Origin of the sequence: Arcicella gelida (genome assembly GCF_034931025.1) — a bacterium.
GTDB lineage: Bacteria > Bacteroidota > Bacteroidia > Cytophagales > Spirosomataceae > Arcicella > Arcicella gelida.
Map to the genome: position 1 here is coordinate 1 of NZ_JAYGIL010000004.1, position 57,671 is coordinate 57,671.

The following is a 57,671-nucleotide window of genomic DNA, read 5'->3' on the forward strand; positions in this document are numbered from 1 at the left end:
TTTTTAGCAGAAACAAAATACAGAAAAACCCCGAAAATTGCCAGTATTGACACTTTCCCGGGGTTATTTTATTGGTAATATATTGATTATTAAATATTTACAAGATTAAAGGGAAGCCAGAATAGACTGGTTATTGTCCATAGAATCATCCATTTTTAGGTATAAACCTCATAAATAAAAACGACTTGCCAAATATTCTTCGGCAAGTCGTTTTTTATTTTATGAGAAGAGTATTGGGTTCTGAGTAATTATAAACTCCAAACTCAGCACTCCTAATTCAGCACTCTTAGTAAGCTCTCATTTCAACACCTTTCATAAAGTTTACAAAAGCAGTGTTTACTACTTTGTTACCTCCTGGTGTTGGATAATTTCCTGTGAAATACCAGTCGCCTGTATCGTTCGGACAAGCTTTATTTAAACTATCAACTGTTTGATAAACAATTGCTAATTCAGCCTTCAAGTCTTTAGGTTTTACTAATTCAGCGATTTTATCAGAAATCTCTTCGGTAGTAAATGGCTCATAGATAGCTTTTACAAAGTTCTCTTTATGAGCAGTTCCTAATTCTATCGCAGCCAAACAACGTCCTAAAGTTTCTTCTAACACATCATCCATATTTCTTTCAATCAGTAATTGATAAGCCGCACGGAAAGCTACAAATTCTTTCATACGAGACATATCTATACCATAACAATCAGGATAACGAATTTGCGGAGCAGACGAAACGATAACGATTTTCTTTGGTCCTAATTTATCTAATAACCTCACGATAGAACGTTCTAAAGTAGTTCCACGCACAATTGAGTCATCAATCAAAACTACATTATCAACTCCTTTTTTGATTACTTCAAAAGTAGTATCATAAACATGAGCCACCATATCGTTACGGTCGGCATCGTTGGTGATAAATGTTCTTAATTTAACATCTTTAGAAATCAATTTCTCAACTCTTGGACGGAAAGTAAGCAAATCTTCAAGGTCTTTTTCAAATAAAACACCTTCCATAATTGCCTTCTTACGTTCTTTGGCAAGATAATCTTCCAAGCCTTCTATCATACCCAAAAAGGCAGTTTCAGCAGTGTTCGGAATGTAAGAAAATACCGTATTTTTAAGGTCGAAACTAACTTCTTGAAGTACTTGCGGAATCACTAAACGACCTAATTGCTTGCGTTCAGCATAAATATCTGGATCAGAAGCTCTTGAGAAATAGATACGTTCGAAACTACAAGATTTTCTTTCGATGGGTTCAATGAATTGCTTTTCAGAGTAATCTCCATTTTTATTGATAATTAAAGCGTGTCCTGGTTGCACTTCTTTAATATCATCATAATTACAATTGAAGCTTGTTTTGATAGCTTGTTTTTCTGAAGCTACAACTACTACTTCATCATCTGCATAATAAAATGCTGGTCTGATTCCTGCGGGGTCACGAGCTACAAAAGCTGCACCATATCCAGTCATTCCACACATGGCGTATCCACCATCAAAATCACGGCAAGAACGTTGTAGAACTCTTTGTAAATCAATATTTTCTTGAATAATATCCGATAATTCTGGATTATGATATTCGCTTTTGAAGTACTCGAATTGGCGTTGGTTTTCTTCGTCTAAAAAATGACCGATTTTCTCCATTACCGTTACAGTATCCACTTTTTCTTTAGGATGCTGACCAAGCGAAACAAGTTTGTCGAATAACTCTTCAACATTTGTCATGTTGAAATTTCCAGCCATTACTAAGTTTCTACTTCTCCAGTTACTTTGTCTGAGCATTGGATGACAGTTCTCAATTTCATTCTGTCCGTGTGTTCCGTAGCGAAGGTGTCCTAAAAATACCTCGCCAGAAAAAGCCACATTTTCTTGAATCCAATGAGCATCTTTAGCTTTGTCTTTGTTGTCCTTGAGAGCTTTTCGGAATTTCTTGTAAATCTTTCCAAAAATATCAGGTACAGCATTTTGTTCAACAGAACGATAGCGACTGATATAACGATGACCTGGAGGAACATCAATTTTGATGTTGGCTACTCCTGCACCGTCTTGTCCTCGGTTTACCTGTTTTTCCATCATCAAATACAATTTGTTCAAACCGTACAATGGCGTGTTGTATTTGTTGATATAATACTGATAGTCTTTCCGAAGACGGATTAGCGCTATCCCGCACTCGTGTTTAATTGCGTCAGACATGACTTTAATTATATTTTTTTTTGAATTATTAGAACCTATTTTTTGGAAAATAAAGTTCCCTAAACCAATGTATTAAATGTCAAATGGTTTTGGTAAGAATTCGCAATAAATCTCAGATTAAAAAAAAATTAAAGATGGGTTATTTTTCTGTAAGCAAAATTACAGATATAACTTTGAAAAAAGCAAATTTTAGAGATTCATTAACAGTATTTTTTCTCACATTTTCTCTGCTTGTAATTATTTTTAGATTAAGTTGAAGTATTAGTATTTAATACTTAATTTTCAAGACTTGGTGAATTAGGATTTGAAGATTACCAAAGATGTCAGAGTATTAGATTTTTGTAAAAAATAAGATTACTGTTTAAAATAAAAATCCGTCTCGGTCATGACCGAGACGGATTGATTACTTACTTATTTTATTTCTTTTGATATTCTTTATCTAAAAATAAGTAACGATTATCATTCGGAGTTTTAATTGCTTTTGATTGTACTTTAATAATCATCACATCTGGATTGGCTTCGTCTTTCGCTACTGGCCAATTTTCTAAACCTGCTCCATTTGGATTACCTGTTTTGATAAAGTTCGCAAAATAATTTTGCATCGTTTGCGATACTTTATAATCGTCTTCATTCCAATCATAAATTGTATTGCCCGCTAAATTTCCCATGGCATATTCAATTTCAGCCGAATGAACTGCACCTTTAGGTTTTTGCGGTTTTGGAGCATTTTTGTCTCTTTTTACAACACCACCCGCCAATGCTGCTTCAACATCTTGGGCTTTCATATCGGGTCTTTGATGTGCATAAAAGTAACGATAAACTGGTTGATTGCTATTTTTACGATGTGCATCAAACCATTTCCAAGTTGAATAAGCGATAAAACGATCGCCAGCCAAAGCAGTTGCCGATTGTTCTGTTTCTTCGCCTGTTCCTACTGGATATAATTTTAATACTTCCTCTGCTTTTTCACCATAAAGTTCTTTTACAGTATTTGTATAAACTTCTGGAGTAGCTTCTTTGCCTTTTGTCAAAGCTTTGTAATTCATTTCTTCCGAATTCCAACCTACTAATAATGGAACATTGGCATGTTCTTTACTTGCATAAACTTCAGGAAGCGTTTTTGGTAAAAAGTAACCATCAAGTGTTGATTTGAAATTCCAAACGCCAAATTCCATCATTTTCTGATAAATTTCATAAGTACTCATCGCACGTAATTCTTTCAAAGAATTTACACCCGCTTTTTGTGCAAATGAAGTTCCTGTTTTTTCACCTTCTTGCAATGAAACCGCTGCCAATGTTGGGAAAACCAATCCACCACTTTCGCCAATCGCACCAGCAATTAAATTTCTTGATAATGGCGAAACCATTTGTGCACTTACAGAAACAGAACCTGCTGATTCACCTGCAATCGTGATTTTGTTTGGGTCTCCACCAAAGTTTGCAATATTTGCTTTTACCCATCTCAAAGCAGCGCTTTGGTCTAAATAACCATAATTTCCTGAAGCTTTGTTCGGAGATTCTTTCGTTAATTCTGGATGCGAGAAAAAGCTAAATATGCCCAATCTATAATTTAAAGTAACTGTTACAATTCCTTTTTTCGACATACTTTCGCCGTCATAACGTGGTTCAGAACCATCGCCTGCGATAAAACCACCGCCATAAAAATAGACCAATACTGGCATTTTTTCCTGCGTTTTTACTTTTGGCGTCCAAACATTCAAATACAAACAGTCTTCGCTCATCCCATTACTTCTAAAACCCATATCGCCAAAAATTGCTGGTTGAACGGCTTTCGGTCCAAATTGCTTAGTTTCTAAAACCCCAGTCCAGTTTTTTACGGGTTGTGGTTCTTTCCATCTCAAATCACCAACGGGTGGTTGTGCATAAGGAATACCTTTGAAAGTATGGATATTTGAACGCACATCAAATTCTCCTTCAACAATTCCATTGACGGTTTTGACTTGAATGGGCAATACATAACCATTTTTTTGTGCTTGTGCGGTAATATTGAGCGTCGTCAATGCACAGAGTAAGATGAGTAATCTGATGTTAAATTTCATTTTATTTGTTAGTTTTACGAAAGATTGAATCTATTGTCTCAATTTGTGACAATATTAAAGTGAATTACAGAAAAATACAATTAAATCTTATTATTTTTTAAAATGTCAGAAAATCCAATTCCTTCAAAGTATGCAAAAACAGCTAAAGAATCTGGCTTTTTAGCTCATATCGCCTATGATTCAGTCATTTTTGGCTTTGATGGCACAACTTTAAAAATTTTAATTTCTGGCTATAGTAATACCAAATTATTTGCTTTACCGGGTGGATTTGTGAAGGAAAATGAAAGTCTTGACGATGCCGTAAGAAGGGGTTTATTCGATAGAACTGGTTTAGAAAACATCTATTTAGAGCAATTTCACACTTTCGGGTCTTTGGAAAGATACATTCCTGCAACGATTGAAAAAATTATGTTGAGTAATGGGCATTTGAAAGCTGGAGAAAACCACTGGCTTTTGGAGCGTTTTATTTCGGTAGGATATTATGCTTTAATCAATTTTAATGAAGTAAAACCTAAGCCCGACGAATTATCTGATAGTTGTGAATGGTATCCAATCAATGAATTACCGCCGTTGATGCTCGACCATCACGAAATGGTGCAGAAAGCTTTGGAAACACTTCGTGGAAATATCAATAAAAAATTGGTTGGAGCGAATTTATTACCTGAAAAATTCACGATGAAACAATACCAACAAGTATATGAAGCGATTTTAGGAGAAAATATCCGTAGAACTACGTTTCAAAGACAAATACTTGGTTTGGAAATTTTGAAACGGCACGAAAAACAGTTTTTGGGCAAATCGCACAAAGCACCATTTTTGTATAGTTTTATTAAATAGGACGTTATTCTACTAATAAACGGAAACTATTTGTAGCGGTAACCCTTGCGGTTACCGTTCGCTGTATAATTATATTGTAAAACGAACGGCAACCGCAAGGGATTGCCGCTACAAGTTTTATACTAAAACCAACTACTCCATTCCAAGTATTAGTATTTTCTAATTATTCTTTCTATCCTTCTTTCACATAAGTATCCAGCCAAGTATCCATCTCCCAAAGCATGTGCAAAATAGATTCTTTGGCTTGATATCCGTGGCTTTCGTAAGGTAATTGTACATAACGTACTGTTGCACCCAAACCTTTTAAAGCATTATAATATCGCTCTGACTGAATAGGAAAAGTACCCGTATTATTATCAGCTTCGCCATGAATTAACAATAAAGGCGTTTTCATTTTATCAGCATAATTGAAGGGCGACATTTTATGATATGTTTCGGGCGTTTGCCAAAAAGTACGTTCTTCGCCTTGAAAACCAAAAGGTGTTAAAGTTCGATTATAAGCCCCACTTCTAGCAATTCCAGCTTTAAACAAATTAGAATGCGACAATAAATTTGCCACCATAAATCCACCATAAGAATGCCCCATGACCCCTACTCTATTCGGGTCAACTACTCCTAATTTCGCACCTTCGTCGATAGCAGCTTTTGCACCAGCTACCAATTGTTCTAGGTAAGTATCATTGGGTTCGGTAGTTCCTTCACCAACTATTGGAATAGACGTTCCTTCTAAAATCGCAAAACCTTGCGTCACCCAAAATATTGGTGAACCCCAATAAATAGAAGTAAATTCATAAGGCGAGCCTGAAATTTGTCCTGCATTACTTTTGTCCTTAAATTCTAAAGGGTAAGCTTCTAACAAACATGGCAAAGCACCTTGCTCTTTTTGATAATCAGCGGGTAAATAAAGATTCGCTGTTAACTCCACTCCATCGTGACGTTTGTATTTTAATACTTGTTTTTCAACACCTTTTAAAGCTGGATATGGATGTGGAAAAAAAGTAATTTGTGTACTATTCTGTTGCTTTAAATCTCGAATAAAGTAATTTGGGTTCTCTTGTTTAGATTCTCTGATAGTCAGAATAATGTGTTTTTCATTATCAAGAATAGCAATCGGTCGTTCATAAAATGGTGCTTCCGAACGCCAAAGTCGATTTGTCTCCTTAGTCGCAAGGTTCAGAATATCTACAAAAGGTCTATCGCCTTCAGCCGATGCCCCATCGCCCGTCATAAATACGGAATTATCTTTTTGCAAATCCATGACCAATCGTCCATACTGATTTTTTTTCGTTGATGGACTTCCCGGTTCATTGTATTTGTCTTCAGAAGAACGGTCGAATAAAACAACCGCTTCTTTCTCTCCACTTGGGTCAATAATTTTGGTAATTACTCTTCTGGTTTTATGCCAATATTCATCGATTAAAGCCAAATTTTCGTTTGCCCAAATAATTCCTGCATAGCGAGACCCAGTTTCAGCAATGGTTTTGATTTCTCCTGTAAAAGGCGAACTCAAACTTATTACTTTATCTCGAACTGCTACTTCATTTCTAGGGTCGCCTTCGTCTTGTGCTTCTACCCAATAAACAGTAGCAGGAGTATCATGTCGCCAATTAAAGCCACGTGGTTCTTTTTGAACAGCATCAAACGAAATCGGAATATTTTCAATCAAAGGATTATCCGCCAACGTTCTGATAAATGTTCCATTAATGTTTAGCACATCTATTTTTAGTGGAAAACGGCTGTAAGGAACAAGGTATGAAAACGGTCTTTGGATAGTTTTTACCAAAAGGTACTGCCCATCGGGCGAACTACTCGCCGATTGAATAATACTTGCTTCAACAATTTTTTTCACTGTTCCTTCCAAACTGATTATTACCAGTTCAGCGGTGGCGTAAAATTCGAAAAGCCTTTCGTCACTTTCATTCTTTAGTAAATCTTGGTAGGTTCTACTAGGATTTGTTTTTCCTAAATTTTCAAGAATTGTTGGACCTGTCGGTACTGCATTTTTCTGCGGTGGATTTCCTCGGTTTGGAACAAGTATTTTCGCCAATAAAGATTTTCCATCCGAAAGCCAAGAGTATGGATGCCCAAAAACAGCATTCATTGCTAAATCAGAAACTTTTTTAGCCGTTGCTGTTTCAATATCAAGCACCCAAAGTTCTATTTTTTCAGGACTTGAATGACAAAATGCAATTTTAGATTCATCTGGCGACCAACTTGCATAGTTCAATAAAGGTTTTTCGGGCAAACCTTTGATAGATATTTCTTCTTTCCCTACTACTTTTCTTAATCGAATCCCTACAAAATAAGTCGTTCGGCTTGGACCATTATTAGCAGGATTAATTCTCAAACCAGCCAATCGAAGTTCAGGTTCTGCTAATTGTGCAATAGAAGGCTGTGCTGCACGCTGAAGCAAAACCATCCATTCTCCTTTTGAATCCACACTTACACTTGGTGTTGGGCTTGCCGTAACTAAATCGGCAATTACTTTAGGCGGTGTTTGGTAACCGTCATTTTCACAAATATCCATATCGTCACGAAGTGTTGAAAGTGTAAAGTTTATTACAAAATACTTATGCTTATCTATTCAAATAAACCAACAATAGTATATTAAGCTGAAAATTGTTTCTCGATTAAAATCCCTTCAGATAGATAATATCCGTAAAATTTCAAGAAATCCATACACAATTATGTGTTTTAAATTTTATCTGCGTATGCTCAGGTTCGTAACAAAGAAGAATGTATCATATTTAAGCCATATAGTAATGGATAATTTAAAAAAAGTTATTCTGTAATTTTACCATGCGTTAAAACAAGCTCAATCTTTAGTAATGACCAAATATGTCCTATTTTCATAAACTTCTTTGGTGTATCAATTAAAAATTGTTTATTTTGCAAGTGTTACTCTTTTTCAAAATCATTACCAAAAGACAACAAATAATAATTTTAATAACTATAAATCAACCACTTAAATAAATAATTACATCTTAATATTGATATTATCAGTCTCTACTAAAGTAGTAAAAACATTGTACAAGTACCATCGCTTATAATAATCGCTAAATATCTTTTGATGTTTACTGGCTTTTTTAACTTCTTTATTTACAAAACTATTTTTAATCTCTCATTATCATTTTTATGAGTAATGTTTTTAACCTAAATTATCGCCATTTTAAAAATCATGAAAAAAAGTATCATCCCCGCCTCTGTAGTATTAATTTCTCTTATCTTAACTCAATCTTCTTGCGTGACAAGTAAAAAGTACAATGAGCTCGACAGTTCGAAAAGTCGGCTCAATGAAAACTTCAAACGTTCACAAGTTGAAGTACGAGATTTAAGAGCCAAAACATTAACACTCTCAGAAGAATTACTTGCCCAAGAAAACAAATATCGTTCTTATTTTGTAGAAATTGGCAACATCAGAAACAACTACAAAAAAGATTCTTTGAAAGTTTTAAGCCTTTTCAAAGATGTAGATTTGAAAGTTGAAGAATTCAAAGCGTTTAAAGTTGAAACGCAGAAAAAAATTGAAGGATATGAAACTCAAGTGAGTTCACTTAATACTCATATCAAAAAACAAGAAAAAACGATTAAGGTTTTAACTAACAGAATTGTAAAAGAACGCAGGATTTATGCCAACCAGAAGCGTGAAATTATCAATCGTTATGAAAGAAAAATTAAAACCTTGAATGCCGCCTCAGTTAGATCTTCTTCTAATGGTATTTAATTTTCAAAACCTTTGATTTCCAATTGCGAAATCAAAGGTTTTTTCTTTTTAACCACCACTTACTGGCGGAATCAATGCAATCTCATCTCTGAAATGTAAAATCAAATCTTTCTCAGCATATTCGCTGTTCACTGCAAGCAATAACGATTTAATCGTTTTCAGTTTCGGATAATCATTCTTTAGCCTTTCCAGCAATTGCCCCGCATTTGCCTCTTTCTCCATGTCTATTTCAATATAAGTATTTCCAATTATTTCCTTGGTAATACCAAAAAGATTGATGCCGTACTTCATATTACTTTCTAAATATTAATTTTAAGCCACAACAATTGAATGTTTTTGCATTCACTACAGTTATTTACTTAAATTTGTTCAACAAAGAAACGAATTTAGACGTGATAACTCAAAACAAAAAACAGAACACTCAAAACTTGATTTACGATAATCATGGTCGGCCAATTACGTATTTACGTTTGGCAGTGACTGACCGTTGTAATTTGCGTTGCTTCTATTGTATGCCAGAAGCGGGTGTGAAGTATTTACATAAATCAAAATTGATGACTTATGAAGAAATGCTTCGAACAGTTTCGGTTTTGTCTGAATTAGGCATTTCTAAAGTTCGGATTACTGGCGGAGAACCTTTTGTTCGACATAACATGATTGATTTCATGTATCAGCTTTCTGAAATTGAAGGCATTACTGAACTCAATATTACCACAAACGGTATTCTGACGGGACAGTACATTCGCCAAATGAAAGAAATGGGCGTGCGTTCTGTTAATCTAAGTTTGGATACTTTAGATAAAAAACGCTTTTTTGAAATCGCTAGAAGAGACGAATTCGACAAAGTTTATCAAACACTTTTTCAGTTATTAGACGCAGGTTTTGAAGTAAAAGTAAATGCTGTGGTAATGGACGGACAAAATACCCAAGACATAATTCCATTAACAGAACTTACAAAAGATAATAAAGTTTCGATTCGTTTTATTGAAGAAATGCCCTTCAACGGCGAAGGTTCGCATTATCCAAAACTGAACTGGAACGCTCCTCGTATTTTAGCAGAGATTAGAAGTAAATATCCTGATTTACAAAAATTGGTTGATGCTCCGAATTCTACTTCTTATAATTATCAAATTCCAAATTATCAAGGCAATATCGGTGTAATTGCTGCTTTTTCACGTACTTTCTGTGGCACTTGTAATCGTATTCGTCTGACTGCAACAGGCGATTTAAAAACGTGTCTTTACGACGACGGCGTACTGAATATCAGAGATTTATTGAGAAATGGTATTTCTGATGAAGAATTGAAAAATACATTTATCAACGTTTTCAAACAACGCCCAAAAGACGGTTTTGAAGCCGAACGCAATCGCAAAAGTATTATTACAGAATCTATGACTACGATTGGGGGATAAGTAAGAGTTTTGAATCAGTAGTATTTCGGATTTGTGATTTCTGATTTCGGAAATTTTAGCAAATACTTTGTAAAGTACTCTTTATGAGTTTTAAATAATCTCGTCTATTTCATTCAAGTAACTTCCTTGAAAGGAGGTTTTTAGACTAATACTTCTAAAAATGCGTTAATTTTGTTTTGTGAAACAGATGTTAGCCCATTTTTGAATCTATCTTTTTATGACAATTTCTGAAATCTTCAATCAATTTAATCAGCTTAAAGTTCTTATCGTTGGCGACGTAATGCTCGACTCTTATACTTGGGGAAAAGTAGAACGTATTTCGCCAGAAGCTCCTGTTCCGGTGGTCAATGTACTCAAGCGTGAAGTACGTTTGGGCGGTGCGGGAAATGTGGTAATGAATGTACAAAGTTTGGGAGCAGAAGCCATCATTTGCTCGGTGGTCGGGAACGACACTTATGGAAATGATTTAATCAAACTTTTGCAAGAACGAGGTCTATCTACCGAAGGCATCATTCAGTCTGAAACCAGAATTACGACTGTGAAAGAGCGAATCATTGCTGGTTCTCAGCAAATTGTACGCATTGACACCGAAACCGACGCTTTGATTAACGAATCTGAAAATCAGCTATTGAGTCAAAAAATAAAGGAACTTGCAAAAGAAGCGAATGTCATTATTTTTGAAGATTACGACAAAGGCGTTCTTTCAAAACCGCTCATTGCCGACATCATTGATTTTGCCAATACGCACAATATTCCAACCGTAGTTGACCCTAAAAAACGAAACTTTTTGCATTATCAACAAGCTACGCTTTTCAAACCCAATTTGAAAGAATTACGTGAAGGCTTGGACATCAGTTTTGATGTAAAGAAAAGCGAAGAATTAGAAAATGCAGTGAGTCAGTTGAAAAATGCACTTCAATTAAAAGGTGCTTTTATTACGCTTTCCGAGCGTGGTGTTTACATTGATTTCAACAACGAAAAAAAACATTTCCCTGCCCATGTTCGTAAAATTGCGGACGTTTCTGGAGCGGGAGATACTGTGATTTCGATTGCCGCTTGTTGTGTAGCATTGGGTTTATCGCCAGAATTAGTAGCGGGTTTGTCCAATTTGGGCGGTGGTTTGGTTTGTGAATCTTTGGGCGTTGTGCCAATTAATAAAGCTTTATTAGAAAAAGAAGCAATTTTACATTTAGAAAAATAAGCCTAAAATCTTCCTATAATGTTTGAAGTACAAAAAGGTGATTTTTTGATTTCGACGGATAAATCAAAATTACAAATTGACGTGATTCATGATTACCTTGCTAATCGCTCTTATTGGGCGAAAGATATTCCTGTGGAAATCGTTCAGCGTTCTATTGCTCATTCGATTGCTTTTGGTGTTTATCATCAACAAGAAAATACATTAACGCAAATTGGTTTTTGTAGAGTCACCAGCGATTTGGCTACTTTTGCTTACTTGTCAGACGTTTTTGTGTTGGAAGAATACCGAGGAAATGGACTTTCTAAATTTTTGGTTGAAAGCGTGCTGCAACATCCCGATTTACAAAATTTACGCAGATGGGTACTCGCCACTTGGGATGCCCACGGTTTGTACGCTCAATTCGGCTTTGAACCATTAGATAAACCCGAACATTTTATGCAGATAAAAGCGGTGAATCCCTATGGGAAATTATGAGTTTTGAATTATGAAATAGTACTTCAAACTTTCTTTCAAATTTCATTTTCACATAAAAATGCTAAAAGCTGGTTTAATTAAAATCTTTCGACAAATAACATCTCATAATTCAAAACTCACAATTAAGAAGGTTTTTCTTCAATCCCAAGCATCGTCAAAGACGGATTAATGGTTCTGGGGGTGATGACAATTTTGAAAATTTTATTACTCGCAATTCTAAATTCGGCTACGTACTTTCCTTTCTCTTTCAAACTTCTATACACTGCCGTATAATTAATTTTACTTTCCCAACCATTGATTACCAAAGACGCAATTACTTGGTCTAAACATTTACTGAGGTTAGAAAAATAGCTTAAAACCGTTTCTTTTTCACGAATTGTATTCAGCGAACCAATCGGAATTACGGCTACTTCATAAATAGTTTGTTGTTTCATAAATATTAATGAAAAATAATTCAACTATTTTTCAAACGTAAAACTTTTTATAAACGTTCAACGTTTTCATATCATACGCTTCCAAAAAGCAAAAAGCCCCAATTTTCATTGAGGCTTTTTTTATGTCTTCATTTCAAAGAAAATTACTGAGCAATCGCTGTAAATTCAATTTCTACTAAGTAATCTGGAGAAACCAATTTACTGATTTCGTAAATTCCTGTAGTTGGCTTAATTGCTCCAAAAAATGCTCCGTGAGCTTTCGCAATATTATCAAACTGTGTAATATCTGTCGTAAAAATTCTTGTTCTTACTACATCGTTCAAGCTTGAACCAGCTTCTTCTAATACTTTCGCAATTCTTTCAATGATGTTATTGGTTTGTGCAAAAGCGTCGTCGGCCTTTACATTTTCACCATCAACAATGGCAACTGTTCCTGATACTTCAATAATATTTCCGATTCTTACGGCACGGCAATAGCCCATTTTGTCTTCCCACGGTGACCCTGTAAGGATATTTTGTCTTGACATTTTGTGATTATTTTTTGGTTAAGGCACAAAGATAATTTTAGCAAATTGAAATACTAAAGGTTTTGTATTCAATTTTGAGAATGCCAAAGAGTATTTATCTAAAATTTGTCGTGGAGATTGCTCAGTATCAAGTATTTTAAAGATAACTTGCCAAAGAAATCTCCAAATCATCACGCTTTGAAAACCTTTATTATCTATTTCATTACTGCGTCCATTAGTTACATTGCTACCATTCCGCCCGGACCGCTGAGTGTTTATGTCGTACATAGTACGCTACAAAAAAACATTAAAATTGCCCTTTGGGTAGCTTTCGGAGGAGTACTTTGCGAAAGTACCTACGCATATTTAGCCATCGAAGGTTTAATGATTTTTGATCAATATCCTAAAGTTGAATTTTGGATGCAAAGAGTAATTATCGGCTTACTTTTCGGAGTAGGCATTTTTACTTTTTTCCAAAAACAAGCCAATATTGAATACGAAAAAGTATCGCTAAACAATCCATTTTTTTCTTTTGTCAAAGGCATTTCTTTATCGCTCTTCAATCCTGCTCTTTTGCCATTTTGGGTGGTAGTTTTACTTTCTTATGACAAATACGATTGGTTAAAAATTACTTCTTCCATTGAAAAAATCAGCTTTGTATTAGGTGCTGGCACAGGTACATTTTTGTTGGTTTATACTTATGCTTTTCTGGCGAATTGGAAACGAAATCTTATTTTTAAATACCTCAACGACGAAAGGCTCAATAAACTCATCGCTTGTATTTTTATTGGATTGGCTTTATTACAATTGGTAAATTTATTAATGAACTGAGGGGGGTGATAAAAAATCTTATTTTGAAAGTGTAGTGGCAACTCTTGCAGTTGCCATACTTGAAACGGCAACTGCAAGAGTTGCCAACATTATTTGAGGAATTATTGAATTTTAAATGAATACTTTTAAAATACTGGTAATCAAACCCTAATCACCATTTACTAATCCCTAAGTAAAACTTCAAGCTAATTGATGTACATCTTTCACGATAATTTCGCTACGAGTATAATCTATCAAGCCTGCATTTTTGAGTTCATTAAACAGTAAAGTAACGGTTTGGCGGGTACTGCAAATCAATCCTGCGATGTCGTTATGGGTAAGATAATTTTTCACCACAATATTTTTTGTTTGTCCGTTTCCTTCTTTCATTGCCCAATCTTTCAAGAACAAAGCAAACCTTGTTCTTACATCTTTGAACATCAGATTGGTATAATTATTAGAAATTCGCTTGAGTTTAAAACCCACCAATTTGGTATAACGAATGGCTAATTGAGGATTTCTTTTTACGATATTTTCAAAATCATTTTGCTTGAAACTACAAATCACTACTTTGTCGGAAACGGCAACGGCGTACTCGTCTTCGTTTTCATTCATTTCATCAAAAGTGTATTGTCCGAACAAATCCCCCGAACGCAAAATCTCTTTTACTGTTTCATTACCTTCTGCATCCACCGAAATAATTTTTAGCGTTCCGCTTTTGATAGTATAAAGTCTTTGCTCGTCATCATGCGAAAAGTAAAGAATTTCATTTTTTTTAACCGTCTTAAAATTCGGAATCAAACACAAAGCACGGTTTTCTTCACGGCTTAAAACCGAGAACAATTGGTGGTCGTGTAAGTACCAATATTTTGCTTCTTCTTGCATTGCAATCTTAGGTTAAAGTATAAAAAAAGGCAAAAATATCTCCTTTGCGAATGTATGCCACTACCGAACAGCAAAAGAAAGTAACCAATGCTAAGATAAACAAATATCCTCCATCTCCGTCGCTCTCAATTCCCAAAACTGTGAGATGTGCCAAAATAGCACCCAACATCACTCCCATTCCTAAAAATGCTCCTACCCAAGCTTTGCGTGGCGTTAGTAACAGTATCACTACTAAAAGTTCGGTTACGCCTGCCCCATAGCGACCGAATGGCTCAACGCCCAATTTACTAAACAAGGCTACGCTTTCGGCTGCACCCGAAAATTTGAAGAAAAGTGTTTGGGCTAAAATCACCGCTGCGATGATTTGGGCTGTCCAAGTAATATAGATTTTTTGACTGGTCATGGCTTTATTTTTTGATTATTTTTTCCCAATTAATATCTGCTTTAGCTTTTAGATTGGCTTCGTCTTTGTTCCAATCGTTAAGCGTATTGCTAAAAAAAGTATGATAAAACAAGTATAATTTCCCGTTGACGATTTTAAAGGTTTCGGGGTCAACTTCTATTTTTTCGCCTTTACTTCCCATCGCATAAGCACACCAACCGCCGTACTGAGCTTCGTATTTTGAAGGATTTTTTTTGAAGATTTCAAGATTGCTAGCTGATGCAAATTGATAAGTAATACCCTCTTGTGTGTAAGTGTACTCTTTTTTGCCTTTTTGTGGTTTTCCTTGAAAATAAGCTACGGCATCGTAGCTACTTAGTGCTACTCCTTTTTCTATTAAGAAGTGTTTTTTTCTCGTGTTTATGTCTTGTGAAAAAACATTTAAACTAATGATACTGAATAAAATAATGAGAATTTTCATTTGTGTTAGGGTTTGATTACAATACAAATTTTGACATTTCTCAGTCCACAAATTGTCATCCAAATTACCATTTCATAACTTTTATATTTTACACAAAATAATTCAACAAAATATTGACAATATTATATTTTTGTCATAAATTCAATAAACTAAACAATTATCAAAATGACTACTATTGAAAGCATAGAAAATTGGGGTGATAGACATCATCCAGCGTGGCTTGACATTGTTCGGATTGGCTTGGGGTTGTTGCTATTTTTCAAGGGAATGAGCTTTATCGGCGATACTTCCTATCTCTCGACGCTCGTAGAAGGACTGCATTTTAATGCTTGGACTTTCGTGGCGGTGCATTATGTAGCCTTTGCCCATTTGGTCGGAGGATTGTTGATTACTTTGGGTTGCCTTACCCGACTGGCGGCGGCTTTCCAAGTACCGATTTTGTTTGTAGCAGTATTTTTTGCTAACATCAGAAATGGTTTTACTTTCGTCAATTCTGAGCTTTGGTTGTCGATTGTAGTGTTGGTTTTACTCTGTGTATTTTGGCTGATTGGCTCTGGCAAATTTTCCTTTGATGAGTACGTAAAAAATCATCCAGCTTATAAAATGAAGTGATTTTTGGGATTTGAAAACACGTATTAATCATTCATGTTTTGGTAAAATATTGTAAAAAGCTACTTGAATGATTAACAATATTCTGTAAATCGGTATTGAAACGAATCAATACCGATTTTGTTTTTTACAGGGATTAACCTAATTCTATTCCTTTCGCTGTACCTCATAAATACCTCTAATATTCGTAATTTTAATAAACATCATATTACCTCACATTACTTAGGTTACAAGTATTCATCTATCTTTCTATTTCCAATTTGTTATTGGAATTCGATTATATTTGTAAAAGATGAATTTATATTACATGGAAAAATTACGAACACATATTCAACATATTGCTCCTATTAATGATGAGGAGTTTGAAGAAATCAAAACGCACTTTACAGTCAAAAGAGTTAGAAAAGGACAGTACCTTCTCAGCGAAGGTGACGAGGTAAAACACGAATTCTTTGTGCTATCGGGGATTTATAAAGTCTTTTATATTGACGGACAAGAGAAAGAGTATATTTTACAATTTGCTCAAGAAAATTGGTGGATGTCTGATTACCCTTCTTTCTTCAAACAGAAAGATGCAACTATGTACATAGAATGTTTGGTAGAAGGAGAAGTGTTATGTCTAACTCTACAAAATAGAGAAAAGCTTTCAGCAACTTTTCATAAAATGGAGCATTTTTTCAGGGTTAAACTAACCAATGGCTATGTGGCACTACAATTAAGAATCAAGCTTTTATTGTCGGGAACGCCGCAACAGCGTTATGAAGAATTTGCAAGACTTTACCCCAACCTCATGCAACAAATACCTAAAAAATTAATCGCAGAGTTTTTGGGCGTGAGCCGAGAAACCCTCAGCCGTTTGTATCAATAATAAAATCTAACTTCTGTCTCCCTTTTAAATGTAATACTTGTAGTCCATAGTTTTCAAACTGCAATTTCATCCGTCACAAAATGCCCTGCGGTACTGTCAAAAATATGACTGTCCGCAGGGCATTTTGTGTGATTTAAATCACACAAACAAAGTGATTTACTTCCTTCTATTCGGAGGCATACACCTTGTAATTTTACATCAGAAATCAGAACAAAATCAATACCGAGCGCTCAAGATGAAGTTCTTTTAAAAATCAAGATGTAACAATTAAACTATTTAAAGTCATGGAAACTAAAGTATTAATCATCGCTTCAAATGCCAATGCAATCGGCCCCAACAATAGAAGAACAGGAACATTTTTACCTGAAATAGCTCATCCTTATGCCGAATTTAAGAGAGCTGGCTACCAAATTGATTTTGCCACATTAACAGGCGACACGCCATATTTAGATGCTTTGTCCCTGGCTGACGACCCTGACAATTTGGCTTTCCTAGTAGGTGATGGTTGGGCTAAAATGCAAAAAGCCGCAAAATTATCAGACGTTGATGTAAGCCAATATGAGGCAATTTTCGTTCCTGGAGGTTTAGCACCAATGGTAGATATGGTTGAAGAACCTTTATTGAAAAAAGTAATTGCTGATACTTATGAACGTGGTGCAGTAGTAGGTGCTGTGTGTCACGGTCCAGTTTCTTTACTAAATGTAAAATTGAGTGACGGAAGCTATTTGGTAAACGGTAAAAATATTGCTTCGTTTACCACAGCAGAAGAAGATAATTATGCTCGCCCAGATGTGCCATTCGACCTTCAAACAGCACTAACTGAGCAAGGGGCTATCTTCCATGCTGCCGAACCTTGGTCAGCCAATAGTATCGCCGACGGCCACATTGTAACTGGTCAAAATCCAGCTTCCGCCAAAGGTGTTGCCGAAAAAATGATTGCTATTTTGGCTGCCTAAGTTAATGTCCTTGCTCTTATTATTCAAACCAGAGCAAGGACTATTTTCCATATCATATTTCCAAAGAACTTAAAATTGTAAAGACATGAACTCAACTATAATTTTTGTATTCGCTAAATGGCAGGTTTCAGAAAACCAATTGCCAAACGTATTAGAACTTTTAAATGAAGTTGCCGAAAAAAGTAGATTAGAGTCTGGCAATCTGTTTTATAATGTTCATCAAAGCCAAACAGAGCCAAACATCTTACTATTATCAGAAGCGTATAAAGATGAGAGTGCATTGAACGAACATAGAAATTCAGAGCATTTCCAAAGTATTGTTGTCAGCAAAATTGTACCGCTTTTGGCAAACAGAGAGGTTTATTTGACCCATCAAATCTTGTAAAATATTACATCATCATTGTATAAAATTTATTGAAACAATGAAAACGACACACAATATATCCAGCCAAGTGAAAACTCTTGTGTTGATAGCTTGTACTTTTTTGACTTTCGGTCAAACTGTTTTTGGACAAAAATCAAATCAAAAAAGTGAAGAAATAGCTAAAATAACTCGCTTTCAAGTGAAGCAAGAATATGTTGAGCAGTTAAAAAAACTGATTAGTGATTATGTCAAATTATCCCTTTCAACGGATGCTAACATTATGGCAGAGGGATATTTTGAAGAAAATGTGCCAAGTACCTTGTGGTTATTTGAAAGATGGAACACAAAAGAGGCTTTCACAAAAGCTAATATCAGTACGAAAGCCATAAAGGAACTATCAAAAACTGCTTTAGTTGAGCCTGAAAAAGAGATTTATGTAAAAGACATAGAACCAATTTCAAAAAATCAATGGCGAAAGACCAGTAGTTTAGGCGATAATCAATTGACTATTATGCTCTTTGTTGATGCGAAAAAGGGGACAGAATCCAAATTCAAAAAGGTTTACCATCAGGCGATGCCACAATTTCGAAGCGAACTTGGCGTAGTAACCTACCAATTATCGCAATTAGAGAACGATAAATCTCAATTTGTAACGTTTGAAAAATTTAGAAGCAAGGAGGCATTTCAGTATCATCTTAATTTTCCTCCTATTCAACCTGTAATTGATTTCCTAGATACAAGTATCAAAAAACAACCATTTCAGGAGGGACTTCATACGCTTATTGAATTTACTCCATTAACTCGTCAATAATTCAAGAAAATCATCATTTACTTTTAATTTTTAAAACAATGAAAACAACATATCAACTCATCGTTGCAAGTATATTCACTTTACTTGCCGTATCAAATACTATTGCTCAAACTAAACAAAACGCTAAAACAATGAACACAAATCAATCAAATGAGTTAGCGATAATTAATAAATTATCCACTCAGTCTGCTGTTGTAAATATGCCTGTTAGTCAATTATTGAATGCACCTGGCAATGAAGGTTTACGAGAATTCTTTTTCACACCTGTAAAAAATAAGACTGCGTTGAAAGGAAAAAAAATTGCCGTACTCGTAGCCGACGGATTTGAAGAAATAGAATTAACAGGTCCCGTATGGTATTTTAAAGAACTTGGTGCAGAGGTAGAAATTGTTGCTCCAAAATATAATCCAGCACCAGAAAGATTCGGTCTTTCTTATCCTGAAATGTCAAAAACACATGTGATGGCTATTCAATATATTCAACCCGTAGGCTGGATAAAATTTGACAAAACAGCGGACCAAATCAAAGTAAATGATTATGATGCCGTATTCATTCCGGGAGGTGCATGGAATCCAGATAATTTACGTAATGACAAAGACGTAATTAAATTTATTCAAGATTTCAACAAATCAGGAAAACTCATCGCCGCTATCTGTCATGCTCCTGTTGTACTGGCTTCGGCAGATATTTTGAAAGGGAAAAAACTAACGGGTTATTGGAATATTCAAGTTGATTTAAAAAATGCTGGCGGAAATGTAATCGAAGCTCCTGTTGTAACAGACGGAAACCTAATTACCAGCAGACACCCTATTGATGTAGCTGATTTTTCGAGAGCCGTTGAAAGTTGGTTGATTAAAAAGTAAGGTGGATAGTCGTTTGACAAAGATTTTCTTCTGGAAACTCAACGAGTCTCCAGAAGAAAAAACAAAACTCAATTATAAAAAATAAAGTCATGAAAATAGATATTTTTAAACCAGCACAAATTGGTTCTTTGCAACTCAAAAATCGTCTTTCAATGGCTCCAATGACACGAGCAAGAAATGTAGATGGTATCCCAAACGAAAATAATGCCTTGTATTATGCACAACGTGCAAGTGCTGGTCTAATCATTACTGAAGGAACTGCTATTTCAGATACGGCAAAAGGTGTTTTGTACATTCCTGGTTTATATACTCCTGAACAAGTAGAAGGTTGGAAAAAAGTAACTAAAGCAGTGCATAAAAAAGGCAGTACAATCTTCACGCAACTATGGCATGTGGGAAGAGTCTCTCATACTTCTAATCAGCCCAATGGCATCGCACCAGTTGGTCCATCTGACATTCAGGCAAAAAATACTTTTGCTTGGGGATATGATGAAAATGGCGTAGAAGGTTTTGTTCCTGCCTCAAAACCAAAAGCACTCTTAGGCACAGAAGTAAAACAAATTGTGAACGATTTTGTAAAAGCAGCCCAAAATGCTATAGAGGCAGGTTTCGACGGCATTGAAATACACGGTGCAAACGGCTACTTGATTGAGCAATTTTTAAACCCTTTTGTTAACAATCGCTCCGATGAATATGGGGGTAGCATTGAAAATCGTTCCCGTTTTTTACTTGAAATTGTTGATGCAACGATTGATGCCATCGGCAAGCATAAAGTTGGTGTAAGATTAACCCCTTATGGTGGACTCGGTGATTTACCACATTATGAGGAAATTGAAGCAACGTACCAATATCTCGCAAGCGAATTAGCAAAAAGAGAAGTAGTGTATATTCACTTGATGGACCAACAATCAAAAGGTAGCCATGCCTTGCCAGAAGGATTTTTGGAACGCTTTCGCTCATGGTATAAAGGTACAATCATATTGGCAGGAAGTATGACCAGAGAGAAATCTGAGCAACTCATCAATGCGGGGACAATTGATATTGCAGGATTTGGAGAACTATTTATTTCAAATCCTGATTTGGTAGAACGCTTAGAAAACAATTGGCCTTTAACGCCTCCAAATCGAGATTTGTATTATGGACTAGGTACTCATGGTTATACAGATTGGGAAACCTATCAAGAACCAGCATTTGTTTAAATCATCATTAAAATACAGTTAAAACATTCATATTTTAAGGTCATGGAATTTAGAAAATTAGGAAAAACAGACTTGAATTTATCTGCCATTACTTATGGAAGCTTTGCGATTGGAGGTACAATGTGGGCAGGTTCAGTCAAAAAAGATGCACAGGAAGCCATCCTTGCTTCTATTGATAATGGTATTACTACATTAGATACCGCTCCGTTTTATGGATTTGGCTTTAGTGAAGAATTAATCGGCGAAACAATCAAAGATTTAGACCGCTCAAAAATTCAACTGCTTACTAAATTCGGAATGGTTTGGGATGGCAGCAACAAAGAAAAAGGAGACTTTATGTGGAATCAGGAACATGAAGGAAAAACCTATCCTATTTACAAGTATGCCTCCAAAGCCAATGTGATTAAAGAGGTTGAAGAAAGCCTTCAGCGATTAAAAACCGATTATATCGACTTGTTACAATTACACTGGCCAGACTCTACCACGCCTATCGAAGAAACAATGGAGGCATTACAACGGTTGATAGAACAAGGTAAAATTTTAGCTGCTGGCGTAAGTAACTATACAGCACAACAGATGCTTGAAGCACAAAAAAGTATCTCTTTAGCATCAAATCAAGTGCCTTACAGTATGTTAAAAAGAGGAATTGAGTCGAAAGTAATTCCTACTGCTATCGAAAATGAAATTGGAATTATCGCTTATAGTCCGCTGGAACGAGGACTTTTGTCTGGAAAGTTCTTTAATGGAGAATCTTTAAAGTCGGAAGACCACAGAAATGGATATTTTGGACAGTTTAATCTCGAAAAAGTAAAATCTTTTCTGGAAAGTATTGAACCGATTGCAAAAGACAAACAAGTCTCTTTATCCCAATTAGTATTGCGATGGACAACGCTTCAATTTGGTATCTCAATTGTATTAGCAGGAGCAAGAAATAAGGAACAAGCAGTAAGTAATGCGAAAGCTATTGAAGTTATTATCAGTTCAGATGAAATGCAGTTTATCAATACTGAATTGGCTAAACTTAGTCTAAATCAATAATGTCCTGAATAGTTTTATTCAAATAAATTCATCTTAGAAAATATCAAGAATATCACATTCCCGAAGTTATTTAAAACGATAAGTTAGAAAAATAAAACGCTTTGGATAAAAGAAGAAACAATACTCTGCACAAAATCATCATTTTCTTCAATGTATCATCATAAAACTCTCCTTATCTATTGGGTTTAGTTACCATATACCATAAATAAGGAGAGTTTTATTGTAAAATCTAAACTTAAAATTTCCAACAGCAAGTTTATACTTGATAAAGCCATCTAATTCAAGATAAACCTTAGGAGTTAAATTACATGACTAATAATTCCTCTCCTAAACACTCTCAGCCAATTCTTTGATTTTTACTTCTACGCCATTCCAAAGTTGGTTTCGTAATGCTAATGAACGAAGTGAATAGGCTTCTGCTTCTGCCCATTTTTCGGCATCGTCGCCACACAATTCTTCTACCATTTGTAAGGCTAAATGACTGTGGTGGTCGCCATCTACTTCGATGTGTCTTTCTAAATAATAATTGAAAATAGAAATGCTTTCTGGCATACTTTGGTTCAAATCTTTCACCATCGAAAGGAACATTGAAGGAATTAAATCTTCACGACCGAAAGTAAAGACTGCCGCCATGATGTGCGGTTTTTGTGTGTTGATTACTTCAAAAGTAAAATCTACAAACTGACGAACACTTTCTGAAACGCCAACTTTTGCCAAAGCTTCCTGAACACTTACTTTTTGAGAAAGTAAGGTAATGAAATTTTCAATTTGCTCGGTAGCCGCACCAGATTGTTGCATGGCTTTCAAGTATAATTCAAAATGGCTCATCACGTTTCCTTCTTCGTCTTTATCGCTTTCTTCACCAATCACAATTTCGTTGATTAAAAAACGAGTGGTAGCATTCCCCACTGGAATCCACGGAATATCCACACAAGTAAGATTTCGCTGCAATCCTTTCAGCAAAGACATAAAATCCCAAACGGCAAAAACGTGGTCTTGCATGAAAAGTTGTAAATCTTCTAATTCGTGGATGTACTTATAAACCGAGTGTGAAGTAATTTGTTGACGAGTTGGCTCAATTGTCGATTGAATTTTTAAAATATTAGGATTCATTATTATTATTTTATGAGTTTAAATACGTACGATTTTAGGAGTTATACCGATTTATTCTAACTCGTTTTTATTCAAAAAGTTGTGTTAGCATCGCAGTTTATCTTAGAAGTAAGCTCACTTCTGATAAGCTATACAATATCAAAATTACAAAACTTAATATTCATAACTTTCATTTAACATTAAGCTAATCATGAAGTAATATGTAAATCTGATTTTTGTGTAGAGACAAAACAATTTCTTTATGAAAAAAATCTATTGTATTTTTTATTGCTTATGTTACTTAGAAAGCAAAGCTCAAGACGGCGTCTATCCAAACAGCCAAGCCTTTGAAAAAGAACAACTTATTGCGACTAATGCTGTTGTTTTTAAAGAAAGATACAGCAGTGTAAAAGTTAAAAATGGCTCTACAAAAATCTATAATTTTAAAAATGCTTTTGGCTATCGTAAAGGCGAAAAAGACTGGCGATTTGTGGGTAATAAATCTTATGAAATTTTAAATAAAAAGGGCATTTACGTTTATCGTTTAGATATCAGTAATGAAATGTCCAATCAACTTTATTATTTCAGCAAAGAAGCTGATAGCGAATTGATTTCTTTATCAAAAAGAAATTTAAGAAAAGCCTATTCAGATAATCAAGATTTCGTTGAATTACTCAATAGCATCCATTGGCAAACAAGGTTGGAAGAAGTAATTCCACCTTTCAATACTCTCAGAATTGCTGAATTATACAATTATACTTTAGCTAAAAAATAGAAAAGCCGAAGCGATACGCTTCGGCTTTTGCATAATTACACCAATATGAAAATCCATTTCGGACTTTCTCCCCGCCGAAGCGAGGAGAAAACCTTAATAAGGCTTGACTGTTACCCACTCATGGGTAGCTTTGTTGTATTGTAGGTGGTCGTCAGGCCACTCAATATATTGTTTCATGGAAAGGTATTCATCTACATTTCCCTTTTTAATCAATTCCTTAAATAAAAAACCTCCTCGCTCTACTACAATCTCTTCTCTTAAATGAGGCGTGTTAATGACTTCTTCGAAAAATTCTGGTTTTAACGAACCTTCTTTTAGCTTAAACTTTGCCAATACTCCTCTTCTGAAAATTGGACTTGATGAAACTGGACGAATAATGAAAACATAGTTCCAGCCGTTTTCTGCTTGATAATATTCTTGGATTTTAAAAAATGGTAAGGCTTTTTGGTAGAAACTTCTATACTTTGTTTCAAATTTGGTACTGTTATTAGCCCCCGGTGCAGGCGAATAGATATAAGTAATGATGTTGGTTAGGAGTGTGTCTTGTTCTTGAGTAGAAAAATAATTACTGGCTTGATTTTTCTTTGAATTACATGATGCCAGTAATACAAAAACAGAAAGAATGATTAAGATATTTTTCATATTGGTAATTGTAATCTTAAAGAACTTCAGTCTGATATTGTATAATATGCAGACTGAAGTTTTATTTGTACTAAAAAAATTATTTCACGTAAGAAACACCTTGTGGGTTAAACTCTGACCAACCTGCTGTCCAATCTACATCGTTGAATGCACCAACATAAGTAGTTCTTGTAAAGAATGTAGGTAAAGTAGTTGGTAAATTAACACCTACTAAGCTTGAACCAGCACCTAAAGTAAATGTAGGGCGACCTGTTGACCACAAAGAAGCACTTAAACCAATTGTTGAAGAATTTGCTAAGATTTTGTTACCTGTTTGAGCAGCAAACCAAGCAGAAGGCTTTTGAGTACCAATTAAAATTGGTGTAGCAGCAGGAATCTGTTCATTATCAGAAACAGCACTTGTTCCAAAACCAGTACTTCCCCATCCGTCAACACCTGCTAACACGATGTTATTAAGGATTAATTCTCCATTCAAAGCATTTACTTCTGCGTCTCCTCTTTGACTGTCGATGTAAACTCCGTAAGGATAACCTGTAACAACTGCATTATAAATTTTTAATTTGTTGTTACGACGTAACTGCATACCATTTTGGAACAATGAACTAATCGTTGTTGCCGAGCTTCCTTTTGGCCCGATGATAGACATATTAGCAAATATACCAGAAGTAAATGGAGTGTTGTTAGAACCAGGCGAGTCGTTATCTACTTCAAAACCATTTGAACCAGAAACATCTGCTTGTGTAGCACCACGGATACCAATACCAAATTGAACATTTCCTGAGAAACCATTATCAACATCGAAATCATCATCTAAACCTTTGTAAGCAATTAAATATTTAGCGTTTACGTTTCCACCAAACCACTCAAATGAATCATCTAATCCAAAAGAAGCTTGTAAATATTCTAAAGTTGTACCAGCACCTACTGAACCAAAAGTGAACGAGTTAACCTCTGCATTAGGTTGTACTGGAATACCTGCATATTCAACACGCACATATTTTAAACTTCCTGAGTTATCAGCATTATCAGCTCCACCGTGGAACCCACCATATTCACCTTCTAATAATCCGCTTCCTTTTGGTAGTCCAGCTGCTGCATTTGCAGCTAGGTTGTTTACAGCACGTCCACAGATTACTAATCCACCCCAGTCACCTGGTTCACGTTCACCCACTGCACGCTCAGATGTCATGATGATAGGCTTAGATACAGTACCTTCAGCAATGATTTTACTACCTCTTTGAATAACCAAAGTTCCTTTAGAAGCACGGTCACCAATGATGATAGTACCCGGTTGGATTGTTAAAGTACCAGTTTTGGTGATTGTACCAGCAACTGCTTCTTCACCTACACGTACAAAACCAACTAATTTGTAGATTTTATCAGCCGTCCAAGTGATATTTCCTTCAAGATTTCCTTGAACTGTTACTACTGTTGGTGCAGCAACTGCTGTTACTGTAACTGGAATAGTCGTTAAAGCAGAAACTTGGTTTGATTGATCTGTTACTTGAACTGTAAAGTTTACAACAGAACCAGCCGCTACGTTTTCAATTACATAGTCTTTAGTATAATCTAATGTTTTTTCACCTGTTCCTGTTTTTGTATCAAAAGCAGCACCATTTTTCAAAACAACAACTGATTTTACACCACCTGGGGCATTAATAGACGCTTTTAATTGAACTGTTGCTCCTGGAAGACCAGACAAAGTTCCTGACACTGAAATTGTTGGTAAAGGAACCACTTCTGCTGTGTCGTCCTTACAAGCTTGAAATACCGTTGCCATCGAGAGCAACAAAGCAATAATTCGAGTAGCTTTCATGTTTAAAAGTCTCATTGATTTAATTGTTAGATTAAGAAATAACGCTTTAAAAATTCTTCTATTGAATATGTATTAATAAATGATGATTACTTTTTTCTTAATGTGTAAACAAGACCTAAAGAGTAGGTTCTTCCTGGAGAGTATGACTGAATGATTTGGTCATTACTAGTATCGAAATTACCATCCTTGTTTCCATCTTGAATGATGAAATTTCTTTGGTTTAAGATGTCTGTAATACCACCTTTCACAATAAGGTTTCTAGCAATTTCTTTAGAGAAAGTAAGGTCAATTACATTACGTGGCATCTCGTACCAGTCTGGATAACCTGCTGCTAATGAATTACCTACTGCAAAAATACGCTTGCCGATTACGTTGAATAATAAACTGATTTGCGTGTTCTTTTTGGAGTCATTGTAATTAATACCAGCATTTACAATGTAAGGAGACTGACCTTGTAATGGACGGTTATCTGATTGGTTTTGAGCGGCTTCACCAAGTTTCACACGGCTATAAATAAATGCTCCGTTGAATACCAAATTGATTTTACTTAACAAAGCTGATGCTGTTAACTTATCTAAAGATTTTTTTACTTCTACTTCAAAACCTGCACTATAAGCACTTTCTGCATTACCGAAATTTAAGTTGGCATTGGTAGCTCCATCAAAAAGTACTTCGATTGGGTTTTTGAAGTTTTTGTAAAAAGCAGCTACCGAAATTACCTCTGCTGGTGTTGGGTAGAATTCATAACGGAAATCGTAATTATCAATTTCTGCATTATTTAAACTTGGATTACCCGAGATAACACGGTTGTTCACAAAGTCATAGAAAGTAAATGGAGCAACTTCACGGAATTCTGGACGGTTAACGGTTTTACCATACGCAAGGCGTAAAAGTGACTTTTCAGAGAAGTTATATGTTAAATTCGCCGATGGTAAAATATTCGTTACATCACGGTTATAATTTACTGGTACTCCTCTACTTACATCAAAACTATTTAATTTCTGAACGTTCTTTTCTACACGAACACCAGCAATCAAGTTTAATTTCTTAGTGAAAGAGTAATTTCCTGAAACATAACCTGCTATTTGATTATTGCTTGCAGTGTATGAATCGGAGGCATTGGTTTGCTCATCAATTTTTACACCGTTTGTAGAATTGATATTTTGTAGAGCAAAAATCTCATCAATTGGTAAATTCCCAATATCAAACAATGAACTATTTGCACGCACGTACCCAAGGTTACGAGCGGTGAAAGTACGTTCTTTGTTTTCGTAGAAAGCACCTGCTTTTAATTCAATTTCTTTACTTTCTTCTGCAGTCTTACCTTTTTTAATGCTTAATTTTTGTACTAAATTAATACCTCCTAAAATCGCATCTTCGTCCAATAAAATGTTTGTTCTACCTAAGTTGATGGTTTGAGCAGCTCCGAAAGGCACTAACAATGTAGGAACTGCACCTTCAGTAGAATATCTATATCTCTTATAATCAGGACGATCACTATTTGATTTGTTGTAACCAACTACCCAGTCTAATTTTGTTTTGTTATCGTTAAAAGCATGACGACCCAATACTTGACCTGTGTAAATTCCACGATATACTTGGTCTAATGAACGAATATCCCAAGTTCCACCATTTTCTAAGCCTTTTCTGTCCACATACTGAGCGTTGCTCATTTGGTTATAAAGGTTTTTGAATTCAAACGTATGGTTTTCGTTCAATCTCAAGGCCCAGTTATGAAGAATACCTGTACGAACTGAGTTGGTATATTGTAAATCTCTAAATTTCTTATCTTCGTTAATACTTTCTACATTGTTTTGATCAATTGAATAACCAAAATCACTTCTTGCCATTTCAAAAGTTGTACGAGTATTACTATAATTTACAGCAGTAATATTGGCTAACTTCAAATTCTCTCTATCAATAAACTTATAAGCTCCTGTGATTGAAAAACGTAAATCAGGACTAGCAGTGGAAGCCTCTGGCGTCCAAGTATTTCTCAACATTTGTCCAGCTTGTGTCAAAGCAGCTTGATTAGAAACCGCAATTTGTTTCAACTCGCTTGTTGTTGGGAAATATTTAGGAAGGTCTGAAAAACCATTGTTAAAACCTGTATAAGAGTATTTTCCAGTTTTTGGACGGAAAAATTCGTTTCCTGTAGTTCCATCACGGTAAGCTCCGCTTACATCAACTGTCAAATAATTTTCGTCTGGAATACTTTTCGTGAAGATTTTTACTACACCACCCGCAAATTCACCTGGTAATTCTGCTGCAGGTGATTTATATACTAAAATACGATCGATTTGTCCTGAAGGAATAACATCGAACGAAAATGAACGAACATCAGATTCCATACTTGGTGTAAATACGTTATTTAACATTACTGTGTTATAACGTTCATTCAAACCACGAATATTGATAAAACGGTCTCCGAAAATTGTTACACCTGGCACACGTTTTACAACCTCAGCAGCGGTACGGTCTAAAGTCTTACCAATTTGTGCGGCAGAAATACCACTTACAATTTGTTGAGCTGCTTTGATTTCAGAAATTACAGAAACTTCTGTGTTTGTTAATTTTTTCGCTACAACTTTTACTTCATTTAAAGTAGTAGCTTGGTCTTCTTCGATAAAAGTGTTGATTTCTGTAACCGAACCTTCAACAACTTTTACATTTTCAATGAATTTTACTTTATATCCAACAAATGATATTTTCAATTTATAATTACCAACTGGAATTTTATTGAATGAAAAGAAACCGTTGATGTCAGCGGCTGCTCCTTTGTTGATTCCTTCAATAAAAACGGTTGCTCCAACTAAGTCTTCTTTACTTACTGCATCTTTAATTGTACCACGTATAGTTCCTTCTTGAGCGAAGGTGAATGAAAGAGAAGAAAATAAAATAATTAATGTGTAAAGTAATTTGTGCTTCATCATACTGGTTTGTTTTTTGATGGCACAAAATTAGGTCGGCTATATAACCGCAGTATTACGCTTGTGTTATGCTTAGTTTATGTTTATGTTATCCCAATGTTATGTGATTTAAGTTTTGGGGCTATTTACTCCCAAAAACTAGGATTAAATCACTCCATTTTACTTTTTCTGATAATCTTGCCGAATGTTAAACATGACAACAATCAGTAAGCTTTCCTGATTTATCTTCTTGTGCATCTAAATGTTTTTGACTAATTTTCTTTTATAAAAATTTCCTCAACAATTTTCTGCATTAAATTTGCCCTTTGGGCTATTTTTTTAAATCCCAACCAAAAATCAGCATTTATAAAAAGCTTTCAGCAGGTTTTGCATTCAAAAAACATTCATAAACTAGGTTAAATAAGCTAATTATTACTTGCTTTAAACATTAAGTAAATCCCCCGCCAACATTAATGAGTAATCCTAAAGAAGAGTTATATAGCCTTATCAAGAGCGATTTCTCGATATTTGATTTTATCCAAGAATCAGCATTAGATGGTTTTGGGTATCTTGATTTCGAAAATCCTCTGAACGATTGGATGAATCCTAAATTTTGGAATACATTAGGTTATAGAGAAAATGAAATTATTGACAATCACGCTACTTGGAGAACCTTGATTCACGCTGAAGATGCTGAAAATTTCTTTGAACAATATAAAAATTCTCATAAACCTTACAATGAAATCCTTCGATACAAGCATAAAAATGGTTCAACTATTTGGTTTCGTTGCCGTACAATGGCAATAAGAAATAGCGAAGGTGAAGTAATTAATGCTATCATTTCGTTTTCCGACGTAACGGAATTAATGAGAAAAGACGAGTTCTTGGAACGATGTAATGCCGCTGCAATGGTAGGATATTGGGAAATCGACATGGAAAGCAAATTGCCCTACTGGAGTAAAATCACTAAACTAATTCATGAAGTTCCTGACGACTATCAGCCTAATTTATCAACCGCCATTGATTTTTTTGAAGAAGGTGAAAGCAGAGAGCAAATTACAAAAGCTGTAGAATTAGCCATTGCTACAGGTAAGCACTATGATGTAGATTTAAAAATTGTAACTGCTAAAGGAAATATCAAATGGGTTAGGGCAATCGGACAAGCTGAATTTCATGAAGAAAAATGTATTAGAATTTATGGTACTTTTCAGGATATTCATGTGCAGAAACTAGCACAAGAAGAACTCATTAAAGAAAAACAAAAGCTTCAAAGCGTTATAAAAGGAACAAATGCTGGTACTTGGGAATGGAATGTACAAACAGGCGAAACCTTTTTTAATGAGCGTTGGGCAGAAATTGTAGGTTATACTTTAGATGAATTATCGCCAATCAGCATAGATACTTGGTTGAAATTGGTACATCCAGATGATTTAAAAATATCTAATCAAAAAATTCAAAGTTGTTTTGAAAGGAAAACCGAATATTACCAATGCGAATGCCGAATGAAACACAAAGCTGGGCATTGGGTATGGGTGATGGATAGAGGAAAAGTGGTAAGCTGGACTAACGAAGGCAAACCTTTGATGATGTATGGAACGCATTCTGACATTAGTGACCAGAAGAAAAAAGTAGAACGTAATACCGTATTTATAGAACATACACCAACTGCCATCGCAATGTTTGATAATGACCTAAAGTATCTGGCAGTATCAGAAAAATGGAGAACGGATTATCATTTAGAAGGGATTGATTTAATTGGAAAATCACATTACGAGATTTTCCCTGAAATAGGCGAAGATTGGAAAAATATACATCGTGAATGTTTACAGGGAAAGTCAACCAAGCGAGACGAAGATAAATTTGTCAGGAAAGATGGTTCTGTTCAATGGCTAAAATGGGAAGTGAAACCTTGGTACACTGAAGATAATAACAAAATTGGTGGCATTATTATGTACACCGACGACATTACAGAACGTAAAAAAATTGAACAAAACCTTCTGGAAAACCATACTTTATTAGAAACCATCCTTGAAAGTATTGATATTGGCATTGTAGCTTGCGATCAGCACGGTAGCCTTACTTTGTTTAACAATACTACAAAAAGATGGCATGGCTTACCCATCAACAATATTCCTCCATCAGAATATTCCAATTATTACGGTCTTTATCATTTAGATGGTACCACGAAACTTGCTACCGAAGAAATACCGCTGATTCGAACTTTACATTCTGGCAATATTCATAATGTGGAAATGATTATTGCTCCTAATAACGGACCAAGCCATATTGTATCTACTTCTGGTTCTCAACTAAAAGGTCCTAATGGTGAATTGTTCGGAGCTGTTGTAGCCATGCACGATATAACTGAAAGAAAAAAATATCTAGAAAAACTACAAATTAGCGAAGAGGCTTTTAGAGGTAATTTCGAAAATGCGGCAATTGGTATGGCTTTGCTTGATATTGACGGAAAATGGCTAAAAATTAATCAAACGCTTTGTCATATTATCGGATACTCTGAAGAAGAACTCTATCAGCTTACTTTCCAAGAAGTTACTCATCCAGATGATTTAAAAGCCGACCTTGATTTAGTACAAGAATTGATTGATGGAAAAAGGTCGCATTATCAAATGGAAAAACGATATATTCATAAAAAAGGACATAACGTTTATATCATTTTAGCGGCATCTTTAGTAAGAAATCAGTCTAACCAGCCTTTATATTTTATCTCACAAATTATTGATATTACTCAGCAAAAAAATGCAGAACAAGAGATAAAAGCACTTTTAGATGTTACAAAAGACCAAAACGAAAGACTAAAAAACTTTGCTCATATTGTATCACATAATTTAAGGTCTCATTCTGGCAATATCTCAATGATGATGGATATACTTCTTGAGGAAAATCCTGAATTATCAGCCAATGAGTACTTAGTTCTATTGAAATCTGCTTCCCAAAACCTTGGCGAAACCATTGCCCATTTGAATGAAGTAGTGTTGATGAATACAGCCGTTATTGATAATTTAAAAGGAGTAAGTTTGCATCACGCAATCAGAAATGCCATTCAAAATGTATCGGCACTTGCACGAGAATCAAAAGTAACGATTGAAAACAATATCAATACAGATGAAAAAGTACTAGCTATTCCTGCCTATTTAGATAGTATTATGCTTAACTTTCTGACGAATGCCATCAAATATAGCTCAGACGAAAGAGATAGCTTTGTGAAGCTATCAACAGTTATTGAAAATGATTATCTTATTCTGAAAATAGAAGATAATGGTTTGGGCATTGATTTGAAACGACATGGTGCCAAACTTTTTGGTTTGTACAAAACATTTCATTACCATAAAGATGCCAGAGGTGTTGGTTTATTCATTACCAAAAATCAAATTGAGGCAATGGGTGGAAAAGTAGAAGTAAGCAGTGAAGTAGATAAAGGAACAACATTTAGCATATATCTTAAATATGAAAAAAATTGACATTGCTTGCATCATTGATGACGACCCAATCTTTGTTTTTGGCACTAAAAGATTAATGCAAATCGCTAATTTTTGTAACGGTTTTCTGGTGTTTAAAAACGGAAAAGAAGCTTATGATAGCCTCAAAACAATTATCACGACAGGTGAAAAACTTCCAGATTTAATTTTCCTCGACCTAAACATGCCTATCTGGGACGGTTGGCAATTTTTAGATGAGTTTATTCAAATTCCGATTGAAAATGCTGTGACGATTTTTATCGTTACGAGCTCTATCGACCCAGAGGATATTAAAAGAGCGAAATCTTATGAAATTGTAAGTAATTATTTGGTTAAGCCAATTAAAATGGATGATCTTAAAAAATTAATGACAGAATAAATATTGCTAATTACTTGATTTGTAGTATCATAATCATAACAAGAAATCCTATAAATCAAGCTTTTAAAATTCTTTCTTCAAAATAAAATAAAATTTCTGCTACCTTTGCATCAGTTTATGGTGCATTAGGCTTGTGTCAATACAAGTTTAAAGCTTAATAGGGAATCAGGTTGAATGCCTGTACTGTCCCCGCAACTGTAAGTTTCAATAACATCATTACCATTCTTCAATAACCACTGAAAGTCTGTGAACCGTTATTGGTTAATAGTTATCTGTAAATCGTTTAAAGGTATTTTACTTTAAACTTAAAGCAATCTGATAACAATTAACAATTAACGGATAACTAAAATCGGGAAGGTTTGGGTACATGAGAAACAAGTCAGGAGACCTGCCATTAAATCATTCTTGATTGCTTGCTTACGGAGGATGAGCATCATTGAGCGTTCGATTATTTTTTCTTTTATCTAACTCAATTGTACGTTAATTCCTACGAATTTCATTTTCGTTGACACTTTTTGTCCTTTCAATAAATGAAAGCATTGGGTAATTTTTACGCTCTTGGGGTACCAATCAAAATGTTTAAAACATTACAAAAATCTATTATTGCTGTGGGGATTTGCCTTGTCCAAAATTCATTAGCACAAAAAAGCAACGTGACTGTTGACAATAAAAACCTTGATGAGGTAATTGTTACAGCAAATAAAACTGACCAGAAACAATCACAAACTGGTAAAGTAGTAACCATTTTATCAGATTCTATTTTGCAAAAATATCAATCGCAAACCTTAGGCGAATTACTAACTCGCCAAGCGGGTTTTATGGTAGTGGGTTCTCAAAATACCTATGGTACTAACCAAGACGTATATCTTAGAGGTGCAAGTACAGGGAATACACTAATTCTAATTGACGGAATGCCTGTTTATGATCCATCGGGAATTTCTTCAAACTTTGATTTGAACATGATTACAGTAGCAGAATGTGACCGTATTGAGATTTTAAAGGGGGCTCAATCTACTATTTATGGTTCAGATGCAGTAGCAGGCGTTATTAATATATTTACTAAGAAAGGTAAAACAGATAAGAGTATTGGTGGAAATGCTTCAGTAAATACAGGAACTTATAATACCTTACGAGCTACTTTGGGTCTTAATGGTGCTTTTGAAAAAGGGTATTATAATGTACAATATACTCGTTTATCTTCAAGTGGTTTTTCAGCCGCTAATGACCAATTAGGAAATCAAAATTTTGATAACGATGGTATTCGTCAAAACAATATATTAGCTAATATCGGCTATAATATCTCTAAAAACCTACAATTAAAATTACGTACCCTAATTAATGGATATAAGACAGATGTTGATGCAGGGGCATTTAAAGACGAAAAAGATTTTACTATTAATCAAAAATTTTCGCTGTATGCTGTTGGTTTAAATTATGTTCAAAAAAAAGGAAAACTAACATTTAACTATGGTTACAGCAAAAGTGAACGCAGATTTGTAGATGATTCTACATCTATTGAAAAAGGAGCATTCAATAAATATGTTACTCAGTTTTATGATGGAAATACTCACTATACTGAATTATACGAAAGTTTGCAGATTCACCCTAATATCAATTTATTAGTAGGAAGTGATTTCCGTTTTGCCAATACCTCACAAACCTACGACTCATACAGTGCTTATGGCAAATATTCTTCACCACCAATTGGGACTGACACTGCACATACTTCTATTTTTAGTGTATATGCCTCTGGTTTGATTAAAACTAAGGTTAATTTCTTTTTAGAACTTGGTGCTCGTTATAACAATCACTCATTGTACGGAGACAATTTTACATATTCATTCAATCCTTCGTATTTGATTGATGACCAGTTTAAAGTATTCGTCAATCTATCTTCTGGTTTCAAAGCTCCAACATTATACCAATTATATTCGCCGTACGGTAATAAAGCATTGAATCCTGAAAAATCTGTTTCTACAGAAGCAGGTATCCAAATATTTTCAAAGGATAAAAGTTCAAACTTACGTGTAGTGTATTTTGATAGACATTTAAGAGATGTAATTTACTTTCAATCATTATCAAAAGACCCTTACGGTAGATACATCAACTTCGATAAACAACACGACTACGGCTGGGAAGTGGAAGGAAAAGTTCAATTAAACAAAATCAACTTATGGGCAAATATCACACTACTTCAAGGTGCAATTACTACACAAATTGAAAAGAAAGATACAACCTACAACAACTTGTTCCGTCGTCCAGAGAGCGTGATGAATTTTGGTATTGGTTATACTGTTTCACCAAAATTATATATAAGTGCCAACGTGCATAGCGTAGGTAAGCGTTTAGAGTCAGTATATGGAACAGGCATCGTTACGCTAACTCCTTACACAACCATTGATGCTTATGCAGATTATAAATTCACAAAAAACTTCAAGGCTTATATTGACCTAAAAAACATTACTAACGAATTGTATTTTGATGTTTACGGGTACAACAGTCGTAAATTCAACTTTATGGCAGGTTTAAATATGAGTTTCTAAGCAACCATTCTATATGAGAGCTTAATGATTGTTAAATTTTAGGCTCTTGTATTTTTAACTGAAGAGATAAACTTACCGACAACAGTATTCACCTAAATACTCTAAACGCTTAGATTGACTTGTTTTATCAAATTAAAGGCTGTATTAAAGGACAATTATTATTATTATAATTCAAACCAAAAACTTCTTTCGCAATGCAATCAACACTCAACCCTCGTTTTTTAACCTTGCTTTGCTTCATTTTAGCGATTGCTTTGTTGAGAATTGCCAACTCCGCACAGCTTACTCCAGTAGCAAATTATACGCCGCTTGGTGCGATGGCACTTTTTGGCGGAGCGTATTTTAGTAGCCGTTGGAAGGCTTTTGCTTTTCCTTTGCTCACAATTTTGGTCAGTGATATCATTATCAACAAAGTGATTTTTCAAGGAAAGTACGGAATGATGTACGAAGGTTGGTATTGGATTTATGGTATTTTCGCCATCATTGTTTTGTTTGGAAAAGTAATTCTTCAAAAAATCAATGTTCAAAACGTTGTTTTAGCAGCAATAATCGCATCGGTTTCACATTGGCTTTTAGCTGATTTAACCGTTTGGATTGGTGGTGGAACAGATTTAAGAACGAATTTACCTTTAAGTCGTGATTGGGCTGGTTTACAACAATGTTTTGTACAAGGTTTCCCATATATGAAAAACTTTTTGGTAGGTACTTTGGCATATTCTGCCCTAATGTTCGGCAGTTTTGAATTATTGCAAGTCCGTTTTCCAAGCTTGGCAAAAGCGTAAACGATTTGGGAGGTGGGATTTGGGATTTCGGTTGAAAATTGTTCCAAATCTAATCACTCAATCACAAATCACTCATTATGAAAGCTGTCTCTTTTCTTCCTGCCGCAACGCAAATGATTTACGACATGGGTTTGCAAGACTTACTCTATGGCGTAACCTTTGAATGTCCGCCAACATCAAGAACTGAAAATGAAATTTTAGTCCGTTGTGTGCTGGAAGGAAAAGAGTATTCAAGTGAAGAAATCGACAGGATTTTCTCGGCTTCTAAAGCACAAGGAAAAAGTTTGTATTATGTAGAAGAGGATAAATTACAAGCCATTGCACCCGATGTTGTTATTACGCAAGACGTTTGTGAAGTATGTCAAATTGATACAAAATGCACGCAAGCGGTGATTGATAATCTGGAAAAAACACCTCAGATTCTAACAATTACACCACAAAGTCTGGAGGATGTTTTTGATTCAGCGATAACGATTGCCAAGGCTTTGGGCAGAGAAGAAGCGGCTTATCAACATTTAGCCAAACTTCAAGAAAGAATTGACAGCATTATCGACAAACTCCGTGAACACAGAGCTTTGCCTAAAAGAGTGATGTTATTGGAATGGATTGAACCCATTTATAATTGCGGTCACTGGATTCCTCATCAAATTGCTTATGCTGGAGGTATTGATATGCTAAGTAATCCTTCAGGCGACAGTATCGTGACGCAGTGGGACAAAATATTGAAGTACGACCCAGAAGTATTAATCATAGCTCCTTGTGGTTTCGAAACCCAAAGAAGTATGGAAGAATATCATCTATTAACAATAAAAAACGGTTGGGAAAATCTACGTGCAGTTCAAAATAAAGCCGTTTTTGTGCTTGATTATGATTTGTTCACCCAACCAAGTGCCTCGACCTTAGTAAATGGTATTGAAATTTTGGCAGCATTATTTCATCCTAGCCTATTCACCATTCCTAAACACCTAGCTCATAAAGTTTACACTATTTTTAATCAGACTCTAGCTACATAATTTTTTGAATTATGTTTCATCATGAAAAAATATTCCCTCTAATCTATCATGGGTCTGGAACGCAAGTTTCAGGCCTTTTTTTACCAAATCAAACTATTTTATAATTCCGATACTCGCCAATTCTATAGCCTGTTAGCTTTTCAATTGTCATTTTTACTTGATTTTTGAAACTCAGTTTCTTCTCATGAATATCATAATCAAACATCCAATTTACACTTTCAATTCTGGCTTGCATTACTTCGGGATGTGTACCTTCAAAAAGTGTTAAGGAATCTATTTCAGAATAATCAAAAGCCTCTAATACTTCTTTTATTTTATCAACATCGTGTCCTTCTCCCCAAAAATTAATCGAACTTTTCATCTTTTCACGCTGAATTTCTGGCGGTTTCACCCAGCCATAATGATAAATGTAAGCATCTATTAATTTTACTTTCAATTTCTGATTATCAACCGTTCTGAAACCTTGTGCATCTTTATAAGAACGCACTTTTCCTGTATTTCTAATTACCCTAATTTCTCTTCGATACCAACGATGAGCGTTGCCTACATAACGATATGAACCATAAAAATGCGTATAATTAAATAGTAAACCATCTACTTGAGATTTATGTAAATTATCCTGCATGGCTTTTTTAATGATAGGCAAATACTTTTCATGCACTACTTCATCTCCTTGAATGTAAAAACACCAATCAGCATCTGGTGAAACAGCAGCTAAAGCTTTGTCTGTTTCTACGGCAAGTACTTGCCCGCCTTTACGCAAAGAATCGTCCCAAATGGTTTCAATAATTTTTATTTTCGGAGAATTAATACTTTGAATTAAAGCCAAAGTTTCGTCTTCTGAATTTCCCACTGCTACAACTACTTCATCACATATTGGTAAAATAGAAGTAATGGCTTCGACGATTGGATAATCAAATTTGATGGCATTTCGGACAAAAGTAAATCCAGATATTTTCATGAGATTATTCAGAAAAAGGCAAAAATTTAGGATAGTTTTCCAAAGCCTTTGGCGTTTGGAAATTCAAAGGTTTTCCAGCTAAAACCGTTTCATAATAAGTAACATATTTCTCTGCCATTGTTCTAGCAGAAAAAATGTCTTGAGCATATTCATGGCAATTTTTTGGCGAAAAATGGTCAACGTTTTTCAATTGTTCAACCCATTCATGCTTATGATTTGAGAGAAACCCAACTTCTGGATGAATCAATTCGGGCAAAGAGCCATAAGTAGTACCAAACACTGCCGAACCCATATAAAGGCTTTCGACAATTGCCAAACCAAATGGCTCATGCCATAAAACTGGAAAAAGTAAAGCTTTCGATTGGTTTAAAATGCTTAATTTTTCTTCTCCACCAATCATTCCATGAAAACGAACGTGTAAATCAGGCGTGAAACGAAAACCCATTTTCAAATTCAAACGAGTACCGCCCATGACGATTAATTTATGGTGACTTCGCTTCGAAATTTCAATCGCTCCTTTTACATTTTTTACTCGCCAAGCAGCTTTTGCTAAAAAATGAAGATGCTTTCGGGGAAGATTCAAATCTGGTTTTCCATAATCGTCAAAATCAATTCCGTTATAAACAAAGGCTTCTCCACCATGTCTTTCTGCATGGTTTTTAGACACAAAAACGGTGTTATGATGCAAAGAATCTAATTGCGAACTGTTGCCATGCTGAGTAACAACAAATGGTTTCCGAATATATTCTTGTGGTTTTTGATTGAGATGAACCATATCAATATCATCAGGAATTTGCTCGTCTAAGGGGCGATTTTCATTATATGGGATAATTTTGGCAAAGGAAGAAGTTGAACCTTCTTTCACCAGAAATGTCACATTATGCCCTAACTGACTAAGGTATTTTCCAAGCCACCAAACTACTCGTTCGGTGCCACCATATTGATTTACAGGAAGTATCGCATTATGTTGAAGAAGTATATTCATAGTGTTTTGTTCCCACAAATTGGTTGGAGAGACAAAAATCGAAAGATTTTAAGATTGTTTTTTCCAGAAAATTGCTTGCTCAATACCACAAATTTAAGCTATTGTCTGTGTAGTTTGACTATACTCAAAGAAATAAGCGTAATTTTGAAGCTTTAATTGAAAATCATTCCATTTTAAAGAAGAAGTTTATGCGTTGCTCAGTGAATATCGCTTTTTACAATAAAATTGATAATCTTAAGCTCATTTTGGCAGGATTAGAACGCCAAAGTGTTAAAGATTTTGAAGTGATTATTTCAGATGATGGTTCTCGTGAAGATGTTGTTAAACAAATCAGAGAAATTCAAAAGCATTCGCCACTCCATATCAATCATCTTTGGCAAGAAGATAATGGCTGGCAAAAAAATATCATGCTGAATAAAGCCGTGATGAGTGCAAAATCTGATTATATTATTTTTATTGATGGCGATTGTATTCCTGACGATAGATTTGTGGAAGCACATTTGGAAGCTAAAGAAAAAGGATTTGCACTTTCGGGAAGAAGGGTATATTTATCAGATAAAATCTCTAAAAAACTTACCCCTGAAAGTATCAAAAAAGGTTATTTCAAAAAGAATTTTCTGTATTTGTTATTATCAGGCGAAACTCGCCATGGCGAAAAAATGCTTTATGCACGAGTACCCTTTTTTGCCAGAATGATTAACAATAAACATCGTGATATTTTAGGCTGTAATTTTTCAATTCATAAAGAAGATTTGTTAAGTATTAATGGTTTTGATGAACGTTTTCTTTGGCCAGGAGTTGGCGAAGATTTAGATGTTTACAGACGACTTATCTTAATCGGGAAATCAACAAAATCAGTAGCTTCTTCGGCTTTGGTTTATCATTTACACCATAAAGAAACAAAAATTCCTCAAGAAACTTGGGATTTACAAAAAGTAACCCAACAAGAAACTGAACCATTTACGCCTTTCGGTATTGTGCAGAAATAAATCAAAAATCCCTTGTTCAAATGTATGAACAAGGGATTTTTGTTAAGTAATTTTCCAATATTTATTTCTTCTTTATTTGTTGTATAATCTTAGCTGGAAAAATCTTTTCAATCAACTTTTTAAGCCTAATTTGTGCCAAAGGAACTCTTTTCTCAATAGCCAGTTTAGCAAAATCCCATTGTTGAATCAAGGTAATATCTTCCTCTAAACTTCGGTTTCCTAAAAAAGACTCAACCACAAATTTTCTGATAATTTCATTCCATTCTAATTTATTATCACAGTAATGACCTATACAAAAATTAGAAGGCTTTGCTTCTCCAAATTCAGAAATGGCGACAGAAATTGAAATCTTTTCAATCAATTTTTTAGTAACATTTGCTTGAAGCATACTATCACAAATCAAGAGTGCCATCTTTACAATATCATAACCTTTTTCAGCTGATAAAACCATTACACCAGTATTCCAAATACAATGCTCTGGCTGCATTACAATACCTCCAAACGACATCCCTCCTACTTGTTTCCAAAGCAATTTTTCACTTTTGCTTTTCATTATCGAAAGCTTACCTTCATATTGATGTAGCATAGAATGGGCTAAATCGGCTTTCAATAAATTAATATTAGCATACAAAAAAGTATCGGCATCTAAATATACAACAACTTCTTTCGGATGAATCGAACAAATATACTCTATGGCTTTGATTTTTACCCTTCCCCAAAAACGCTTTGGTCCTTCCCATTCATCCAATAAACCTTTGCTTACTTCTACAATGTTTACTCGGCTAGCTACCCGCTCATAATACCTTGGAGCGTCCGTCAGAACATATATTCTGTCTGTTTCACTCATCTGACTCAGAAATGAGCAAATAGAAAAATATGTTTGAATATGGTTTTCTTGTTCTTCCCCAAAAACCAAGTACAAAATATTCATAATGAAATCTGGTTACTCAAGCCTGTTTCTAAATTGAATAATATTAATGATACTATTGGTGTGGAAATCACTGTATTGATTAATTGTAGCCTTTGTTTAACTTTTAATGTCAATTCTACTAAACCCTCTGTTGTTTCTTTCTAGTTTAATTTGTGTTGAAATTCTTTCTTTGATGGATTCTACGTGCGAGATAATGCCGATGTTTTTCTGTCCTTCTTGCTGCAATTTCTCTAAAGTACCCAAAGCCAAATCAAGTGTTTCGGGGTCGAGTGTTCCAAAGCCTTCATCAATAAATAAGCTTTCTAATTTTACGTTCTTAGAAGCCAAATCTGATAAAGCCAATGCCAAAGACAGGCTCACCATAAAAGTTTCTCCACCCGAAAGTGTTTTTACTGAACGACGTTCATTGCCCATATACTGGTCAATTATCATCAACTCATCATCCTCATTTTCAGTGGGTTTATCTAACAAATAACGATCTGAAAGCTCAGCCAAACGTCGATTTGACAAGGCTATCAGTCTTGCTAAAGTAAGACCTTGTGCAAATGTACTAAATTTTTTCCCTTCTGCATCTCCAATATAGCGGTTTAATAATTCCCACTTCAAATTAGATTTTTCTAAGAAGGCTATTTCTTGTTCTAAAGCTGAAATTTCCTGACGATGAGTATTTTGAACTTGAATTTTTACTTGTAATTCCATCACTTCATCGGCAACGGCTTTTCGCTGTTCTTGCAAAAGTTGATTGAAAGCAAGTAGTTCTTCCAAACTTATCGAAGGATTATCTTCTTGCTGTTTTTGTTCAAATTCTGCCTTTTTACGCTGTAATTCACTTGCTAAAACAGTGATTCTCGTTCTGAGTTTTTCCTGTTCATCTCTTAAATTTTTACTTTGCTCTACCGAAAGTAATTGCTGTTGAGCTTCTTCAAGATTGGTAAAACCTAGTCCTTTTAAAGCGACCAACAAATCATTTTCTACTATTTTTACAACTTCATTTTTCTCTTTGATTTCAGCATCAAGTTGCTGAATTTGTTTCAAATTTGCAGTGATTTTTGTCTGTAATTCCGAGAATTGTTGTTGTAGTTTATCACAATCATTATTGATATTTTTACCGATATATAAACCTTTAATGGTATCAATCAATACATTTTTTTGCTCCTGAAAACCCTTCGTTTCTTTTACAATTCGGTAAAGCGATTTTAAATCTGCCAATACTTTTACAGACTTCTCCAGCAAATTCAAGGCTTCTGTTTGCTGTTCTTTCGCCTTAATTTGTTCCTGAACCCACGCTCTATTTCCTACTTTTTCTAATTGTAAATTCTGCTTTACTTCTGTAATTTCTAAGTGTTTTACATCTAGCTTTTGTTGAAATTCATATTTCTTTTTTTGTTCTTTTAACTCTAACTGATGGGCAGAAGCAATCTGTGTTTTCAAAGTATTTACTTCATTGTTTAACACTTTTTCTTCGGCTTTTTGACTCTTTAAATTTTGGTCTATTTCCACATAATTATTGGCATAATGGCTCAAAAATGGATGCTCTAACGAACCACAAAGTGGACAAGCTTCATCTTTTTTCAAAAGTTTGGCTCGGTCTTTTTCAAAGTTGTAAGATTTCCCCAAGCGCTCTTTTTCTACTTCTAAAGTCTCTATTTTCTGAATGAGATTCGTTAGTAAAATTTGTTTTTTTTCAAGAACTAAAGTATTCGTATTCTGAAATTCAAGTTGTGTTTTTTCTTCTTTTTCTGCTTCGCTAAAAAGTGTTTTTAGATTGCTATAATCACCTATTAATTGATTGAGATGATGATATAATCTTAGCTCAAATGCTAATTTTTGTCCTTGTTCTTCTACTTCTTCTGGCGACGAAATCTCGGCGATTTCATACCATTTTTCCATCTGCACTTTTTGCTCTTTGGCAACCGACTCAATTAATGCTAAAGATTTATCAGCCAATTGATTGACTGATAAATTATTTAACTGTGGAATTCTCAAAAACGAAAGTACTTCACTAATTTGCTGTTGCTTGGCTTTTAGCGTTCCTTCTTGTTCACTTAATTCTCTTAGCAATTCTGTTATTTTTCTTCGGAATTCTTGTAATATTTCTATTGCATTTTCTGCATTGACTTTTTCGTTCGTAAAATCTGAAATAACATTAATATTTTGACCGAAAGCTTGCTGATTTTGAACTAATTCTTGCTTTTGAACTACTTGTCTATTTTGAAGATTTCTAAGTTCTCTTTCATCATTTTTTACTTGTAAAATACTTTCTCTGAAAGGCTCAACCAATTCGTGTTGTTGAAGTATTGGTAATTTTTCTTGTTCAAATACTTGCCAAATCGTAGCAGTATTGGTATAGTCTTTTTCTTTTTGAAGAATTTCGTCTCCAATAATTTTTAACGTATTTTTTAACCGAATACTTTCCGAAGTTTTTTCTAAATTTTCATTGGCTTTGGCTATCGAAATTTCCTTTTCTGCTAAATCTTTTTCCCAAGTTTCAGCGATTTCAGTCGCAACTAATTTCTCCGAAACACTCTTAATTTGGCTACGTTTTAACTTTAATTCTCCACCTTTTTCATTATTTATCTCAAAAGCTTTTTTGCCTAACAAACGATAAATTTGCATTCCTGTAATGTCTTCCAAAAGTTTTCCACGCTCGTCTTTTCCAGACTTCAAAAACTTTGAAAATTCTCCTTGTGAAAGTAAAATCGACTTAACAAATTGGTCATAATTCAGTCCAATCAAACTTTGATTTTTATCAGGTACTTCTGTTTTTTTATTAGTGATAATTAGTTCTTTGGCTTTATCAACAATCTCCATTCCATAATCATTTAGATTATTATTTCGATTGACATTTATCCACCATTTCGACACAAAAACGCCTGATTTGCAAACGTACTCTACTTCTACGGCACACTCTTTTTCACCACGAGTAAGAATTGAACCGCCTGAACCGACTAAATCTTTAGAAATCTTTTTATCAAATCTTGGTACACGATTGAACAAAGCCAAAGTAATAGCATCCAAAAGCGTTGATTTTCCTGCTCCTGTTGGGCCAACAATCGCAAAAAGTCCAGCTGACGACAATGGATTTTCGGTAAAGTCAATCAGGTGTTCACCTTTAAAAGAGTTGATGTTTTTTAAGTATATTTTATTGATTTTCATCGCTTAGTTTTCTTCCTTTACTTTTTGCAATAATTCCACAAAGGCTTCCATTAACAAAGCCTGATGTTCTTCTGAAAGTCCGTCTTCTTTTTCTAATCTTCGTTTCAAAATCTCGGTTTCATTAATGTCATCTATATTTTGTCCTTCAAAAAACAGTTCTTCGGTGCTGTTAACTTCATTTTTAAATGAAATTCTATGTTTTAAAACAATGGCATTTTCATCTTCAAAAACGGCGATAATATCGTTTAATTCTCTGGTCAAAATCGGATTGTGTAATTCATCTGTTACTTCAATTTCTAAAAAAGCTTTCAGCGGCAACTCATTTTGGAAGCTACTAAGTTGACTTTTTACTTTCTCGAAATCACCAGAAATTTTCTTTAATGTTCTATTTTTAGGTACTGGAATATCTTCAATTTTTTGAATTTTTCCTGCTGAAACCTCCAGTTCAATTACGATTTTCAAGTCATTTTTCTCGCTAAAACTTAAAGCAATCGGCGAACCAGAGTAACGGATATTTTCTTTTCCAGATACTTTCTGTGGACGATGAATATGCCCTAAAGCCACATAATCGAAAGTTTCTGAAAAATCATTTCCTTCAAAAGCAGCTAAATTCCCAATCTGTATTTCTCGCTCAGATTCTGAAGCGACAGAACCATTGGCGTATAAATGCCCCATCGCAATCACAGGAGTATTCGGAAAACGTACTTGACAAATATTAGCTAATTGATCATAATGATTTTTAATGCCATTTCGAACTGCTTCTATTCGTCCTATAGCGGTTTCTCCTTCCACTGCCTGACGCAAATCAGCATCACGCAAGTACGGAACGGCACAGATAATTAATTCCTTTAAATCAATGATTTCATCTTCAATATTGGACGTAGCTCCACCAACCACGATGATATCCAACATCGACAAAATATCTTTGGGAGCATTCAGTAATGACACCGAATCATGATTTCCACCTGTAATGATGATTTTACATTTTTGCAAAATCATTTGTCTCAAAAACCAATAATACAAAATTCGGGCTTCGGCAGGCGGATTGGCGAGATCAAAAATGTCTCCAGAAATCAATAATACATCTATTTTTCGTTCTTGGATAAGAGTAATCAGCCATTCCAAAAACATTTGATGGTCTTCGTGAAGGTCGTACTTATGGAGTTTTTTCCCAAAATGCCAATCGGCAGTATGTAGAATTTTCATGGAATATCATTCTGATTAAAATAAGAATGCTAAAATACGGCTCTTAATTGAATTATACCTTAAAAAGATTAGGCTTTACAAAAGCATAAACCCCACAACATTGAAACATTCAACATTGTGGGGTTTAATAAAATGATTTTATGGAAACTACTGCTTTCTAAGTTTTCTCATTTTATGTAAAGGTTTTTCTAACTCCTGTTTGAATGCACCAGTAGCATCAAATAAAAGTACTTTGCGATTTGTTCCATCGTTGATAGCTACATAATAGTTACCATCAGCATCTGTTCCTGCACGTTTGATTGTGTAACCTGCGTAAGTTGCAGTAACATAAGTAGCAATTGAAGCTGGTAAAGCTGTCAATTCAACCGCTGTCAATTTCGCTTTTCTAGCATAATGTTGCAGTGCTTTTACAAATACACCATTAGCATCAAACAATAAGCCTGTTTCAACGCTATTTAAAGTGATTCCTACAACATATTGACCTTGAGTATCTGTCCCTGCAAATTTAATCGTAGCACCTGCATAATTCGTAGAAATATAAGTGACGATAGCAGCTGGTAAAGCAGCTGGGTCAACAGTTGTAATTTTTCCTCTACATTTTTGTTTGGTTACCGTGTCTGTAACTGCCGCAGTACGTGCAGCGGAAACTTCTAGGGTTTCCAAAGCATCATCAGAAGCTGTTAAATCATTCTGTTTTTCACAACTTGCGAACGTGATACCCACTAAGGTTGTCATTAAAAACAATAATTTTTTCATTGTGTAATGGTTGTTTTAAGTTTAAAATTAATTTGGGACATTTCAATTACTTAGACAGCCTATTTTTCTTAAGCGTTGCATAGGTAAATAAATACTTGTCTTAAAGGATTTAGAAATACCTAATGATTTGCTTAAAAAATAGCAAAAGTATTCACATTACCTTTAGATTTATAAACAAAAAAGGCTTCCATTACTGGAAGCCTTTTTCAATATCACTATAAAGATATTAAGCTAAAGCAATACGTTTGAAAGTACTGATAGTTAATCCTTTTTGTGTTTGCTCTAACAATTGTTTGATATTGATTGAGCTATCTTTTACAAATTGTTGGTTCAACAAAGTGTTTTCTTTGTAGAATTTCTCCAATTTACCTGTTGCAATTTTTTCTAACATTGCTTCTGGTTTACCTTCTTGACGAGCTTGGTCTTTACCGATTTCGATTTCACGTTCGATTGTAGCTGCATCAACGCCATCTTTATCTAAAGCAACTGGTTTCATTGCAGTGATTTGCATAGCAATATCTTTACCAACTTCAGTAACGTCAGTTCCTGTTACGTTTGTAAATGCTACTAAAACACCGATTTTGTTGTTAGAGTGAATATAAGAAACAACTTTATCAGCAGTGATGTTTTCGTAACCAGCTACATTGATTTTTTCACCAATTTTACCAGTTAATTCAACCATTGCTTCTTGTGCGTTACGTCCGTCAGCTAAAGTAGAAGCCAATAAAGCATCTTTATCTGCAGCATCTGTAGCAACCGCTGATGCCAATAAAGCAGCAGCTAATTCATTGAAATCTGCTACTTTAGAAACTGGTTCAGTTTCACAAGCTAAAGCTACTAATTTACCGTTTGTTCCATCTTCGCTGATTGCAACTAATACTACACCTTCGTTAGTAGCGTTATCTGCACGTTTAGCTGCCACTTTTTGACCAGCTTTACGAAGAATATCAATAGCGGCTTCAAAATCACCACCTGCTTCAGTAAGGGCTTTCTTACAATCCATCATGCCCGCACCGGTCATTTGTCTTAATTTATTAACGTCTGCTGCTGAAATAGCCATCGTTTTATTGATTTTAGATTTTGGATTACGGATTGCGGAATTGAACTGGCTTAATTACGTTATTTCGCAATCCGCATTCGCTAATTCAATGTTAATTTTTAAAGGAACAGCCCATAGAATTCCATGGGCTGCTTCAATTTTGATAAATTATAATGATAAAGTTATGGCAAAAAGATAAGTACTCATGACTTTTCAGATTATCATATCTTCAAATTATTATTAATCTTCTTTCTCGTATTTAGCCGCAACTTTAGCTGCTTCTTTAGCTGCTTCTTCGTCAGCTAAACGCTTCGCTTCTTCTTCCTCTGCTAAACGAGCATCATCTTTATCTTGCTTACGCTCCATTAAACCTTCTTCGATAGCTTTACCAATTGCCAAAGTAATCAAAGCGATTGATTTATAAGCATCGTCATTAGATGGTACTGGATAGTCAACTAAATCAGGGTTCGAGTTAGTATCGCACATTGCGAAAACTGGAATACCTAATCTTTTTGCTTCTGCTACTGCAATGTGTTCACGCTTAACATCAACTACGAAAAGAGCTGCTGGCAAACGAGTAAGGTCAGTAATACCGCCTAATACTCTTTCCATTTTCTCTTTATCACGAGACATCATCAAACGCTCACGTTTTGCTAAAGCTTTCACTGTTACTTCATCTTTCAATAATCTGTCGATAGTTGACATTTTTTTGATTGATTTACGTACAGTAGCGAAGTTTGTAAGCATACCACCTAACCAACGGTCAGTTACGTAAGGCATTTTCAAACGACGAGCTTCTTCAGAAACAATTTCTTGTGCTTGTTTCTTTGTAGCAACAAACATTACTTTACGGCCAGAACGAACTACCGCTTTGATAGCAGTACAAGCTTCGTCTAAACAAGCTAAAGTTTTGTTCAAGTCAAGAATGTGGATACCATTCTTCTCCATAAAGATGTATGGAGCCATTCTTGGATCCCACTTACGTGTCATGTGTCCAAAGTGAACACCAGCATCCAAAAGGTTTTTGTATTCTAATTGTGCCATTTTCTGACTGTTATCCGTTATCAATTAATCGTTATCAGTATATACTGATAGCCAAATCTAATAATTACGTATAACTTAAATTAAAAGTTGAAAAGAAAATTGAAAACAACAAAGACATCGGTCACTGTAAGTCTTGTTGCATATAATTAAAATCATATATTAAGTTATCCGTTAATGGTTGACAGAAAAACTGTGAACAGATAACGGATAACCAATAACTGATATTAACGTTTCGAGAACTGGAATTTACGACGAGCTTTCTTACGACCTGGTTTCTTACGTTCTACCATACGAGGGTCACGAGTTAAGAATCCTTCTTTTTTCAAAGCTGGACGACGCTCAGGATCGATTTCTTGTAAAGCACGTGAAATTGCTAAACGAAGAGCTTCTGCTTGTCCTTTGATTCCACCGCCATCAAGATTTGCTTTGATATCGTAAGCACCTTCGGTCTTAGTCAATGCAAATGGTTGATTAACGATAATTTGTAAAATTTCAGATGGAAAGTACTCATTCAAAGCACGACCATTCACAAGAATAGTACCGTTACCTGGCGTCATATAAAGACGGGCAACAGCTGTTTTTCTTCTTCCTAATGTATTAGTTACTTCTGCCATTTTTTTATAGAGAAGTTATCAGTCATCTGTTAATAGTTAATTCGTAAAGACGAATAACGGATAACGAATAACAAATAACGATTATTAGAATTTAATTTCAGTTGGTTGTTGAGCTGCGTGTGGATGTTCTGTACCTGCATATACATACAAGTTAGTGAACAAACGGCTTCCCAAACGGTTTTTAGGTAACATACCTTTAACGGCAGCTTCTACAACTCCTCTTGGGTTTTTAGCTAACACTTCTCTTGGCGTTGCAAAACGCTGTCCACCTGGATACCCTGTGTGACGGATGTAAACTTTATCAGTCATTTTCTTGCCAGTAAAACGAATTTTATCAGCATTAATAACGATAACATTATCACCACAGTCAACATGTGGAGTGAAAGAAGGCTTATGCTTTCCACGTAAAATTTTTGCGATTTCAGAAGTCAAACGACCTACAATCTGATTCTCTGCATCAACGATAACCCATCCCTTTTCTGTGGTAGCCTTGTTGGCTGAGATGGTTTTATAACTTAAAGTATCCACTTTATTAAGATTTTAAAAGTCCTAAATGTTTTCTCAAAGAAAGCACCTTTGCCAAAAGGTGTTACAAAAAATATATTCACGGTGGACTCTTATTAATTGCTGTGAAAGTATTTTCGGTAAATCAAAGTTGGAACGTCTCTGATTTTCAATGATTTTGCCTTATTTTTTTTCTGAACGGGCATCCAGTTAAAAATTGGGAACGCAAAATTACGGAGTTGTTTCGGTATATGCAAAAAGTTTTACATTGTTTTCTGTGTTTTTCTTAAATATTTTCATCTTTTTTTCGCTTCTCACAAAAAATAACTCTCAGAACCTCAGGCAATAGTAGCAATTGAACAAAGTATAGATGAGAAAAGCCTTTCCTTCCTTCTTTTGTTAATCTACAGAACGTACCTTTGTGTTTAATTGTTGGCATTTTACTAGTCAAACTAGGACTCATTTTGTGAACCAATAATGAAAATTATTTAAAACTGTGTCTAAAGGAGCAAATAATACATATTTCGGTAATATAAAAGAAGGCATTAAATCTTCTCTGAAAGGGCTTTCATTATCATGGAGACACCTGAAGGAAGCTCGCCAAAGCCGAAAACCAATCTTTGTCAATAATCCTGATTACTTCAAACAAGAAACTGGGATTGTTACTTTACAATATCCTCATGAAAAGCTACCAATTCCTGATAATGGTCGCTATCAATTACACAATGAAATGGACGATTGTATCGTCTGTGATAAATGTGCTAAAATTTGTCCTGTCGATTGTATAGAAATTGAACCCATCAAAGCAACTGGTATTGCAGGTTATGCTTCTGATGGTTCTGCTATTCGTTTATATGCTGCGAAGTTCGATATTGATATGGCTAAATGCTGTTTCTGCGGCTTGTGTACTACTGTTTGTCCAACAGAATGTTTGACCATGACGCAGGAATACGATTTCTCTGTTTTTGATATTACTAAACATAATTTTGCTTTCGGAAACCTTAGTCCAGAACAAGCACAAGAAAAACGTGATTTGTACGACCAATTTATGCTTGAAAAAGAAGCTATGAAAGGTTTGAAAACGAAGAAGACGGAAGATAGCAAAACACAAGATGCAAGACTTGAGGATTCTGAACTAAAGGATGTTGGACAAGAAGAGAAAAAGCCAGTTACAAAGCCAGCGTTTAAACCAGCATTCAAGAAAAAGGAATCGGGATTGGAGAATGAAGGACTAAAGGAAACGCTAGAAGTTAAAGCTGAAGAAATCACTCCTGTTCCAAAACCGAAACCAGTTTTCAAACCTTCGTTTAAGAAAAAAGAAGTGGAAATTGAAAATTCAGAAGTAAAAGGTTCGGATGAAGTAAAAGCTGAAGAAATTACTCCTGCTCCAAAACCGAAACCAGTTTTCAAACCTTCGTTCAAGAAAAAAGAGGAAGGAGTTGAAAACTCTGAAGTAAAAGTTGCGGAAGAAGTAAAAGCTCAAGAAATTACGCCTGCTCCAAAACCGAAACCAGTTTTCAAACCTTCATTCAAGAAAAAAGAGCAAGAAATTGAAAGTTCAGAAGTAACAAATTCGGAAGAAGTAAAAGCTGAAGAAATTACGCCTGCTCCAAAACCAAAACCAGTTTTCAAACCTTCGTTCAAGAAAAAAGAGCAAGAAATTGAAAGTTCAGAAGTAACAAATTCGGAAGAAGTAAAATCTCAAGAAATTACTCCTGCTCCAAAACCGAAACCTGTTTTCAAACCTTCGTTTAAGAAAAAAGAAGAAGGAATTGAAAGTTCAGAAGTAACAAATTCGGAAGAAGTAAAAGCAGAAGAAATTACGCCTGCTCCAAAACCAAAACCAATTTTTAAACCTTCGTTTAAGAAAAAAGAAGAAGGAATTGAAAGTTCAGAAGTAACAAATTCGGAAGAAGTAAAAGCAGAAGAAATTACGCCTGCTCCAAAACCAAAACCAGTTTTTAAACCCTCATTCAAACCAAAACCAAAAACTGACAATTGATACCTTTTATTTTTATAGCATTTATACTATTGATTGTAATCTCTGCAAGTATTGTTTTGTGGAGTAATAACGTATTGTATGCAGCATTTAGCCTTTTACTTACTTTCTTTGGTATTGCAGCACTTTATGTGTTAGTTGGAGCAGACTTTTTAGCTATCACTCAGCTTTTAGTGTATGTTGGTGGAATTTTAGTACTACTCCTTTTTGGCGTAATGCTTACCAATCATAAAGGAAGTAAAGAAAATGGTAAAAATGACATCATTGGTACTAATACAAATCGATTTATTGGACTTTTCGTTGCTTTAGGTCTTTTCAGCTTACTTTTCTATTCTTTTGTAAAAGCAAACTTCGTCGAAATACAAGCCAGTTTGTTCGAACCTATCGAAACATTGTCTACGACTCAAAATATTGGCGTTTTATTGATGACAGATTTCGTTTTACCTTTTGAGGTTTCGGGTGTTTTATTGATGGCAACACTTATTGGAGCGGCGTACTTAAGCGGTAAATCTAAAGTATAAATATTTATAAAATTCTGACGCTATTTGCAAAATGGACAATAGTTTTCTTTCATATTATTTACTTACAAGTGCTATATTATTTAGCGTTGGTTTGGCTGTAGTAGTTACCAAACGAAACGTTATTGTGGTTTTGATGGGGATTGAATTGATGCTGAATGCTGTAAACCTAAATTTAGTAGCTTTCAGCAAAAATGACCCAGATTTACAAGGACAAATGTTTGCACTCTTTGTGATTGTCGTTGCTGTTTGTGAAGCCGTCGTTGCACTCGCCATCGTGTTGAAAGCACATGAACATTTCCAATCAATCAATCTTGATGAGATAAGTAATAATTCAGAATCCTAATACCTGTCGGACTTCAGATGTCGGATGTCAGCTATCGGCTTTCGGCATTTACTCTCTCTAACTTAGTCACTTACTGAGTGCTAAAGACCAAAAACTTATAATAACTCATCAATATTTTATAATTTTTAGCTGATTACTGAAAGCCGAAGAACCGAAACCTAATATTAATAATAAATAACTTCATTCAATCCAAAATGACAAAAACTAAATACGTTTCAGAATCTCTTACCACAATGACGGAAATGATTTTTCCGAATGATACCAATACTTTAGGAAATTTAATGGGCGGAAACCTCATGCGAATGATGGATGTTGTCGGTGCAATCTGTGCGCAAAAACATTCAAACCGAATTGTTGTTACTGCTTCTGTCGATAATGTATCTTTTAAAGAATCTATTCCACTTGGCAGTGTAGTTACTCTTCAAGCTAAAGTAACTAGAGCTTTCAGTTCTTCAATGGAAGTTGTAATTGATGTTTGGGCAGAAAATATTCCAGCCCAAGAAAGAGTAAGTACCAACAAAGCATTTTTCACTTTTGTGGCTGTTGACCAAAGCGGTCGCCCAATAGATGTACCTATTTCTTTGACTGAAACAGACGAAGAAAAAGCACTTCATGAAGGTGCTTTACGCAGACGCCAATTACGTTTGGTTTTAGCAGGAAGAATGAAACCTTCGGAAGCAACCGAATTAAAAACGTTTTTGAATGGAGGCGAATAAATGCTATAGGCTTTAGGCTAGAAGTATTAAAAGCATACAGCCTATTGCTTATAGCCTAAAGCCTCAAAGCTAGTTTATTAACTCTACTCTTTCCGAAGAAAAAGCAATTGGCTTTTCAACAAATAATACTTTGGTTGAAGTCCACACATTTTTGAATAATTCAGAATCTCGATAATTATTCAAATGATTTTCACTTTCCCAATAACTATATGTTGAAAAGATATTGGGAAAGTTTTTATCTTGTAATAGTTCTAAATGTTGACACCCTTCAAAATGCCTAATCTTGTGCTTAGAAGCATTAAAAATCGCCAAAAAGTTTTCCACTTTTTCTTCATGAAATGTCATTCTTACAATTCTGATTAGCATAATTTTGAAAGGATAATTTTCAACAAAACAGTTTTACTTCACATTAAATCGCTCCATTCCTTTTCTATCTTGCAAAGTAACGTAAGCATATTTTCCATCTGGACTAAAGACTAAATTACTACTTTGCAAGCCTTTTAATTGTACTTCTTTGAGTAATTTACCTTTTTTTGAAAAGACAAGTATTTTGCCCAATCCCCAACGACAAACGTAAAGGTTTCCTTTTGCATCACATTTCATGCCGTCTAAACCGCCGTCTTCAAAGGAAGTAAAAAGTCTTTTCTTCGAAATATTTCCTGTTAGGTCAACATCAAAAGCCCAAACTTTTCTCTGAATACTTTCATTTACATATAAAGTTCTTTCATCTGGACTAAGGCAAATTCCGTTGGTAGTTCCCATTTGGTCGGTTAAAAGCGTTTCCTTTCCTCCTTTGTCTATTCGCCAAACTTTTCCTGTTGAATTTTTCCAATTTGGGTCTGAAGCAAAAATTACATCATTTTTTTTGATACAAATATCATTAGGTTGATTAAAGGCATCATTATGACAATACGTTGAAATGGCTTTAGTTTTCATATCAACTTTCAAGACATTATGTCCTGAAAAATCGGCTAAATACATATTCCCTGCTTTATCAAATTGAATTGCATTGGCTGTACTTCCTTTGGGTAAAGTCAAAAATAATTCACAAGTACCATCTGGATTCACTTTACCAATCGTGCCATCTTCTTTAAAGTTTACGACGTACAAATTACCAGCTTTGTCAAAATTTGGACCTTCGATGTTGTTGGTAAATAAATTCTCTGCGGTAAAATCTTCTACTTTGATTTGCTGTGCAAAAGTTTGGGATAAGAGTAAGGAAAATAAGGCTAGACTCAAAGAGTAGCGTGTCATTGTTTTTTTCATGAATTTTAATTGGAAATAGTATATAATTTTAAATTGGATACTGCTTAATAATCTAATTTATCGTTCTTTTCATTCCATAATTCAAATGCTTTTTTAGCTTCTTCTCTTCCCAAAGGAATCATCTCGATTTTTCGTTCAGAAAGTGGTAATGGAATTTCATTATAAATAAAGGCATCGTCAAAACCTGCTTCGGCTGCATCATCACGAGTATTGGCATAATACACTTTTGAAGGACGAGCCCAATAAATTGCACCCAAACACATCGGACAAGGCTCGCATGAAGTATATAATTCGCAATCGGATAATTGAAAAGTATCGAGATGTTTGCAGGCTTCTCTGATAGCTACTACTTCTGCATGAGCTGTAGGGTCGTTGCTAGAAGTAACTTGATTAAAACCTTCGCCTACAATTTCTCCATTTCTCACAATTACAGCACCGAATGGCCCACCTTTACCTTCAGAACTTCCTTGAATTGAAAGTTCGATGGCTCTTTTCATAAATTTTAATTTGTCTTGTTCCATGATGAAGATTTTTTGGCAAGTTAGTAAACTGAATCAAAACTCTAACGACTGATAGAGCCTTTGCCTTCTATTTGTTTTTGAAGGTTTTGAAAATAAGTACAAATACTCATTCAAAGATATGTTTTCTTAAAAAACATATTCCATAAATATTAGTTTAAGTTTAAATAGTCTCGTACTATTTAGTACCAATCTATATAACAGATGATAAAAAAGACTTAATCTGTACACTTTAACATTTCCCCTAATTTTAGCATTAAAAAAATGTCGCAAACAAAATTTTATCAGTAAATTGCAGATAAATTTTGAAAGGATACTAGTCAAATTACGTATCGGTTTGAAGATTAAAGTATAATTACTTGATAATCAAAGCCTAAAACTCAAAAATCAACAATGAACTATCAACCATCCGATTATCTTCCAATACTTATCCAATTAGGGGCTGCTTTAGCATTTATTGTTGCAACAATGCTTGCAACGCACTGGCTGGGGCCTAAACGTCATAGTGCATTAAAAGATGATGTTTTTGAATGTGGTATCGAATCAGTGGGTGATGCCCGTACTCCTATTTCAGTTAAATACTTTCTTGTAGCTATTCTTTTTGTCCTATTTGACGTAGAAATTATTTTTATGTATCCTTGGGCTGTAAATTTTATGGGGTGGGTAAAATCATCTTCAGATGTAGCCATTAACATGTTCCTTGAAATGTTAGTATTCATGGGCTTATTGTTGGTAGGCTTCATTTATGTTATCAAGAAAGGCGTTTTAACTTGGGAGAAATAGTATCGTTGAATGGAACAGGTTTTTCTGTAAACAAGCCTTTCTTCATCACAGTGTTATCACAAATTTGAATATATAAATATATTGTGTTTCTGAATTGATTAGCGTGCCAAAAATGATGGCTTTCTGATACTTAGATTCTCAAATAGATACAATGAGCGATAGAATAATAAAAACAGTTGATGCTCCAGAAGGAATTGAAGGACAAGGTTTCTTCGCTGGCAAATTAGATGATTTCGTGGGTCTTGCTCGTGCAAATTCACTTTGGCCACTTCCTTTCGCTACTTCATGTTGCGGTATTGAATTTATGGCAACAGCCGGAGCTCATTATGACATTTCTAGATTTGGGTCTGAACGTATGTCTTTTTCTGCCCGACAAGCCGACATTCTTATGGTAATGGGTACTATTTCTAAGAAAATGGGACCAGTCCTTAAACAAGTATATCTTCAAATGGCTGAACCTCGTTGGGTACTTTCAGTTGGAGCATGTGCTTCTTCAGGTGGAATTTTTGATACTTACTCTGTTTTACAAGGTATCGACCGTATTATTCCAGTTGATGTGTATGTTCCGGGTTGCCCACCTCGTCCTGAACAAATCTTAGATGGTTTTATGCAAATTCAAGAAATTGCAAAGTCAGAACAACGCCGTCGCAGAGAATCTCCAGAATACAAAGCACTTTTAGCATCTTACGGAATTGAGTAACAGTTATCCGTTTAATTTTTGCTGGTTAGAATAACAAGTAAAAGCTAGACGATTAACAGATAAGCTAACAATGACAAACGAACAAATAGCACAAGATTTAGTCGCACAATTTGGCGAAGATAACATTTTTGGAATTGTAGAAAATTACGGGCTTTTAAACGTAACGACTACAACCGACACCATTGTGCCGTTGATGCATTATTTATATCAACATCCAACCTTCAAATTCCAGTTTCTTACAGATTTAGGTGGCATTCATTTTCCAGACGTTCCAAGTCATGAATTTGGTGTTATTTATCATCTACATAGTTTAGAAAACAATGTAAGATTGATTATCAAATTATATGTTTCCAGAGAAAATATCGTAGTACCAACTATCACAGGTTTATATGCTTGTGCCAATTGGATGGAAAGGGAAGCATTTGATTTTTACGGAATTTTGTTCTCTGGGCATCCAAAAATGGAACGTATTCTGAATGCAGAAGACATGGATTACCATCCGATGCGTAAAGAATATCCTTTGGAAGACGCCACTCGTCAAGATAAAATTGATGCCTTGTTTGGTAGATAAATTTATAAAAATATGTCTGAAATCGCATTAGTATCAAGCCCGTTTGTAGGCTTAGAGAAAGCACAAGTAGATAAAAAATATGTCAATGAGTTGACAACCCTAAACTTAGGACCTACTCACCCTGCAACACATGGTATTTTTCAAAACATCTTAACGATGGACGGAGAAACAATCATTGATGCAGAACAGACAGTAGGATACATTCACCGTGCATTCGAGAAAATTGCTGAGCGTCGTCCTCTTTATCAAATTACAACGCTTACAGACCGTATGAACTACTGTTCGTCGCCTATCAATAATATGGGTTGGCACATGACAGTAGAGAAACTTTTAGGCGTTGAAGTACCTAAAAGAGCTCAATATATTAGAGTAATTATGATGGAATTGGCTCGTATTGCCGATCATATCATTTGTAATTCCATTCTTGCTGTTGATACAGGAGCTTTAACGGGTTTCTTGTATGTAATGCAGTGGAGAGAACACATTTACGAAATCTATGAAGAAGTGTGTGGCGCTCGCCTTACAACGAACATGGGTCGTTGTGGTGGA

55 protein-coding genes and 1 riboswitch (1 of these 56 running past the window's edge) are annotated in these 57,671 nt (G+C 34.9%); of the genes, 29 read left to right on the plus strand and 26 right to left on the minus strand.

Translation table 11 applies throughout. The features are described 5' to 3' along the window. Positions 1-286 precede the first annotated feature (286 nt). Positions 287-2,179 carry an amidophosphoribosyltransferase gene (locus VB776_RS03575; RefSeq protein ID WP_323326116.1) on the minus strand — a complete coding sequence of 631 codons (1,893 nt, stop codon included), beginning with the start codon at positions 2,177-2,179 and terminating at the stop codon, positions 287-289. 416 nt (positions 2,180-2,595) lie between these two features. After that, positions 2,596-4,239, minus strand: coding sequence for a carboxylesterase/lipase family protein (locus tag VB776_RS03580; protein WP_323326118.1), 1,644 nt, complete (start codon positions 4,237-4,239; stop codon positions 2,596-2,598). Positions 4,240-4,341: 102 nt separating this feature from the next. Here VB776_RS03580 and VB776_RS03585 point away from each other — a divergent pair, with 102 nt between their 5' ends. Beyond that, entirely contained in the window at positions 4,342-5,076 is a 735-nt protein-coding gene (locus tag VB776_RS03585; RefSeq protein WP_323326120.1) for an NUDIX hydrolase, read from the plus strand. 172 nt (positions 5,077-5,248) lie between these two features. On the opposite strand, the gene VB776_RS03590 is transcribed toward VB776_RS03585, so the two are convergent. Continuing rightward, positions 5,249-7,603, minus strand: coding sequence for a S9 family peptidase (locus tag VB776_RS03590; protein WP_323326123.1), 2,355 nt, complete (start codon positions 7,601-7,603; stop codon positions 5,249-5,251). 651 nt (positions 7,604-8,254) lie between these two features. On the opposite strand from VB776_RS03590, the gene VB776_RS03595 reads away from it, so the two are divergent. Beyond that, positions 8,255-8,800 (plus strand): hypothetical protein, encoded by a 546-nt coding sequence (locus VB776_RS03595; RefSeq protein ID WP_323326126.1) that lies wholly within the window; start codon positions 8,255-8,257, stop codon positions 8,798-8,800. Between the two features lie 48 nt (positions 8,801-8,848). Here VB776_RS03595 and VB776_RS03600 read toward each other — a convergent pair whose 3' ends face one another. Beyond that, complete coding sequence (locus tag VB776_RS03600) at positions 8,849-9,091, minus strand: MoaD/ThiS family protein (RefSeq protein ID WP_323326128.1); 243 nt, start codon at positions 9,089-9,091, stop codon at positions 8,849-8,851. Between the two features lie 137 nt (positions 9,092-9,228). On the opposite strand from VB776_RS03600, the gene moaA reads away from it, so the two are divergent. The 3 genes from moaA (at position 9,229) to VB776_RS03615 (ending at position 11,887) form a co-directional block, all read left to right on the plus strand. Next, the gene (gene moaA / locus VB776_RS03605) at positions 9,229-10,212 is read left to right on the plus strand and encodes a GTP 3',8-cyclase MoaA (protein WP_323326130.1); all 984 of its coding nucleotides are present in this window, start codon (positions 9,229-9,231) and stop codon (positions 10,210-10,212) included. 217 nt (positions 10,213-10,429) lie between these two features. Further along, the gene (locus tag VB776_RS03610; RefSeq protein WP_323326132.1) at positions 10,430-11,413 is read left to right on the plus strand and encodes a bifunctional heptose 7-phosphate kinase/heptose 1-phosphate adenyltransferase; all 984 of its coding nucleotides are present in this window, start codon (positions 10,430-10,432) and stop codon (positions 11,411-11,413) included. 18 nt (positions 11,414-11,431) lie between these two features. Next, positions 11,432-11,887 carry a GNAT family N-acetyltransferase gene (locus VB776_RS03615; RefSeq protein ID WP_323326134.1) on the plus strand — a complete coding sequence of 152 codons (456 nt, stop codon included), beginning with the start codon at positions 11,432-11,434 and terminating at the stop codon, positions 11,885-11,887. 122 nt (positions 11,888-12,009) lie between these two features. Here the strand turns inward: VB776_RS03615 and VB776_RS03620 are convergent, their stop codons facing one another. Together VB776_RS03620 and VB776_RS03625 are read right to left on the minus strand one after the other, a co-directional pair. Then, positions 12,010-12,321: a hypothetical protein gene (locus tag VB776_RS03620; RefSeq protein ID WP_323326136.1), complete on the minus strand. Its 312-nt coding sequence runs from the start codon at positions 12,319-12,321 to the stop codon at positions 12,010-12,012. Positions 12,322-12,464: 143 nt separating this feature from the next. Then, on the minus strand, positions 12,465-12,848 hold the full coding sequence (locus VB776_RS03625) for a RidA family protein (protein ID WP_323326138.1): 384 nt from the start codon (positions 12,846-12,848) through the stop codon (positions 12,465-12,467). A gap of 147 nt (positions 12,849-12,995) precedes the next feature. Here VB776_RS03625 and VB776_RS03630 point away from each other — a divergent pair, with 147 nt between their 5' ends. After that, positions 12,996-13,658: a LysE family translocator gene (locus VB776_RS03630; RefSeq protein ID WP_323326140.1), complete on the plus strand. Its 663-nt coding sequence runs from the start codon at positions 12,996-12,998 to the stop codon at positions 13,656-13,658. Positions 13,659-13,838: 180 nt separating this feature from the next. On the opposite strand, the gene VB776_RS03635 is transcribed toward VB776_RS03630, so the two are convergent. Genes VB776_RS03635 through VB776_RS03645 form a run of 3 tightly spaced genes read right to left on the minus strand, consistent with a single transcriptional unit; the run spans position 13,839 to position 15,385 of the window. Further along, positions 13,839-14,522: a Crp/Fnr family transcriptional regulator gene (locus tag VB776_RS03635; protein ID WP_323294971.1), complete on the minus strand. Its 684-nt coding sequence runs from the start codon at positions 14,520-14,522 to the stop codon at positions 13,839-13,841. 7 nt (positions 14,523-14,529) lie between these two features. Continuing rightward, a complete protein-coding gene (locus tag VB776_RS03640; RefSeq protein ID WP_323326142.1) occupies positions 14,530-14,925 on the minus strand; it encodes a DoxX family protein in 396 nt (131 codons plus the stop codon). Between the two features lie 4 nt (positions 14,926-14,929). Continuing rightward, positions 14,930-15,385 carry a YHS domain-containing (seleno)protein gene (locus VB776_RS03645; RefSeq protein WP_323326144.1) on the minus strand — a complete coding sequence of 152 codons (456 nt, stop codon included), beginning with the start codon at positions 15,383-15,385 and terminating at the stop codon, positions 14,930-14,932. Between the two features lie 165 nt (positions 15,386-15,550). Here VB776_RS03645 and VB776_RS03650 point away from each other — a divergent pair, with 165 nt between their 5' ends. The 8 genes from VB776_RS03650 to VB776_RS03685 all read left to right on the plus strand — a co-directional run bounded on the left by VB776_RS03650 (position 15,551) and on the right by VB776_RS03685 (position 22,093). Beyond that, positions 15,551-15,997: a DoxX family protein gene (locus tag VB776_RS03650; RefSeq protein ID WP_323326146.1), complete on the plus strand. Its 447-nt coding sequence runs from the start codon at positions 15,551-15,553 to the stop codon at positions 15,995-15,997. 304 nt (positions 15,998-16,301) lie between these two features. Further along, positions 16,302-16,862 carry a Crp/Fnr family transcriptional regulator gene (locus VB776_RS03655; RefSeq protein WP_323326148.1) on the plus strand — a complete coding sequence of 187 codons (561 nt, stop codon included), beginning with the start codon at positions 16,302-16,304 and terminating at the stop codon, positions 16,860-16,862. A gap of 284 nt (positions 16,863-17,146) precedes the next feature. Next, entirely contained in the window at positions 17,147-17,818 is a 672-nt protein-coding gene (locus VB776_RS03660; protein WP_323326150.1) for a type 1 glutamine amidotransferase domain-containing protein, read from the plus strand. Between the two features lie 85 nt (positions 17,819-17,903). Continuing rightward, positions 17,904-18,203 carry a putative quinol monooxygenase gene (locus tag VB776_RS03665; protein ID WP_323326152.1) on the plus strand — a complete coding sequence of 100 codons (300 nt, stop codon included), beginning with the start codon at positions 17,904-17,906 and terminating at the stop codon, positions 18,201-18,203. 37 nt (positions 18,204-18,240) lie between these two features. After that, the gene (locus VB776_RS03670) at positions 18,241-18,993 is read left to right on the plus strand and encodes a putative quinol monooxygenase (protein ID WP_323326154.1); all 753 of its coding nucleotides are present in this window, start codon (positions 18,241-18,243) and stop codon (positions 18,991-18,993) included. 38 nt (positions 18,994-19,031) lie between these two features. After that, complete coding sequence (locus tag VB776_RS03675; protein ID WP_323326156.1) at positions 19,032-19,856, plus strand: type 1 glutamine amidotransferase domain-containing protein; 825 nt, start codon at positions 19,032-19,034, stop codon at positions 19,854-19,856. 89 nt (positions 19,857-19,945) lie between these two features. Further along, positions 19,946-21,055, plus strand: coding sequence for an alkene reductase (locus VB776_RS03680; protein ID WP_323326158.1), 1,110 nt, complete (start codon positions 19,946-19,948; stop codon positions 21,053-21,055). Positions 21,056-21,097: 42 nt separating this feature from the next. Beyond that, on the plus strand, positions 21,098-22,093 hold the full coding sequence (locus tag VB776_RS03685; protein WP_323326160.1) for an aldo/keto reductase: 996 nt from the start codon (positions 21,098-21,100) through the stop codon (positions 22,091-22,093). A 327-nt stretch (positions 22,094-22,420) separates the two neighbouring features. Here the strand turns inward: VB776_RS03685 and VB776_RS03690 are convergent, their stop codons facing one another. Further along, positions 22,421-23,206 carry a DUF3050 domain-containing protein gene (locus tag VB776_RS03690; protein WP_323326162.1) on the minus strand — a complete coding sequence of 262 codons (786 nt, stop codon included), beginning with the start codon at positions 23,204-23,206 and terminating at the stop codon, positions 22,421-22,423. A 241-nt stretch (positions 23,207-23,447) separates the two neighbouring features. Here VB776_RS03690 and VB776_RS03695 point away from each other — a divergent pair, with 241 nt between their 5' ends. Continuing rightward, complete coding sequence (locus VB776_RS03695; protein ID WP_323326164.1) at positions 23,448-23,960, plus strand: hypothetical protein; 513 nt, start codon at positions 23,448-23,450, stop codon at positions 23,958-23,960. Positions 23,961-24,053: 93 nt separating this feature from the next. Here the strand turns inward: VB776_RS03695 and VB776_RS03700 are convergent, their stop codons facing one another. The 3 genes from VB776_RS03700 to VB776_RS03710 form a co-directional block, all read right to left on the minus strand. After that, positions 24,054-24,602 carry a hypothetical protein gene (locus VB776_RS03700; RefSeq protein WP_323326166.1) on the minus strand — a complete coding sequence of 183 codons (549 nt, stop codon included), beginning with the start codon at positions 24,600-24,602 and terminating at the stop codon, positions 24,054-24,056. A gap of 79 nt (positions 24,603-24,681) precedes the next feature. Next, positions 24,682-26,433, minus strand: a complete 1,752-nt coding sequence (locus VB776_RS03705; protein WP_323326168.1) for an Ig-like domain repeat protein — start codon at positions 26,431-26,433, stop codon at positions 24,682-24,684. Positions 26,434-26,504: 71 nt separating this feature from the next. After that, entirely contained in the window at positions 26,505-29,351 is a 2,847-nt protein-coding gene (locus VB776_RS03710) for a TonB-dependent receptor (protein WP_323326170.1), read from the minus strand. A 449-nt stretch (positions 29,352-29,800) separates the two neighbouring features. Here VB776_RS03710 and VB776_RS03715 point away from each other — a divergent pair, with 449 nt between their 5' ends. The 5 genes from VB776_RS03715 (at position 29,801) to VB776_RS03735 (ending at position 37,520) form a co-directional block, all read left to right on the plus strand. Continuing rightward, complete coding sequence (locus VB776_RS03715) at positions 29,801-32,806, plus strand: PAS domain S-box protein (RefSeq protein WP_323326172.1); 3,006 nt, start codon at positions 29,801-29,803, stop codon at positions 32,804-32,806. Continuing rightward, complete coding sequence (locus VB776_RS03720; RefSeq protein WP_323326174.1) at positions 32,793-33,182, plus strand: response regulator; 390 nt, start codon at positions 32,793-32,795, stop codon at positions 33,180-33,182. Before VB776_RS03715 ends, VB776_RS03720 begins: the two co-directional genes overlap by 14 nt. Positions 33,183-33,283: 101 nt before the next feature. Beyond that, positions 33,284-33,592: riboswitch (cobalamin riboswitch) on the plus strand. A 165-nt stretch (positions 33,593-33,757) separates the two neighbouring features. Next, positions 33,758-35,725: a TonB-dependent receptor plug domain-containing protein gene (locus tag VB776_RS03725; protein WP_323326176.1), complete on the plus strand. Its 1,968-nt coding sequence runs from the start codon at positions 33,758-33,760 to the stop codon at positions 35,723-35,725. 194 nt (positions 35,726-35,919) lie between these two features. Beyond that, on the plus strand, positions 35,920-36,507 hold the full coding sequence (locus VB776_RS03730; protein ID WP_323326178.1) for a DUF6580 family putative transport protein: 588 nt from the start codon (positions 35,920-35,922) through the stop codon (positions 36,505-36,507). A 77-nt stretch (positions 36,508-36,584) separates the two neighbouring features. Beyond that, the gene (locus tag VB776_RS03735; RefSeq protein WP_323326180.1) at positions 36,585-37,520 is read left to right on the plus strand and encodes an ABC transporter substrate-binding protein; all 936 of its coding nucleotides are present in this window, start codon (positions 36,585-36,587) and stop codon (positions 37,518-37,520) included. 88 nt (positions 37,521-37,608) lie between these two features. Here the strand turns inward: VB776_RS03735 and VB776_RS03740 are convergent, their stop codons facing one another. Together VB776_RS03740 and VB776_RS03745 are read right to left on the minus strand one after the other, a co-directional pair. Continuing rightward, complete coding sequence (locus VB776_RS03740) at positions 37,609-38,481, minus strand: glycosyltransferase family protein (RefSeq protein WP_323326182.1); 873 nt, start codon at positions 38,479-38,481, stop codon at positions 37,609-37,611. Positions 38,482-38,485: 4 nt separating this feature from the next. Next, positions 38,486-39,466, minus strand: a complete 981-nt coding sequence (locus VB776_RS03745; protein WP_323326184.1) for a glycosyltransferase — start codon at positions 39,464-39,466, stop codon at positions 38,486-38,488. Positions 39,467-39,654: 188 nt separating this feature from the next. Between VB776_RS03745 and VB776_RS03750 the strand changes: the two genes are divergently transcribed. Further along, positions 39,655-40,455 carry a glycosyltransferase gene (locus tag VB776_RS03750; protein ID WP_323326186.1) on the plus strand — a complete coding sequence of 267 codons (801 nt, stop codon included), beginning with the start codon at positions 39,655-39,657 and terminating at the stop codon, positions 40,453-40,455. A 61-nt stretch (positions 40,456-40,516) separates the two neighbouring features. Here the strand turns inward: VB776_RS03750 and VB776_RS03755 are convergent, their stop codons facing one another. The 8 genes from VB776_RS03755 to rplM all read right to left on the minus strand — a co-directional run bounded on the left by VB776_RS03755 (position 40,517) and on the right by rplM (position 49,729). Further along, positions 40,517-41,386: a hypothetical protein gene (locus VB776_RS03755; RefSeq protein ID WP_323326188.1), complete on the minus strand. Its 870-nt coding sequence runs from the start codon at positions 41,384-41,386 to the stop codon at positions 40,517-40,519. A gap of 96 nt (positions 41,387-41,482) precedes the next feature. Then, entirely contained in the window at positions 41,483-44,542 is a 3,060-nt protein-coding gene (locus tag VB776_RS03760; protein ID WP_323326190.1) for an SbcC/MukB-like Walker B domain-containing protein, read from the minus strand. Positions 44,543-44,545: 3 nt separating this feature from the next. Continuing rightward, the gene (gene sbcD, locus VB776_RS03765; RefSeq protein WP_323326192.1) at positions 44,546-45,748 is read right to left on the minus strand and encodes an exonuclease subunit SbcD; all 1,203 of its coding nucleotides are present in this window, start codon (positions 45,746-45,748) and stop codon (positions 44,546-44,548) included. A 147-nt stretch (positions 45,749-45,895) separates the two neighbouring features. Then, positions 45,896-46,504 carry a PepSY-like domain-containing protein gene (locus VB776_RS03770; RefSeq protein WP_323326194.1) on the minus strand — a complete coding sequence of 203 codons (609 nt, stop codon included), beginning with the start codon at positions 46,502-46,504 and terminating at the stop codon, positions 45,896-45,898. A 226-nt stretch (positions 46,505-46,730) separates the two neighbouring features. Then, complete coding sequence (gene tsf / locus VB776_RS03775; RefSeq protein ID WP_323257377.1) at positions 46,731-47,564, minus strand: translation elongation factor Ts; 834 nt, start codon at positions 47,562-47,564, stop codon at positions 46,731-46,733. A gap of 219 nt (positions 47,565-47,783) precedes the next feature. Beyond that, positions 47,784-48,587 (minus strand): 30S ribosomal protein S2, encoded by an 804-nt coding sequence (gene rpsB, locus VB776_RS03780; protein WP_184129680.1) that lies wholly within the window; start codon positions 48,585-48,587, stop codon positions 47,784-47,786. 224 nt (positions 48,588-48,811) lie between these two features. Continuing rightward, positions 48,812-49,201 carry a 30S ribosomal protein S9 gene (rpsI, locus tag VB776_RS03785; protein ID WP_309915319.1) on the minus strand — a complete coding sequence of 130 codons (390 nt, stop codon included), beginning with the start codon at positions 49,199-49,201 and terminating at the stop codon, positions 48,812-48,814. Positions 49,202-49,285: 84 nt separating this feature from the next. Next, on the minus strand, positions 49,286-49,729 hold the full coding sequence (gene rplM / locus VB776_RS03790; RefSeq protein WP_184129674.1) for a 50S ribosomal protein L13: 444 nt from the start codon (positions 49,727-49,729) through the stop codon (positions 49,286-49,288). Positions 49,730-50,201: 472 nt separating this feature from the next. On the opposite strand from rplM, the gene VB776_RS03795 reads away from it, so the two are divergent. From VB776_RS03795 to VB776_RS03810, 4 genes are all read left to right on the plus strand, one after another. Next, positions 50,202-51,707, plus strand: a complete 1,506-nt coding sequence (locus VB776_RS03795; protein WP_323326196.1) for a 4Fe-4S binding protein — start codon at positions 50,202-50,204, stop codon at positions 51,705-51,707. 29 nt (positions 51,708-51,736) lie between these two features. Continuing rightward, positions 51,737-52,225 (plus strand): NADH-quinone oxidoreductase subunit J family protein, encoded by a 489-nt coding sequence (locus tag VB776_RS03800; RefSeq protein ID WP_323326198.1) that lies wholly within the window; start codon positions 51,737-51,739, stop codon positions 52,223-52,225. A gap of 31 nt (positions 52,226-52,256) precedes the next feature. After that, the gene (gene nuoK / locus VB776_RS03805; protein ID WP_323326200.1) at positions 52,257-52,568 is read left to right on the plus strand and encodes an NADH-quinone oxidoreductase subunit NuoK; all 312 of its coding nucleotides are present in this window, start codon (positions 52,257-52,259) and stop codon (positions 52,566-52,568) included. 194 nt (positions 52,569-52,762) lie between these two features. Further along, positions 52,763-53,284 carry an acyl-CoA thioesterase gene (locus tag VB776_RS03810; protein ID WP_323257386.1) on the plus strand — a complete coding sequence of 174 codons (522 nt, stop codon included), beginning with the start codon at positions 52,763-52,765 and terminating at the stop codon, positions 53,282-53,284. Between the two features lie 69 nt (positions 53,285-53,353). Here the strand turns inward: VB776_RS03810 and VB776_RS03815 are convergent, their stop codons facing one another. Genes VB776_RS03815 through VB776_RS03825 form a run of 3 tightly spaced genes read right to left on the minus strand, consistent with a single transcriptional unit; the run spans position 53,354 to position 55,071 of the window. Then, on the minus strand, positions 53,354-53,650 hold the full coding sequence (locus VB776_RS03815; RefSeq protein WP_323326202.1) for a putative quinol monooxygenase: 297 nt from the start codon (positions 53,648-53,650) through the stop codon (positions 53,354-53,356). A 33-nt stretch (positions 53,651-53,683) separates the two neighbouring features. After that, positions 53,684-54,538 (minus strand): SMP-30/gluconolactonase/LRE family protein, encoded by an 855-nt coding sequence (locus VB776_RS03820; RefSeq protein WP_323326204.1) that lies wholly within the window; start codon positions 54,536-54,538, stop codon positions 53,684-53,686. Between the two features lie 56 nt (positions 54,539-54,594). After that, positions 54,595-55,071 carry a nucleoside deaminase gene (locus VB776_RS03825; RefSeq protein WP_323326206.1) on the minus strand — a complete coding sequence of 159 codons (477 nt, stop codon included), beginning with the start codon at positions 55,069-55,071 and terminating at the stop codon, positions 54,595-54,597. Positions 55,072-55,461: 390 nt separating this feature from the next. Here VB776_RS03825 and VB776_RS03830 point away from each other — a divergent pair, with 390 nt between their 5' ends. From VB776_RS03830 to nuoD, 4 genes are all read left to right on the plus strand, one after another. Further along, a complete protein-coding gene (locus tag VB776_RS03830) occupies positions 55,462-55,851 on the plus strand; it encodes an NADH-quinone oxidoreductase subunit A (RefSeq protein WP_323257394.1) in 390 nt (129 codons plus the stop codon). Between the two features lie 151 nt (positions 55,852-56,002). After that, positions 56,003-56,551 carry an NADH-quinone oxidoreductase subunit B gene (locus tag VB776_RS03835; RefSeq protein WP_323326208.1) on the plus strand — a complete coding sequence of 183 codons (549 nt, stop codon included), beginning with the start codon at positions 56,003-56,005 and terminating at the stop codon, positions 56,549-56,551. A 70-nt stretch (positions 56,552-56,621) separates the two neighbouring features. After that, positions 56,622-57,122 carry an NADH-quinone oxidoreductase subunit C gene (locus VB776_RS03840; protein ID WP_323257398.1) on the plus strand — a complete coding sequence of 167 codons (501 nt, stop codon included), beginning with the start codon at positions 56,622-56,624 and terminating at the stop codon, positions 57,120-57,122. A 12-nt stretch (positions 57,123-57,134) separates the two neighbouring features. Continuing rightward, on the plus strand, positions 57,135-57,671 hold the beginning of the coding sequence (gene nuoD, locus VB776_RS03845; RefSeq protein ID WP_323326210.1) for an NADH dehydrogenase (quinone) subunit D. The gene runs 699 nt beyond the window's last position; the window shows 537 of its 1,236 coding nt (coding positions 1-537); its start codon is at positions 57,135-57,137; its stop codon lies off the right edge, out of view.

Excerpts from the sequence above, each read along its gene's own strand:
- VB776_RS03575 (WP_323326116.1), bottom strand. The coding sequence starts at position 2,179 with ATGTCTGACGCAATTAAACACGAGTGCGGGATAGCGCTAATCCGTCTT.
- VB776_RS03580 (WP_323326118.1), bottom strand. The coding sequence starts at position 4,239 with ATGAAATTTAACATCAGATTACTCATCTTACTCTGTGCATTGACGACG.
- VB776_RS03585 (WP_323326120.1), top strand. The coding sequence starts at position 4,342 with ATGTCAGAAAATCCAATTCCTTCAAAGTATGCAAAAACAGCTAAAGAA.
- VB776_RS03590 (WP_323326123.1), bottom strand. The coding sequence starts at position 7,603 with ATGGATATTTGTGAAAATGACGGTTACCAAACACCGCCTAAAGTAATT.
- VB776_RS03595 (WP_323326126.1), top strand. The coding sequence starts at position 8,255 with ATGAAAAAAAGTATCATCCCCGCCTCTGTAGTATTAATTTCTCTTATC.
- VB776_RS03600 (WP_323326128.1), bottom strand. The coding sequence starts at position 9,091 with ATGAAGTACGGCATCAATCTTTTTGGTATTACCAAGGAAATAATTGGA.
- VB776_RS03610 (WP_323326132.1), top strand. The coding sequence starts at position 10,430 with ATGACAATTTCTGAAATCTTCAATCAATTTAATCAGCTTAAAGTTCTT.
- VB776_RS03615 (WP_323326134.1), top strand. The coding sequence starts at position 11,432 with ATGTTTGAAGTACAAAAAGGTGATTTTTTGATTTCGACGGATAAATCA.
- VB776_RS03620 (WP_323326136.1), bottom strand. The coding sequence starts at position 12,321 with ATGAAACAACAAACTATTTATGAAGTAGCCGTAATTCCGATTGGTTCG.
- VB776_RS03625 (WP_323326138.1), bottom strand. The coding sequence starts at position 12,848 with ATGTCAAGACAAAATATCCTTACAGGGTCACCGTGGGAAGACAAAATG.
- VB776_RS03635 (WP_323294971.1), bottom strand. The coding sequence starts at position 14,522 with ATGCAAGAAGAAGCAAAATATTGGTACTTACACGACCACCAATTGTTC.
- VB776_RS03640 (WP_323326142.1), bottom strand. The coding sequence starts at position 14,925 with ATGACCAGTCAAAAAATCTATATTACTTGGACAGCCCAAATCATCGCA.
- VB776_RS03645 (WP_323326144.1), bottom strand. The coding sequence starts at position 15,385 with ATGAAAATTCTCATTATTTTATTCAGTATCATTAGTTTAAATGTTTTT.
- VB776_RS03650 (WP_323326146.1), top strand. The coding sequence starts at position 15,551 with ATGACTACTATTGAAAGCATAGAAAATTGGGGTGATAGACATCATCCA.
- VB776_RS03655 (WP_323326148.1), top strand. The coding sequence starts at position 16,302 with ATGGAAAAATTACGAACACATATTCAACATATTGCTCCTATTAATGAT.
- VB776_RS03660 (WP_323326150.1), top strand. The coding sequence starts at position 17,147 with ATGGAAACTAAAGTATTAATCATCGCTTCAAATGCCAATGCAATCGGC.
- VB776_RS03665 (WP_323326152.1), top strand. The coding sequence starts at position 17,904 with ATGAACTCAACTATAATTTTTGTATTCGCTAAATGGCAGGTTTCAGAA.
- VB776_RS03670 (WP_323326154.1), top strand. The coding sequence starts at position 18,241 with ATGAAAACGACACACAATATATCCAGCCAAGTGAAAACTCTTGTGTTG.
- VB776_RS03675 (WP_323326156.1), top strand. The coding sequence starts at position 19,032 with ATGAAAACAACATATCAACTCATCGTTGCAAGTATATTCACTTTACTT.
- VB776_RS03680 (WP_323326158.1), top strand. The coding sequence starts at position 19,946 with ATGAAAATAGATATTTTTAAACCAGCACAAATTGGTTCTTTGCAACTC.
- VB776_RS03685 (WP_323326160.1), top strand. The coding sequence starts at position 21,098 with ATGGAATTTAGAAAATTAGGAAAAACAGACTTGAATTTATCTGCCATT.
- VB776_RS03690 (WP_323326162.1), bottom strand. The coding sequence starts at position 23,206 with ATGAATCCTAATATTTTAAAAATTCAATCGACAATTGAGCCAACTCGT.
- VB776_RS03695 (WP_323326164.1), top strand. The coding sequence starts at position 23,448 with ATGAAAAAAATCTATTGTATTTTTTATTGCTTATGTTACTTAGAAAGC.
- VB776_RS03700 (WP_323326166.1), bottom strand. The coding sequence starts at position 24,602 with ATGAAAAATATCTTAATCATTCTTTCTGTTTTTGTATTACTGGCATCA.
- VB776_RS03705 (WP_323326168.1), bottom strand. The coding sequence starts at position 26,433 with ATGAGACTTTTAAACATGAAAGCTACTCGAATTATTGCTTTGTTGCTC.
- VB776_RS03710 (WP_323326170.1), bottom strand. The coding sequence starts at position 29,351 with ATGATGAAGCACAAATTACTTTACACATTAATTATTTTATTTTCTTCT.
- VB776_RS03715 (WP_323326172.1), top strand. The coding sequence starts at position 29,801 with ATGAGTAATCCTAAAGAAGAGTTATATAGCCTTATCAAGAGCGATTTC.
- VB776_RS03720 (WP_323326174.1), top strand. The coding sequence starts at position 32,793 with ATGAAAAAAATTGACATTGCTTGCATCATTGATGACGACCCAATCTTT.
- VB776_RS03725 (WP_323326176.1), top strand. The coding sequence starts at position 33,758 with ATGTTTAAAACATTACAAAAATCTATTATTGCTGTGGGGATTTGCCTT.
- VB776_RS03730 (WP_323326178.1), top strand. The coding sequence starts at position 35,920 with ATGCAATCAACACTCAACCCTCGTTTTTTAACCTTGCTTTGCTTCATT.
- VB776_RS03735 (WP_323326180.1), top strand. The coding sequence starts at position 36,585 with ATGAAAGCTGTCTCTTTTCTTCCTGCCGCAACGCAAATGATTTACGAC.
- VB776_RS03740 (WP_323326182.1), bottom strand. The coding sequence starts at position 38,481 with ATGAAAATATCTGGATTTACTTTTGTCCGAAATGCCATCAAATTTGAT.
- VB776_RS03745 (WP_323326184.1), bottom strand. The coding sequence starts at position 39,466 with ATGAATATACTTCTTCAACATAATGCGATACTTCCTGTAAATCAATAT.
- VB776_RS03750 (WP_323326186.1), top strand. The coding sequence starts at position 39,655 with ATGCGTTGCTCAGTGAATATCGCTTTTTACAATAAAATTGATAATCTT.
- VB776_RS03755 (WP_323326188.1), bottom strand. The coding sequence starts at position 41,386 with ATGAATATTTTGTACTTGGTTTTTGGGGAAGAACAAGAAAACCATATT.
- VB776_RS03760 (WP_323326190.1), bottom strand. The coding sequence starts at position 44,542 with ATGAAAATCAATAAAATATACTTAAAAAACATCAACTCTTTTAAAGGT.
- sbcD (WP_323326192.1), bottom strand. The coding sequence starts at position 45,748 with ATGAAAATTCTACATACTGCCGATTGGCATTTTGGGAAAAAACTCCAT.
- VB776_RS03770 (WP_323326194.1), bottom strand. The coding sequence starts at position 46,504 with ATGAAAAAATTATTGTTTTTAATGACAACCTTAGTGGGTATCACGTTC.
- tsf (WP_323257377.1), bottom strand. The coding sequence starts at position 47,564 with ATGGCTATTTCAGCAGCAGACGTTAATAAATTAAGACAAATGACCGGT.
- rpsB (WP_184129680.1), bottom strand. The coding sequence starts at position 48,587 with ATGGCACAATTAGAATACAAAAACCTTTTGGATGCTGGTGTTCACTTT.
- rpsI (WP_309915319.1), bottom strand. The coding sequence starts at position 49,201 with ATGGCAGAAGTAACTAATACATTAGGAAGAAGAAAAACAGCTGTTGCC.
- nuoK (WP_323326200.1), top strand. The coding sequence starts at position 52,257 with ATGGACAATAGTTTTCTTTCATATTATTTACTTACAAGTGCTATATTA.
- VB776_RS03810 (WP_323257386.1), top strand. The coding sequence starts at position 52,763 with ATGACAAAAACTAAATACGTTTCAGAATCTCTTACCACAATGACGGAA.
- VB776_RS03815 (WP_323326202.1), bottom strand. The coding sequence starts at position 53,650 with ATGCTAATCAGAATTGTAAGAATGACATTTCATGAAGAAAAAGTGGAA.
- VB776_RS03820 (WP_323326204.1), bottom strand. The coding sequence starts at position 54,538 with ATGACACGCTACTCTTTGAGTCTAGCCTTATTTTCCTTACTCTTATCC.
- VB776_RS03825 (WP_323326206.1), bottom strand. The coding sequence starts at position 55,071 with ATGGAACAAGACAAATTAAAATTTATGAAAAGAGCCATCGAACTTTCA.
- VB776_RS03830 (WP_323257394.1), top strand. The coding sequence starts at position 55,462 with ATGAACTATCAACCATCCGATTATCTTCCAATACTTATCCAATTAGGG.
- VB776_RS03835 (WP_323326208.1), top strand. The coding sequence starts at position 56,003 with ATGAGCGATAGAATAATAAAAACAGTTGATGCTCCAGAAGGAATTGAA.
- VB776_RS03840 (WP_323257398.1), top strand. The coding sequence starts at position 56,622 with ATGACAAACGAACAAATAGCACAAGATTTAGTCGCACAATTTGGCGAA.